Source organism: Ornithinimicrobium pekingense DSM 21552 (assembly GCF_000421185.1).
In the GTDB taxonomy this organism is placed as follows: domain Bacteria; phylum Actinomycetota; class Actinomycetes; order Actinomycetales; family Dermatophilaceae; genus Ornithinicoccus; species Ornithinicoccus pekingensis.
In genome coordinates, this window is record NZ_ATWJ01000015.1 from 56,232 (window position 1) to 113,308 (window position 57,077).

The 57,077-nt window shown below is 73.9% G+C and carries 54 protein-coding genes (2 of these 54 cut by a window edge); 33 read left to right on the plus strand and 21 right to left on the minus strand.

Annotated elements, in window-relative coordinates:
* Positions 1–905, plus strand: partial view of an ATP-dependent Clp protease ATP-binding subunit ClpX gene (gene clpX / locus K330_RS0117215; protein WP_022923056.1) — the 3' portion only. 370 nt of this gene lie to the left of the window's left edge; only the last 905 of its 1,275 coding nucleotides appear in the window; its start codon lies off the left edge, out of view; it ends in the stop codon at positions 903–905.
* Between the two features lie 31 nt (positions 906–936).
* Here the strand turns inward: clpX and K330_RS0117220 are convergent, their stop codons facing one another.
* The 7 genes from K330_RS0117220 to valS form a co-directional block, all read right to left on the minus strand.
* Positions 937–1,473 carry a hypothetical protein gene (locus K330_RS0117220; RefSeq protein ID WP_022923057.1) on the minus strand — a complete coding sequence of 179 codons (537 nt, stop codon included), beginning with the start codon at positions 1,471–1,473 and terminating at the stop codon, positions 937–939.
* Positions 1,470–2,843, minus strand: a complete 1,374-nt coding sequence (locus K330_RS22075; RefSeq protein WP_022923058.1) for a DUF58 domain-containing protein — start codon at positions 2,841–2,843, stop codon at positions 1,470–1,472. Before K330_RS22075 ends, K330_RS0117220 begins: the two co-directional genes overlap by 4 nt.
* A 34-nt stretch (positions 2,844–2,877) precedes the next feature.
* On the minus strand, positions 2,878–3,882 hold the full coding sequence (locus tag K330_RS0117230; protein ID WP_029202821.1) for an AAA family ATPase: 1,005 nt from the start codon (positions 3,880–3,882) through the stop codon (positions 2,878–2,880).
* Between the two features lie 8 nt (positions 3,883–3,890).
* Complete coding sequence (locus K330_RS0117235; protein ID WP_022923060.1) at positions 3,891–4,466, minus strand: hypothetical protein; 576 nt, start codon at positions 4,464–4,466, stop codon at positions 3,891–3,893.
* Complete coding sequence (locus K330_RS22990; protein WP_022923061.1) at positions 4,463–5,206, minus strand: DUF4129 domain-containing protein; 744 nt, start codon at positions 5,204–5,206, stop codon at positions 4,463–4,465. Before K330_RS22990 ends, K330_RS0117235 begins: the two co-directional genes overlap by 4 nt.
* A 10-nt stretch (positions 5,207–5,216) precedes the next feature.
* Entirely contained in the window at positions 5,217–5,318 is a 102-nt protein-coding gene (locus tag K330_RS24710; RefSeq protein ID WP_169448617.1) for a hypothetical protein, read from the minus strand.
* Positions 5,319–5,417: 99 nt separating this feature from the next.
* Positions 5,418–8,120, minus strand: a complete 2,703-nt coding sequence (gene valS / locus K330_RS0117245) for a valine--tRNA ligase (RefSeq protein WP_022923062.1) — start codon at positions 8,118–8,120, stop codon at positions 5,418–5,420.
* Positions 8,121–8,239: 119 nt separating this feature from the next.
* Here valS and K330_RS22085 point away from each other — a divergent pair, with 119 nt between their 5' ends.
* Complete coding sequence (locus K330_RS22085) at positions 8,240–10,156, plus strand: alanine/glycine:cation symporter family protein (RefSeq protein ID WP_229665778.1); 1,917 nt, start codon at positions 8,240–8,242, stop codon at positions 10,154–10,156.
* A gap of 154 nt (positions 10,157–10,310) precedes the next feature.
* On the opposite strand, the gene K330_RS0117255 is transcribed toward K330_RS22085, so the two are convergent.
* Positions 10,311–11,246 carry a hypothetical protein gene (locus K330_RS0117255; RefSeq protein WP_022923064.1) on the minus strand — a complete coding sequence of 312 codons (936 nt, stop codon included), beginning with the start codon at positions 11,244–11,246 and terminating at the stop codon, positions 10,311–10,313.
* A gap of 206 nt (positions 11,247–11,452) precedes the next feature.
* On the minus strand, positions 11,453–12,826 hold the full coding sequence (locus tag K330_RS0117260; RefSeq protein ID WP_022923065.1) for an FAD-binding oxidoreductase: 1,374 nt from the start codon (positions 12,824–12,826) through the stop codon (positions 11,453–11,455).
* A 302-nt stretch (positions 12,827–13,128) separates the two neighbouring features.
* Between K330_RS0117260 and ileS the strand changes: the two genes are divergently transcribed.
* Both ileS and K330_RS0117270 read left to right on the plus strand, forming a co-directional pair.
* Positions 13,129–16,518: an isoleucine--tRNA ligase gene (gene ileS / locus K330_RS0117265; RefSeq protein ID WP_022923066.1), complete on the plus strand. Its 3,390-nt coding sequence runs from the start codon at positions 13,129–13,131 to the stop codon at positions 16,516–16,518.
* Entirely contained in the window at positions 16,515–17,996 is a 1,482-nt protein-coding gene (locus K330_RS0117270) for a bifunctional folylpolyglutamate synthase/dihydrofolate synthase (protein WP_022923067.1), read from the plus strand. Before ileS ends, K330_RS0117270 begins: the two co-directional genes overlap by 4 nt.
* A 170-nt stretch (positions 17,997–18,166) precedes the next feature.
* Here K330_RS0117270 and K330_RS22090 read toward each other — a convergent pair whose 3' ends face one another.
* Together K330_RS22090 and K330_RS0117280 are read right to left on the minus strand one after the other, a co-directional pair.
* Complete coding sequence (locus K330_RS22090; protein WP_022923068.1) at positions 18,167–18,952, minus strand: DUF305 domain-containing protein; 786 nt, start codon at positions 18,950–18,952, stop codon at positions 18,167–18,169.
* Complete coding sequence (locus K330_RS0117280) at positions 18,949–19,578, minus strand: DUF3105 domain-containing protein (RefSeq protein ID WP_029202823.1); 630 nt, start codon at positions 19,576–19,578, stop codon at positions 18,949–18,951. Before K330_RS0117280 ends, K330_RS22090 begins: the two co-directional genes overlap by 4 nt.
* Positions 19,579–19,687: 109 nt before the next feature.
* Here K330_RS0117280 and K330_RS23445 point away from each other — a divergent pair, with 109 nt between their 5' ends.
* From K330_RS23445 to K330_RS0117390, 22 genes are all read left to right on the plus strand, one after another.
* Positions 19,688–20,095 carry a DUF4233 domain-containing protein gene (locus K330_RS23445; RefSeq protein WP_022923069.1) on the plus strand — a complete coding sequence of 136 codons (408 nt, stop codon included), beginning with the start codon at positions 19,688–19,690 and terminating at the stop codon, positions 20,093–20,095.
* Positions 20,096–20,174: 79 nt separating this feature from the next.
* Complete coding sequence (locus tag K330_RS0117290) at positions 20,175–21,005, plus strand: undecaprenyl-diphosphate phosphatase (protein WP_022923070.1); 831 nt, start codon at positions 20,175–20,177, stop codon at positions 21,003–21,005.
* Between the two features lie 36 nt (positions 21,006–21,041).
* Entirely contained in the window at positions 21,042–21,479 is a 438-nt protein-coding gene (gene ndk / locus K330_RS0117295) for a nucleoside-diphosphate kinase (protein WP_022923071.1), read from the plus strand.
* A 168-nt stretch (positions 21,480–21,647) separates the two neighbouring features.
* Entirely contained in the window at positions 21,648–21,830 is a 183-nt protein-coding gene (locus K330_RS0117300) for a hypothetical protein (protein ID WP_022923072.1), read from the plus strand.
* Positions 21,827–22,429: an RNA polymerase sigma factor gene (locus K330_RS22095; protein WP_022923073.1), complete on the plus strand. Its 603-nt coding sequence runs from the start codon at positions 21,827–21,829 to the stop codon at positions 22,427–22,429. Before K330_RS0117300 ends, K330_RS22095 begins: the two co-directional genes overlap by 4 nt.
* Entirely contained in the window at positions 22,426–22,911 is a 486-nt protein-coding gene (locus K330_RS0117310; protein ID WP_022923074.1) for a hypothetical protein, read from the plus strand. Before K330_RS22095 ends, K330_RS0117310 begins: the two co-directional genes overlap by 4 nt.
* A gap of 24 nt (positions 22,912–22,935) precedes the next feature.
* Positions 22,936–25,530, plus strand: coding sequence for a CHAT domain-containing protein (locus K330_RS0117315; RefSeq protein WP_022923075.1), 2,595 nt, complete (start codon positions 22,936–22,938; stop codon positions 25,528–25,530).
* 174 nt (positions 25,531–25,704) lie between these two features.
* Positions 25,705–26,115: a hypothetical protein gene (locus tag K330_RS0117320; RefSeq protein ID WP_022923076.1), complete on the plus strand. Its 411-nt coding sequence runs from the start codon at positions 25,705–25,707 to the stop codon at positions 26,113–26,115.
* On the plus strand, positions 26,112–27,386 hold the full coding sequence (locus tag K330_RS0117325; RefSeq protein ID WP_022923077.1) for a cupin domain-containing protein: 1,275 nt from the start codon (positions 26,112–26,114) through the stop codon (positions 27,384–27,386). The genes K330_RS0117320 and K330_RS0117325 overlap by 4 nt, the downstream gene beginning before the upstream one ends.
* A 13-nt stretch (positions 27,387–27,399) precedes the next feature.
* Positions 27,400–28,374 (plus strand): sucrase ferredoxin, encoded by a 975-nt coding sequence (locus tag K330_RS22100; protein ID WP_022923078.1) that lies wholly within the window; start codon positions 27,400–27,402, stop codon positions 28,372–28,374.
* A 66-nt stretch (positions 28,375–28,440) separates the two neighbouring features.
* Complete coding sequence (gene mreB / locus K330_RS0117335; protein WP_022923079.1) at positions 28,441–29,490, plus strand: rod shape-determining protein; 1,050 nt, start codon at positions 28,441–28,443, stop codon at positions 29,488–29,490.
* Positions 29,491–29,501: 11 nt separating this feature from the next.
* The gene (gene mreC / locus K330_RS22105; RefSeq protein WP_022923080.1) at positions 29,502–30,329 is read left to right on the plus strand and encodes a rod shape-determining protein MreC; all 828 of its coding nucleotides are present in this window, start codon (positions 29,502–29,504) and stop codon (positions 30,327–30,329) included.
* Entirely contained in the window at positions 30,326–30,850 is a 525-nt protein-coding gene (gene mreD / locus K330_RS22995; protein ID WP_022923081.1) for a rod shape-determining protein MreD, read from the plus strand. Before mreC ends, mreD begins: the two co-directional genes overlap by 4 nt.
* Positions 30,847–32,916, plus strand: coding sequence for a penicillin-binding protein 2 (gene mrdA / locus K330_RS0117350; protein WP_084617694.1), 2,070 nt, complete (start codon positions 30,847–30,849; stop codon positions 32,914–32,916). Before mreD ends, mrdA begins: the two co-directional genes overlap by 4 nt.
* A gap of 26 nt (positions 32,917–32,942) precedes the next feature.
* Positions 32,943–33,506 (plus strand): DUF1697 domain-containing protein, encoded by a 564-nt coding sequence (locus K330_RS0117355; RefSeq protein WP_022923083.1) that lies wholly within the window; start codon positions 32,943–32,945, stop codon positions 33,504–33,506.
* An 83-nt stretch (positions 33,507–33,589) separates the two neighbouring features.
* Positions 33,590–34,996, plus strand: a complete 1,407-nt coding sequence (locus tag K330_RS0117360) for an MBL fold metallo-hydrolase (protein ID WP_022923084.1) — start codon at positions 33,590–33,592, stop codon at positions 34,994–34,996.
* A 189-nt stretch (positions 34,997–35,185) separates the two neighbouring features.
* Positions 35,186–35,782 carry a rhodanese-like domain-containing protein gene (locus tag K330_RS0117365; RefSeq protein ID WP_022923085.1) on the plus strand — a complete coding sequence of 199 codons (597 nt, stop codon included), beginning with the start codon at positions 35,186–35,188 and terminating at the stop codon, positions 35,780–35,782.
* A gap of 30 nt (positions 35,783–35,812) precedes the next feature.
* The gene (locus K330_RS0117370) at positions 35,813–36,688 is read left to right on the plus strand and encodes a sulfite exporter TauE/SafE family protein (protein WP_022923086.1); all 876 of its coding nucleotides are present in this window, start codon (positions 35,813–35,815) and stop codon (positions 36,686–36,688) included.
* Positions 36,689–36,849: 161 nt separating this feature from the next.
* Positions 36,850–39,633, plus strand: coding sequence for a phosphoenolpyruvate carboxylase (ppc, locus tag K330_RS0117375; RefSeq protein WP_022923087.1), 2,784 nt, complete (start codon positions 36,850–36,852; stop codon positions 39,631–39,633).
* Between the two features lie 87 nt (positions 39,634–39,720).
* Positions 39,721–40,335 carry a PepSY domain-containing protein gene (locus K330_RS23000; RefSeq protein ID WP_022923088.1) on the plus strand — a complete coding sequence of 205 codons (615 nt, stop codon included), beginning with the start codon at positions 39,721–39,723 and terminating at the stop codon, positions 40,333–40,335.
* A gap of 70 nt (positions 40,336–40,405) precedes the next feature.
* Positions 40,406–41,230: a PepSY domain-containing protein gene (locus tag K330_RS23005; protein ID WP_022923089.1), complete on the plus strand. Its 825-nt coding sequence runs from the start codon at positions 40,406–40,408 to the stop codon at positions 41,228–41,230.
* Between the two features lie 54 nt (positions 41,231–41,284).
* Positions 41,285–42,112 (plus strand): Fpg/Nei family DNA glycosylase, encoded by an 828-nt coding sequence (locus K330_RS0117390; RefSeq protein ID WP_022923090.1) that lies wholly within the window; start codon positions 41,285–41,287, stop codon positions 42,110–42,112.
* A 184-nt stretch (positions 42,113–42,296) separates the two neighbouring features.
* Here K330_RS0117390 and K330_RS22125 read toward each other — a convergent pair whose 3' ends face one another.
* The gene (locus K330_RS22125) at positions 42,297–43,250 is read right to left on the minus strand and encodes a type IV toxin-antitoxin system AbiEi family antitoxin domain-containing protein (protein WP_022923091.1); all 954 of its coding nucleotides are present in this window, start codon (positions 43,248–43,250) and stop codon (positions 42,297–42,299) included.
* A 194-nt stretch (positions 43,251–43,444) separates the two neighbouring features.
* Positions 43,445–44,176, minus strand: a complete 732-nt coding sequence (locus K330_RS0117400) for a PIG-L deacetylase family protein (RefSeq protein ID WP_022923092.1) — start codon at positions 44,174–44,176, stop codon at positions 43,445–43,447.
* 164 nt (positions 44,177–44,340) lie between these two features.
* Between K330_RS0117400 and rpsO the strand changes: the two genes are divergently transcribed.
* Both rpsO and K330_RS0117410 read left to right on the plus strand, forming a co-directional pair.
* Entirely contained in the window at positions 44,341–44,610 is a 270-nt protein-coding gene (rpsO, locus tag K330_RS0117405) for a 30S ribosomal protein S15 (protein ID WP_022923093.1), read from the plus strand.
* Positions 44,611–44,783: 173 nt separating this feature from the next.
* Positions 44,784–47,291 (plus strand): polyribonucleotide nucleotidyltransferase, encoded by a 2,508-nt coding sequence (locus K330_RS0117410; protein WP_022923094.1) that lies wholly within the window; start codon positions 44,784–44,786, stop codon positions 47,289–47,291.
* Positions 47,292–47,378: 87 nt separating this feature from the next.
* Here the strand turns inward: K330_RS0117410 and K330_RS23800 are convergent, their stop codons facing one another.
* The 5 genes from K330_RS23800 to K330_RS0117435 all read right to left on the minus strand — a co-directional run bounded on the left by K330_RS23800 (position 47,379) and on the right by K330_RS0117435 (position 50,673).
* Positions 47,379–47,531 (minus strand): hypothetical protein, encoded by a 153-nt coding sequence (locus K330_RS23800; protein WP_156875867.1) that lies wholly within the window; start codon positions 47,529–47,531, stop codon positions 47,379–47,381.
* 232 nt (positions 47,532–47,763) lie between these two features.
* Positions 47,764–48,930, minus strand: coding sequence for a heparan-alpha-glucosaminide N-acetyltransferase domain-containing protein (locus K330_RS0117420; protein WP_040658357.1), 1,167 nt, complete (start codon positions 48,928–48,930; stop codon positions 47,764–47,766).
* Complete coding sequence (locus K330_RS0117425) at positions 48,927–49,232, minus strand: AzlD domain-containing protein (RefSeq protein ID WP_022923096.1); 306 nt, start codon at positions 49,230–49,232, stop codon at positions 48,927–48,929. The genes K330_RS0117420 and K330_RS0117425 overlap by 4 nt, the downstream gene beginning before the upstream one ends.
* A complete protein-coding gene (locus K330_RS22130) occupies positions 49,229–50,041 on the minus strand; it encodes an AzlC family ABC transporter permease (RefSeq protein WP_022923097.1) in 813 nt (270 codons plus the stop codon). Before K330_RS22130 ends, K330_RS0117425 begins: the two co-directional genes overlap by 4 nt.
* On the minus strand, positions 50,038–50,673 hold the full coding sequence (locus K330_RS0117435; protein ID WP_022923098.1) for a GNAT family N-acetyltransferase: 636 nt from the start codon (positions 50,671–50,673) through the stop codon (positions 50,038–50,040). Before K330_RS0117435 ends, K330_RS22130 begins: the two co-directional genes overlap by 4 nt.
* A gap of 133 nt (positions 50,674–50,806) precedes the next feature.
* Between K330_RS0117435 and paaA the strand changes: the two genes are divergently transcribed.
* From paaA to paaE, 5 genes are read left to right on the plus strand one after another with little or no spacing between them, the layout of a single operon-like run.
* The gene (gene paaA, locus K330_RS0117440; protein WP_022923099.1) at positions 50,807–51,838 is read left to right on the plus strand and encodes a 1,2-phenylacetyl-CoA epoxidase subunit PaaA; all 1,032 of its coding nucleotides are present in this window, start codon (positions 50,807–50,809) and stop codon (positions 51,836–51,838) included.
* Positions 51,835–52,122 carry a 1,2-phenylacetyl-CoA epoxidase subunit PaaB gene (paaB, locus tag K330_RS0117445; protein ID WP_022923100.1) on the plus strand — a complete coding sequence of 96 codons (288 nt, stop codon included), beginning with the start codon at positions 51,835–51,837 and terminating at the stop codon, positions 52,120–52,122. The genes paaA and paaB overlap by 4 nt, the downstream gene beginning before the upstream one ends.
* Positions 52,119–52,946, plus strand: a complete 828-nt coding sequence (gene paaC / locus K330_RS0117450) for a 1,2-phenylacetyl-CoA epoxidase subunit PaaC (protein ID WP_022923101.1) — start codon at positions 52,119–52,121, stop codon at positions 52,944–52,946. Before paaB ends, paaC begins: the two co-directional genes overlap by 4 nt.
* 17 nt (positions 52,947–52,963) lie before the next feature.
* Complete coding sequence (paaD, locus tag K330_RS0117455; RefSeq protein WP_084617681.1) at positions 52,964–53,521, plus strand: 1,2-phenylacetyl-CoA epoxidase subunit PaaD; 558 nt, start codon at positions 52,964–52,966, stop codon at positions 53,519–53,521.
* Between the two features lie 58 nt (positions 53,522–53,579).
* Complete coding sequence (gene paaE / locus K330_RS0117460; RefSeq protein ID WP_022923103.1) at positions 53,580–54,698, plus strand: 1,2-phenylacetyl-CoA epoxidase subunit PaaE; 1,119 nt, start codon at positions 53,580–53,582, stop codon at positions 54,696–54,698.
* A gap of 323 nt (positions 54,699–55,021) precedes the next feature.
* Here paaE and K330_RS22135 read toward each other — a convergent pair whose 3' ends face one another.
* The 3 genes from K330_RS22135 to K330_RS0117475 form a co-directional block, all read right to left on the minus strand.
* Positions 55,022–56,362: an NAD(P)/FAD-dependent oxidoreductase gene (locus K330_RS22135; RefSeq protein ID WP_051145675.1), complete on the minus strand. Its 1,341-nt coding sequence runs from the start codon at positions 56,360–56,362 to the stop codon at positions 55,022–55,024.
* A 75-nt stretch (positions 56,363–56,437) separates the two neighbouring features.
* On the minus strand, positions 56,438–57,061 hold the full coding sequence (locus tag K330_RS0117470; RefSeq protein WP_022923105.1) for a Maf family protein: 624 nt from the start codon (positions 57,059–57,061) through the stop codon (positions 56,438–56,440).
* A 10-nt stretch (positions 57,062–57,071) separates the two neighbouring features.
* Positions 57,072–57,077, minus strand: the 3' portion of a protein-coding gene (locus K330_RS0117475) for a GNAT family N-acetyltransferase (RefSeq protein ID WP_022923106.1). 570 nt of this gene lie beyond the right edge of the window; the window shows 6 of its 576 coding nt (coding positions 571–576); the start codon falls outside the window, past its right edge; its stop codon occupies positions 57,072–57,074.

A 57,077-nucleotide genomic window follows, 5' to 3' on the forward strand; every position in this document is an offset into this window, starting at 1 on the left:
GCAAGACCTACCTGGCCCAGACCCTGGCCAAGATGCTCAACGTCCCCTTCGCGATCGCCGACGCGACGGCGCTGACCGAGGCGGGCTACGTCGGCGAGGACGTCGAGAACATCCTGCTCAAGCTCATCCAGGCCGCCGACTTCGACGTCAAGAAGGCCGAGACGGGCATCATCTACATCGACGAGATCGACAAGATCGCACGCAAGAGCGAGAACCCCTCGATCACCCGTGACGTCTCCGGCGAGGGCGTGCAGCAGGCGCTGCTGAAGATCCTCGAGGGCACGGTGGCCAGCGTCCCGCCGCAGGGCGGCCGCAAGCACCCGCACCAGGAGTTCATCCAGATCGACACCGGCAACGTGCTGTTCATCGTGGGCGGGGCCTTCGCGGGTATGGAGAAGCTCATCGAGGCGCGCTCGGGCAAGCAGGGCCTGGGCTTCGGCGCCGAGCTCAAGGCCGCCAAGGACGCCGGGGAGCACTTCAGCGACGTGCTGCCCGAGGACCTGATGAAGTTCGGGCTCATCCCGGAGTTCATCGGCCGGCTGCCCGTGATCACCACCGTCGCCCCGCTCGACCGCGACGCCCTGGTCAACATCCTCACCGAGCCGCGCAACGCTCTCATCAAGCAGTACCAGCGGATGTTCGAGATCGACGGCGTGGAGCTGGAGTTCGCCGACGACGCGCTCGAGGCCATCGCCGACCAGGCGCTGCTGCGCGGCACCGGTGCCCGCGGCCTGCGCGCCATCCTCGAGGAGGTGCTGCTGCCGGTGATGTTCGACGTCCCCTCCGACGACGAGATCGCCAAGGTGGTCATCACCCGAGACGTCGTGCAGCAGAACGTCAACCCCACGATCGTCCGGCGCGACGTGCCCCCGCGCAAGCGCCAGCAGCGCAAGGAGAGCGCCTGAGGTTCCTCGCCGGTCGGGCTCGCGCCCGTCGTCAGTCGCGACCCAGCCGCTGCACGTAGAGCACGAGGCAGCCGGCCACCAGGGCCAGGCCCACGATGCCCGGCACCGCGCCGCCCTCGCCGGTGGCGACGGCCTGCAGCAGGCCGGCGACACCCCATACCCCCGTGGTGACCGCGGCTACCACCCCGGTGCGCACCGCCCAGCGGCGTCGCACCGACGCGGGGAGGGGGGCCTGGGCCGGGACGGACGCCGCGAGCGCCGCGCCCACGTGCACCAGCAGCAGCCCCAGGGCCGCGGGCAGCAGCGCCCAGTGCCAGCCGCCGTCCACGCCGGCCCACCACGAGGCCGCGGCGAACACCAGGAACAGGCCGGGCATGAGCGTGTGCGGCTGCAGCACCACGAGCCCGCCGAAGACCGTGAGCAGGGCCCACGCCGCGGGGTTGCCGCCTCCGGCCAGCGCGAGCGCGAGCGTGAAGAGCAGGGCCCCGGCCAGGCTCGAGAGGCGCACCGCGAGGTGGTCGTGGCTGGCGGAGCGCACGTCGACCCACAGGTCGACCAGGTCCCTCACGACAGCCTCCCGGCCGCGCGGCCGCGCCGACCGAGCCGGCGCAGCACCACGTCCAGGCTGCCGGGCCCGAGCCACGGCACGACCGGCACGCCCTGCGCCTGGATCGCGCGGATCTCGCGGTCCCGCTCGAGCATCCGGATCCGCCAGGCCGCCCGGGCCAGCGCGTCACGCTCCGCGCTGGGGGCGACGGTGCCGTCCTGGCTGTCGACGAGCGCGTCCACGACCACGACCGACAGCCCGCGTCGGGCCAGGACGGCCGCCTGCACGAGGGCGTCGGGGGACACGAGCGCCGAGACCATCACGACCAGGGTGCCCTCGTCGACGCCGAGGTGGACCCGCCTGGGGTCGGTCTCCTCGGTCGCCGCGGGCACGATCCGGCACAGCGTGTCCAGGATGCGCACCCCGTGCCGCCGGCCCGTCCCGACGGGCACGGTCAACGGGGTGCGGGCCGACAGCACGCGCAGGCTGACCCGGTCGCCCTGCTGCAGGAAGTGCTCGGCCACCGCGGCCGCCGCCCGCACGGAGCGGTCCAGGGAGCTGGGCCGTCCGCGGACGCCGCCGGAGGAGCCCAGGTCGTAGTGGGCGTCGACCAGCACCGCCACGTGGGTGTCCTGGTCGGCGTAGCTGGCCGTGACGTAGAGCTGACCGTCCCCGCGGGTGGACCGTGGCCAGTGGATGCGCCGGAGCCGGTCGCCGACCTGGAACGGGCGCAGCGTCGCGAACTCCGTGCCCTCACCGGGCCGGGCGGAACGGTGCGTCCCCACGAGCCCGCGCGGCCGCGGTGCCGGCGCCCGTGTGTCGAAGACCGTCGGCTGGGGCAGGGTGCGCAGGCCCAGGGCCGCCTCGCTGACCGGCCCCCACCGGTAGGACCCCCACGCGCCCACCGCGGCCAGCTGCATGGGCCCGACCCGGCGCACACCCCACCGGGTGGCGCGCACGCCGACCACCAGCCGCCACGTGCCGGCCGCAGGAGGGCCCTGCGCGTCGACCACGGCGCTCGTGTGCGACACCGGCAGTCCGTCGGCGTCGTCCACGCGCCGGGTGCGCTCGGTGGGCACGCCCTCGACGTAGGGGGCGGGGGACAGGGCGGCGGCCAGGATCTCGGCGCCCGCGACCGCCTGCACGTCGGCGACGGCCAGGGCCTGCTCGCCCTCGCGCACCTGGGCGTGCGACAACCCCACGGTGCGCGTCGGCAGCTCCCGCGGCCGCGTGACGACGCTCCAGACCAGCACGACGGCGATCGGGGCGACGAGCACCAGCAGGTCGGGGCGGCGCCAGAGCAGCGCCACGGGCACGGCGCCCAGGACCAGGACCAGGGAGCGCACGAGGGCAGGGGTGGCCTGCCAGCGGTCGGCGCGGGCGGTGCTCATGAGCGGTCCGTCGGTGAGATGTGGTCGGGGGCGGTCAGTCGACGGCCACGGTCGAGGCGCCGGTGCGTGCACCCGGGACGGGCACCTGGCCCAGGGCCGCCTCGACGACGGCGGCGCCACCGGTGTCCGACATCCACAGCTCGGGCTTGATCGAGATCCGGTGGTCCAGCACCGCGTGCGCCACGGCCTTGACGTCCTCGGGGGTGACGTAGTCGCGGCCGGCGATCACGGCATACGCCCGCGCGGTGAGCATCAGGGCCAGGGAGCCGCGCGGCGAGGCGCCGATGAGCGCGGCACGGTGCCGACGGGTCGCGGCGGCAAGCTCGACGCAGTAGCGAGAGATGTCGTCCTCGACGGGCACGGTCTCGACGGCCCGCTGCATCGCGGCCAGCCCCTCGGCGTCGGTCACCGCCGTGAGGTGCTGGTCCTCCTGCTGGCGCGCGACACGGCGGCGCAGCACGTCCCACTCCTCCTCGGCGGTGGGGTAGCCGAAGGAGACGCGCATGAGGAAACGGTCCAGCTGGGCCTCGGGCAGGGGGTAGGTCCCCTCGTACTCCACCGGGTTGGCGGTGGCCAGCACGTGGAAGGGCTGGGGGAGGGGGAAGGTCTGGCCCTCGACGGTGACCTGGTGCTCCTGCATCGCCTCGAGCAGGGCCGACTGCGTCTTGGGCGGGGTGCGGTTGATCTCGTCCGCGAGCAGCAGCCCGGTGAACAGCGGCCCGGGGCGGAAGACGAACTCGCCGCGCCGCTGGTCGAAGACGAAGGACCCGGTGAGGTCGGAGGGCAGCAGGTCGGGGGTGAACTGCGCGCGGGTGAAGTCCAGGCCGAGGGTCTGGGCGAAGGACCGCGCCGCGAGGGTCTTGCCCAGGCCCGGGAAGTCCTCCAGGAGGACGTGACCGCGGGCCAGCACGGCGGTCAGCACGAGGGTCAGCGCCTCGCGCTTGCCGACGACGGCCTGCTCGACCCGGTCGAGCACCTCGGTGGCGCGGCGGGACACCTCGGCGACGTCCGGCGTGGCGGCCGCCGCCGGGGGCGGCATCTGGGTGGTCACAGCTTCTCGATCCCTTCGATGGCGGTCTGCAGCGACGTCCGGCTGCGCTTGCGGGTGTCGGTGGGCGGGGTGGTCAGGTAGCGCCACAGGTGGGGGTCGACCACCTGCCGGGCACGCTCGGGCTCGGTGTCGAGGTCGACCTGGTGGTGGGCCCGCAGCCGTTCGGCCGCCAGCTCGCGCAGGACCAGGTAGATCTCGTCGGTGCGGTCGTCCCGCTCGATGGCGTCGCGCAGGTCGCGGCGCAGCCGCACGAGCCGGTAGTCCAGCGCCGACGGGGGCGCTGCCTCCGCCCTCGGGGTCGAGACCCAGAAGGCGCGCTCCGCGTCGTGCCCGGTCCCGCTGACGGCCCACGGCACCAGGGCGAGGACGAGGGCGCCGAGCAGCACGGCCGCCACGGCCTCCGGCACGGAGTAGCGCAGCGAGCCGACGTAGAAGAGCAGCCCTCCCAGGAGCAGCACGAAGCCGGCCACCGGCAGGACCGAGCCGCGGGGGTTGCCGGGCCCGCGTGCTCCCTGCGCGGCACGGAGCAGCTCGTCCCGGCGCGAGGTGCGGCGGGCACGCAGGAAGGTCACCGGGCGCCACCCCCGTCGGCCTTCTCGTGCTCGGCCGCACCCTCGGCCTGCTGCTGCTCGTGCTCCTGGGCGCGCCGGCGCAGGTCGACGTGGATCCGCTCCAGCGCGTCCACCGCGACGGTGCGCTGCTCCTCCGAGACCGGGTGGCGGGAGAAGCGTGCCTCGCGGTAGACCTCCGACAGGGTGGCGATCGCGACCGGGTCGACGTCCCAGCGGCCCAGCACCCGCTGTGTCAGCTCGGCGGCGGTCTCCGAACGGTCCTGCGCGAGCCCCGACCGGTGGACCGCGTCCTCCAGGGCCACCCAGCACGCCACGACCCCGTTGCGAGGGTCGCCCTCGGACAGCGCCTGGTAGCGGACCTCGTCGCTCGTGGCCTCCAGCAGGGTGACGAGCTCCTCCTCCTCGGCCGCCTCGCGCCGCTCCAGTCCCTCCAGCCGCTGCCGGCCCAGCCAGCGGACGACCACGAGGATCGTGGTGAGCAGGGCCATGAGCCACAGGGCCAGGGCCAGGTTGAACGACCACTGGGTGACCCGCTCGTCGCCGCCCTGCTCCTCGGGCGGCTGCGTCGCCGGCTCGCCGGTGAGGTCGAAGGTGGGGCTCTGGGCACGGGGATCGCCGAAGCTGCCCTGGGGCGCGCTCACCAGCGGCGTGCCGTTGCCGGCGCTCCACAGCAGGAGCACGAGCAGCACCACCGTGGTCACGACGGCCACGACGACCGTCGACCGGCTGCCCCTGTGCATGCGGCCCACCCTATGTCGCGACCGAGGACGCGGTGTGCGCGCCCGCAGGCCGACCGAGGACGTGGTGCGCGCGCCCGCAGCCCGACCGAGGACGTGGTGCGCCCGCCCGCAGGCCGACCGAGGACGTGGTGCGCCCGCCCGCAGCCCGACCGAGGACGTGGTGCGCGCGCCCGCAGCCCGACCGAGGACGTGGTGCGCCCGCCCTACGAGGTCAGGCGGGGGCGTCCTCCAGCACCAGCGCGACGTCGCGGACGGCCAGCTCGCCGGCGTCCTCGAACGCCACGTCCCCGGTGACCTTGCCCGCGGCCCGCAGGTCGCCGAGCGCCGCGCGGACGCGACCGGTCTCGGCGGACGGTCCTGCGACGGTCGCCGCCGAGATCTCGGTGCGCATCTTGACCTTGGCCTCCGACTTCGCGCGGCGCAGCCCGGCGAGCGCCTGACCCACGGTGCCCAGCAGGGCGGGGTCCGCGCCGTCGACCGCGCCGGCGAGCTCGTCCACGGTCGGCCAGGGCTGGGTGTGCACCGAGGAGCTCTCCTCGTGCCACCACGACCAGACCTCCTCGGTCGCGAAGGTCAGGACCGGGGCCAGCAGGCGCAACTGGACCGATAGCGCCAGCTGCAGCGCGGCGCGGGCGGACAGCGTCGCGGCCGAGACGTCGGTCGCGCCGTCGCCCTCGGCGGAGCCGTAGGCCCGCTCCTTGACCAGCTCGAGGTAGTCGTCGCAGAAGGCCCAGAAGAAGGACTCGGTCGCGTCGAGCGCCGTGGAGTAGTCGTAGCCCTCGTAGGAGCTGGTCGCCCGCTCCACCACCGCAGTTAGGCCCGCCAGCATCGAGCGGTCGATCGGCTCGGTCACCAGCGCCGCCGGGTCCGCCCCCTCGGGCAGCTCGCCGAAGCTCAGCGCGAACTTGCTGGCGTTGAGCAGCTTGATCGCCAGCCGCCGCCCGACCTTGACCTGGTTGGGGTCGTCGATGGTGTCCACGCCCGGGCGCGCGGCAGCGGCCCAGTAGCGCACCGCGTCGGTGCCGTGCTGCTCCAGCATGCCCAGGGGCGTCGTCGCGTTGCCCTTGGACTTGGACATCTTCTTGCGGTCGGGGTCGAGGATCCACCCGTTGACGTAGGCGTCGGTCCAGGGCAGCGACCCGTGCTCGAGGTGGGCGCGCACCACGGTCGCGAACAGCCAGGTGCGGATGATGTCGTGCCCCTGCGGACGCATGTCGAAGGGGAAGACCTTGGCGAACAGCTCGCGGTCGTTGCCGCGCTCCCCGTCCGGCGCTCCCGCCACCGGCCAGCCGGCAGCGATCTGCGGGCTGAGCGAGGACGTCGCCCAGGTGTCCATGATGTCCGGGTCGCCGGTGAAACCACCCGGCCGGTCGCGCTGGTCCTCGGTGTAGCCCTCGGGCACGTCGGACATCGGGTCGACCGGCAGCCGCGACTCGTCGGGCACGAGCACGGTGTCGTGGTCGACCTCGCCGTCGGCGTCCACGGCATACCAGACCGGGATCTGGACACCGAAGAAGCGCTGCCGGCTGACCAGCCAGTCACCGTTGAGCCCCTCGACCCAGTTGCGGTAGCGGCTGCGCATGAAGGAGGGGTGGAACTCCAGCTCGTCGCCGCGTCCCAGCAGCTCGGCGCGAAGATCGCCGTCCTTGCCGCCGTTGCGGATGAACCACTGCCGGCTGGTGACGATCTCCAGCGGCTTGTCGCCCTTCTCGAAGAAGTTGGCCTTGCGCTGGGTCTCCTGCGGCTCGCCGTCCAGGTCGCCGCTCTCGCGCAGCGCGGCCACGACCGCCTCGCGCGCCGAGTGCGTCGTCCTCCCCGCCAGCTGCTCGGCGTACAGCTGCTCGCCCGGGCCGCCCGCGATCCACCCGGGCACCTCGCCCTGCAGGCGGCCGCTGCGGGTGATGACCGAGCGGGTCGGCAGGGACAGCTCGCGCCACCACTGCACGTCGGTCATGTCGCCGAAGGTGCAGCACATCGCGATGCCCGCGCCCTTGTCCATCTCGGCCAGGGGGTGGGCCAGGACCGGCACCTCGACCCCGAACAGCGGTGAGGTGACGGTGGTCCCGAAGAGGTGCTGGTAGCGCTCGTCGTCGGGGTGGGCGACCAGGGCCACGACCGAGCAGATCAGCTCGGGCCGGGTCGTCTCGACATGCACGACGCCCTGCCCGTCGGTGCGGTGGTAGGCCACCCGGTGGTAGGCGCCGGGGTAGTCGCGTGCCTCGAGCTCGGCCTGCGCCACAGCCGTCTGGAAGGTGACGTCCCACAGCCCCGGAGCCTCAGCGGAGTAGGCCTCGCCGCGGGCGAGGTTGCGCAGGAACGCCTGCTGGGCGACGGCGCGGGAGCGGTCGTCGATGGTGCGGTACTGGACGTTCCAGTCCAGGGAGAGCGCGAGCCGGCGGAAGGTGTCCTCGAAGGCCTGCTCGTCGATGACCGTGAGCTCCTCGCAGAGCTCGATGAAGTTGGCGCGGCTGATCGGCACCTGGTGGGCGGCCTTGCTGCTCCTGCCGTCCCCGCCGCGCTGCGGCACGACGAACGCCGGGTCGTAGGGCAGCGTCGCGTCACCGCGCACGCCGTAGTAGTTCTGCACCCGGCGCTCGGTCGGCAGGCCGTTGTCGTCCCACCCGATCGGGTAGAAGACGTGCTTGCCGGTCATCCGGTGGTAGCGCGCCAGGCAGTCGGCCTGGGTGTAGCCGAAGACGTGCCCGACGTGCAGGCTGCCCGACGCGGTCGGCGGCGGCGTGTCGATCGCGAAGATCTGGCTGCGGTCGGCGGCCAGGGCGGCGTCGCGGTCGAAGGCGTTGGCGCCGCGCTCACGCCATACCGAGACCCACTTCTCCTCCAGGCCGTCGACGGACGGGCGCTCGGGCAGCGAGGCCGGGCACGGCGGGTCAAGAGGGCGTGCGGGAGACGTCATACCCGGCATTGTCCCAGACGCCCGCAGGTGCCCCGACGCCTCGTCTACGGAGGTCACCGTTGAGTCACGATGGGGGTATGTGATTGACGTCACCCCACGCTCCCACGACCCTTGACGCCATGACTGGATACACCGCGGTGCCCATGTCCCCTGTCGAGGATCCGCAATGGGTCACCGACCTGGAGACCACGGTCGACAACTCCTTCGCCAGCGTGACGGAGTGGTCGGGCAAGATCATCTTCTTCGAGATCCCCGGCATCCCCATGCCGTTCGTGGTCATGTGGCTCCTTGCCGCGGCCATCATCATCACCATCTACCTCGGCTTCGTGCAGTTCCGGGGCCTGAAGACGGCGTGGGAGACGGTCACCGGACGCTACTCCTCGGCCGACGACCCCGGTGAGATCCCGCACTACCAGGCCCTGACGTCGGCCGTCTCCGGCACGGTCGGGCTGGGCAACATCGCCGGTGTGGGTGCCGCGGTGACCCTCGGTGGCCCGGGCGCCACCTTCTGGATGATCCTCGCCGGCCTCTTCGGTATGGCGACCAAGTTCGCCGAGTGCACGCTGGGCGTGAAGTACCGGGCGATCCGTCCGGACGGCAGCGTCGCCGGCGGCCCGTTCACCTACCTGCCCGTGGCCTTCCAGAAGTACCCCCGCTTCCTGTCGGTCTTCCTTACCGGCCTCTTCGCCGTGGCGATCCTCTTCTTCGGCGTCGGCGGCGGCAACATGTTCCAGGCCAACCAGACCTACTCCCAGGCCGTCACCGTCATCGACCCCGACGGCACGGGCTGGCTGTCGTCCACGACCGGGTCGCTGGTCTTCGGTCTCGTCCTGGCCGCCGTCATCGGCGCGGTCATCCTCGGCGGCATCAAGTCGATCGGCCGGGTCACCTCGACCCTCGTGCCGGTGATGGGCGGCATCTACGTCCTGGCCTGCATCGTGGTCATCCTGACCAACCTCGGCTCGGTCGTCCCGGCCATCGGCGAGATCATCTCCGGGGCCTTCAGCGCCGAGGGTGTGACCGGTGGCTTCGTCGGCGCCCTGGTCGTCGGGCTGACCCGCTCGGCGTTCTCGAACGAGGCGGGCCTCGGCTCGGCGCCGATCGCCCACTCCACCGTCAAGACCCGCCGCCCGGTCTCCGAGGGCTTCGTCGCCCTCTTCGAGCCCTTCATCGACACCGTCCTGATCTGCACGATGACCGCGCTGACGATCGTCATCGCCGACACGACCTTCTACAACGACGCCCGTGAGTTCACCTTCGAGGACGGCAACCGGTACGACCCCGACTACGGCCTGTCCGGCGTCGAGGTGACCTCGGCCTCCTTCGCCGAGAACATCAGCTGGTTCCCGATCGTGCTGGCCGTGGCGGTGGCCCTGTTCGCCATCTCCACGCTGATCACCTGGTCCTACTACGGCCAGCGGGCCTGGAACCACCTCTTCGGCGACACCCGCACCTCGACCACGATCTACCGCTTCGTGTTCCTCTTCTTCACGGTCGCGGGCACGCTGCTCACCTTCGGCCAGGTGCTCGCCTTCGCCGACAACTTCCTGTTCGTCTGCGCCTTCGTCAACCTGCTCGGCGTCTACATGCTGCTGCCGACCATCAAGCGGGAGATGAACGAGTACTTCGCCGACCGCAAGAGCGGCAAGCTCGCCGAGCTCGGCCTGCTCGACGCCGAGAAGACGATCCCGATCTCCGAGCTCGCCGGGGAGAACCAGCTGGTCGACGCCTCGGGCCGCAACCGCGTCGAGGCGGGCGTGAGCACCGAGGACCTGCGCGAGCGCACCGGCGTCATGGTCGAGGAGGAGGGTGGCAACTGGCACGACCGGGAGGCTGACGACGACGGCTTCGGCCGCGGCGGCACCACGACCCCGTTCACCCCGCCGCACCGTCGCCACGGGCGGCACGAGGAGCACCTCGACGCCGACGACGACGGGTTCGGGCGGGGTGGGGCCACCACGCCGGCCGAGCCTCCGCACCACCACGAGCCGGGCCACCACCGCGAGGACGGTCCCGAGGACCCCGACCGCCGGTGACCCGGTCACGGCGGGGAGACGCTCCCGCCTGACCGGTCTGCGACGCACCACACCCGGCCGCGTCGACCCGCAGGGTTCACCTGAACCCTCCAGGTCGGCGCGGTCGGGCGTTTCGCGTCCTGCGCGAGGCAGGGCGCGGTTCGGCTGCGGCCGGTCAGCGACTCCCGGCCCAGGGGCGTCCGGGGAAGTGCAGGGCGAACTCCCGGGGCGGCTGCCTCGGCAGCTCGATGTCGAAGCCGCGCTGCGCCAGGGCGTCGCGGGCGCGCAGCACCGTCGCCCAGGGCGTGGTGAAGACGTCCGACGCCCGGAGCACGATGAGCCGCCAACCCTGCCCGTCCAGCCACTCCCGTCGACCCACGTCCCAGCCCCACTGGGCCGCGTCCTGCGCGTGCTGTCGCCCGTCGTACTCAAAGGCCAGGCGCAGCTCGGGGTAGGGCAGGTCCAGCCGGTAGCGCCGCCGGCCGTGCTCGTCCGTCACCCACTCGTTGACCCGGGGCTCGGGCAGGCCGCCGAACGTGAGCAGCAACCGGCTGCGCGTCTCCATCGGCGACTCGACCCCCTTCCTCACCAGGGCGGCTGCCCCGCGTGCGAGCGCCGTGCCCGGGCCGCGTGCACCGGCAGCGGCCTCCAGCAGACGGTCGGGTGAGGTGGCATCGCGGTGCACCAGCGAGTCGCCGAGCACGACGAGGTCGACCAGCGTCAGGTGCGTCGCCAGGTCCGTGAACGTCTGCTCGGGGGAGGTCACCCGGAGGCCGTCGACGCGGCGGGTGCGCACCGCGGGGCCGACATGGCAGCGCAGCCCCGGACGGCGCCGTCGTCCCTGCGGGCGGGCCACCGTGAGGTGGGTCTCCTCGGTGTGCGGGACGATCCCGCCCAGCATCCTCGCCGCCGTGTGGTGGCTGACGGCCGCGTCCGGCAGGAGCAGAAGGGCGCCGGCCGCGAGGAGCGAGGGTGTCAGCTCCACCTCCCCGCTGACCCGGACCGTGCCGAACAGCCGGTGGAACGCGGGGCCGTCCAGCCGGTGACGGGTGATGCCCGCGGCGAGGCCGTCGCGTCGCAGGAACGGCCGTCGCTCGTCGATGCCTGTCATGGTCATCGATGGTGCGCGAGGCCGCCCGCGCCGCGCAGACGTTGTCCACAGGCGGCGCAGCAGGTCGTGACGCACCCGGCGGCGTCGACCCTCAGGGTTCACGTGCGCGCCCGAGGTCGGTGGAGCCGGGCGTGTCGCGACCCGGAGCCCTCGTACGCGCAGCCCCAGCCCGTCGTGCGCGCGGCCCCAGCCCGTCGCGGGCGGCCTCAGCCGTAGACGCGGCCCGGGTTCATGATCCCCAGCGGGTCGAAGACCGCCTTGACGGCCAGCTGCCGTGCCAGCTCCGCCTCGCCGAGCTCCTCGCGCAGCCACGGCGCCTTTTGGGCGCCGACCCCGTGCTCGCCCGTGAGCGTGCCGCCCAGCGCCCACGCAGCGCGGACCACGTCGTCGAAGGCCCGCCGCGCCGCCGCGAGACTCGCACGCTCGTCGGCGTCGTAGAAGAAGCACGGGTGCAGGTTGCCGTCGCCCGCGTGCCCGCTGCAGGTCGCCTCGAGCCCGTGCCGCTCGGCGATCACGTGCACCTGCGCCACCAGCTCACCCAGCCGGCCCACCGGCACGCAGACGTCCTCGATGAACCGGGGGCCGCGCGCCTGCAGCGCAGGGTTGAGCACGCGGCGCCCCTCCAGCAGCAGGTCGGCCTCCGTCCGGTCCTCGGCGACCGCCACCTCGGCCGCCCCGGCGGCGGTGAGCGCCGCCGCGTAAGCCTCGACGTCCTCGGCGGCGTGCCCGGGGCGGTCGGACTGCACCAGCAGGACCCCGCCGCTGCCGCGCGGGAAGCCGTAGTCGCCGTAGTCCTGGACGGCATCCACGCTGGGGCCGTCGAGGAGCTCCACCAGGCTCGGGGTATGGCGTGACTCCCGCAGCGCGGTCACGCCCGCCATCGTCGCCGCAAGGCTCGGGAAGACCGCCAGCACCGTCAGCGGCGGGTCGCCCAGCGGGACCAGCCGGAGCACCGCCTCGGTCACCACCCCCAGCGTCCCCTCGGACCCGACGAACAGCCCGGTCAGGTCGTAGCCGGCCACGCCCTTGGCGGTGCGCCGCCCGGTCCGCATCACCTCGCCGCCCGGGAGCACGACCTCCAGGCCGCGCACGTAGTCGGCGGTCACGCCGTACTTGACGCAGCACAGCCCGCCGGCGTTCGTCGCCACGTTGCCGCCGATCGAGCACATCGAGCTGCTCGCCGGGTCCGGGGGATAGGCCAACCCGTGCTCCGCGGCGGCCGCCTTGAGGTCGGCGTTGAGCACGCCCGGACCGACCACGGCCAGGCGCTCGACCGGGTCGATCCGCACCGACGTCATCTGCTCGGTGGACAGCACGACAGACCCCGGGAGCGCCCCGGCCGCGCCGGTGGTGGAGGTCCGTGCGCCCTGGGGCACCACCGGCACCCGGTGCTGCGCCGCATACCGCAGCACCACCTGCACGTCGGCGCGCGACCGGGCACGGACCACCGTGAAGGTGCTGCCGGGTGCGGCGGCCGCCTGGGGGTAGGCGTCCACCGCGTAGCCGGCGGCGACGTCGGGGTCGGTCACGACGCGCCCGGGCAGGAGGCGGTCGAGGGCCTCGGTGGTGCTGGCAGCCATGCCTCGACCCTAGGCCCCGGCCAGCGGTTACCATGGAGCCACCAGCGACCGAGCCGTCATCAACGGTGAGCTTCCGGAAGAACCGCCCCCGCACGCCGGCGGGGAGCGCACTAGAACCGGACGGGAAGGCCCGTCACAGCCGACGAATGGAGTGGTGCCCAGCGCACCCGGGCACCTGACCCGGGCGGGCCGGGCACAAACGAGGTGGTACCGCGGTGCCGCCCGGGCGTAGGTCCCGGGTCGTGTCGTCCTCGTGGCAGCAGCCCGACCGACGACAGCACCACCTGCGAGGAGCCCGCTCCATGGCCTACCCCCAGAAGCACACCGGCACCACCGGCCTGACGCCGTCCCCGACCTTCCCGGAGATCGAGCGCGCCGTGCTGGCGTACTGGGACGAGCACGGCACCTTCCAGCGCAGCGTGGACCAGCGGGACGCCGGCACCGACGGCGACAACGAGTTCGTCTTCAACGACGGGCCCCCCTTCGCCAACGGCCTGCCGCACTACGGCCACCTGCTCACCGGCTACGTCAAGGACGTCGTCCCGCGCTACCAGACCATGCGCGGCAGGCGGGTCGAGCGCCGCTTCGGCTGGGACACGCACGGGCTGCCCGCCGAGCTGGAGGCGATGAGCCAGTTGGGCATCAAGACCAAGGACGAGATCCTCGAGCTGGGGATCGAGACCTTCAACGCCGCCTGCCGCGAGTCGGTGCTGCAGTACACCCGCGACTGGGAGGACTACGTCACCCGCCAGGCACGCTGGGTCGACTTCGCCCACGACTACAAGACCCTCGACGTCGACTACATGGAGTCGGTGCTGTGGGCCTTCAAGCAGCTGCACGACAAGGGCCTGGCCTACGAGGGCTTCCGCGTCCTGCCCTACTGCTGGAACGACCAGACCCCGCTGTCCAACCACGAGCTGCGCATGGACGAGGAGGTCTACCAGGTCCGCCGCGACCCGGCCGTCACCGTCGGCCTGCGGATCCTGCCGCAGGACGCCTCGGCAGAGGGGTATGACGTCTCCTCCGGCCAGGAGGACGTGCTCGCCGGGGCGCTGGCCCTGGTCTGGACCACCACCCCGTGGACCCTCCCGTCCAACCTGGCGATCATGGTCGGCGAGGACATCGACTACGTCGTGGTCGAGAGCGACCACACCGGCCGGACCGAGCGCTACGTGCTCGCCGAGGCGCGCGTCGCGGCATACAAGAACGAGCTGGGGGAGGAGCCGACCGTCGTGGCGCGCTTCACGGGCGCCGAGCTGGCCGGGCGCTCCTACGTGCCCCCGTTCTCCTACTACCGCGGCTGGGAGCGGGCCCACCGCCTCGTCGTGGCGGAGTTCGTCACCACCACCGACGGCTCGGGCCTGGTGCACACCGCCGGCGCCTTCGGTGAGGACGACAAGGTGGTGACCGACCGCGAGGGCATCGAGGCGGTCATGCCCGTCGGGGCGGACGGCCGCTTCACCTCCCCGGTGGAGGAGTACGCCGGGGAGCTGGTCTTCGACGCCAACCTGCAGATCATCGACCACCTCAAGGCGGCCACCCGCGCGCAGCACCCGCAGCACGAGAGCGAGGACCTCGACACCGGCGCGGTGACCGAGGGCACGGTGCTGCTGCGTCGCGAGGCCTACGACCACTCCTACCCGCACTGCTGGCGCTGCCGGGAGCCGCTGATCTACAAGGGCGTCTCCTCCTGGTTCGTGGAGGTGACGCGCTTCAAGGACACGATGCTGCGCACCAACGAGGACATCACCTGGGTGCCCGAGCACGTCAAGCACGGGCAGTTCGGCAAGTGGCTGGAGAACGCCCGTGACTGGTCGATCTCGCGCAACCGCTTCTGGGGCAGCCCGATCCCGGTGTGGAAGTCCGACGACCCGGCCCACCCGCGCGTCGACGTCTACGGCTCGCTCGAGGAGATCGAGCGCGACTTCGGCACCCTGCCGCGCAACCGCGACGGCGAGGTCGACCTGCACCGGCCGTTCGTCGACGAGCTGACCCGGCCCAACCCCGACGACCCGACCGGCCGGAGCACGATGCGCCGGGTCGAGGACGTGCTCGACGTCTGGTTCGACTCCGGCTCGATGCCGTTCGCGCAGTGGCACTACCCGTTCGAGAACACGGAGTGGTTCGAGCAGCACTACCCGGCCGACTTCATCGTGGAGTACATCGGGCAGACCCGCGGCTGGTTCTACACGATGCACATCCTGGCCGCGGCCCTCTTCGACCGCCCCGCGTTCGAGACCTGCATCAGCCACGGCATCGTGCTGGGCAACGACGGGCAGAAGATGTCCAAGTCGCTGCGCAACTACCCCGACGTGCGCGAGGTCTTCGACCGCGACGGCGCCGACGCGATGCGCTGGTTCCTCATGTCCAGCCCCATCCTGCGCGGAGGCAACCTCATCGTGACCGAGCAGGGCATCCGCGACGGGGTGCGCCAGGTGCTCATCCCGCTGTGGAACGCGTGGTACTTCTTCGGCCTCTACGCCAACGCCGCCGGCTACCGGGCGCGGTGGTCCACCGAGTCCACCGACCCGATGGACCGCTACATCCTGGCCAAGACCCGCGACTTCGTCACCGAGGTCCAGGACGCGCAGGACCGCTTCGACATCGCCGGCGCCTGCGACGGCGTGCGGACCTTCGTCGACGTGCTGACCAACTGGTACATCCGCCGCTCCCGTGACCGCTTCTGGGCCGAGGACCACAGTGCATTCGACACGCTCTACACCGTGCTCGAGGTGCTCTGCCGCGTCGCCGCGCCGTTGCTGCCCCTCACCACCGAGGAGGTATGGCGTGGGCTCACCGGCGGGGAGTCGGTGCACCTGACCGACTGGCCGGACGTCACCGACCTGCCGCAGGACGCCGAGCTGGTGGAGTCGATGGACGCGGTGCGGGAGGTCTGCTCGGCCACCCTGGGCCTGCGCAAGGCGGAGCAGCTGCGCGTGCGGCTGCCGCTGTCCTCCCTCACCGTCGCCACGGCGCACCCGGCGGGGTTGTCAGCCCTGTCCGGCATCGTGCGCGACGAGGTCAACGTGCGGGAGGTGAGGGTGCTCGACCTCTCCGAGGCGTCGGCCTCGGACTTCGGCGTGGAGCAGAGGCTGACCGTCAACGCCCGCGCCGCCGGCCCCCGTCTCGGCCGCGACGTGCAGACCGCCATCAAGGGGTCGAAGTCCGGGGACTGGTCCGTCGCCGAGGACGGCACCGTCACCTCCGGCGGGCTGGCCCTGCAGGAGGGGGAGTACGTCCTGGAGACGGTGGTGGCCGACAGCGGCGGCGGCTCGCGCGCGACCGCGATGCTGCGCGGCGCGGGCGGCGGCTTCGTCGTGCTCGACACCGAGGTGACCGAGGACCTGGCCCGCGAGGGCCTGGCCCGTGACCTCGTGCGCGCCGTCCAGGGCGCCCGCAAGGACGCCGGGCTGGACATCACCGACCGGATCAGCCTCACCGTCGTCGGCGACGACGACGTGTGGCAGGCGGCCACCGAGCACCAGAAGCTGGTCATGGACGAGACCCTCGCGGTCCAGTTCGGGGCCGCCGGCGCGGGTGTGCCGCTGCCGAAGGGCCCCCGTCACGGGCTCGGCGGCGGCACCGACCCGGACGGCGGCACCCAGCCCCGCATCACGTCATACACGACCTCGGCGACCCTCGACGGGGGCCGCACGGTCGACCTGCTGATCACGAAGGTGGACGCCCGGTGAGCGAGAAGTTCTTCGACGACAACGAGCTGCCGCTCGACGACACCGACCCCGAGCTGCCGCTCGACCCCGGCGCCGCCGTGCCCGGGCGTGCGGGTGGGCCGAGCCGTCCCGCGCAGGTGGACCCTGCGCTCGCGGCGCGGTACGCGCAGGTGGTCGAGGAGATCCTCGCGCGCACCCCGGAGCACATGCCCGAGCCGACGCTGCACCGCGTCGCCAGGGTCATGGAGCTCATGGGCGACCCGCAGCGGGCGTTCCCGATGATCCACCTGACGGGCACCAACGGGAAGACCTCCACGACGCGCATGGTCGAGCGCATCCTGCGGGAGATGGGGCTGCGGACGGGACGGTTCACCAGCCCGCACCTGCACGACATGCGCGAGCGCGTCAGCCTGGACGGCGAGCCGATCTCGGTCGAGGCGTTCCTGGCGGCCTACGACGACGTCATGCCCTTCGTCGAGATGGTCGACGGCGAGTCGTTCCAGGACGAGGACCCGCAGCGCCACGTGCGGATGACCTACTTCGAGGTCGTCGTCTGCCTGGCCTTCGCCGCGTTCGCGGACGCACCGGTCGACGTCGCGGTCGTCGAGGTCGGGCTCGGCGGGGTGTGGGACGCCACCTCCGTCGCGGACGGCACGGTCGCGGTCGTCACCCCTGTCTCGCTGGACCACTCGCGCCTGCTCGGTTCCACGGTCGAGGAGATCGCGACCGAGAAGGCGGGCATCATCAAGCCCGGCGCCATCGCGGTCGTCGGGGTGCAGGAGCCGGAGGCGATGCAGGTCCTCGTCGACCGGTGCGAGGAGGTCGGCGCCACGCTGCAGACCGAGGGCGTCAGCTTCGGCGTGCTCGAGCGCGAGGTCGGTGTCGGCGGGCAGCAGGTGTCGCTGCGCGGCCTGGCCGGTGACTACCCCGACCTGTTCCTGCCGGTCTTCGGCGAGCACCAGGCGCACAACGCGGTGCTCGCCGTGGCCGCCGTGGAGGCCTTCGTCGGGGGCGGGGAGCAGCGGCTGACCGACGAGGTGCTGCGCGGCGGCCTCGCGGGCGTCACGACCCCCGGACGGCTGGAGATCGTGCGGCGCTCGCCGACCGTGCTGGTCGACGCGGCGCACAACCCCGCCGGTGTCCAGGCGCTGGTCGAGGCCATGCGGGAGTCGTTCACCTTCACCCGCCTCGTCGGCGTGCTGGCCGTCCTGCAGGACAAGGACGTCGAGCACATGGTGCAGGCGCTGGAGCCGGTGCTCGACCACGTGGTCGTCACCCGCACCACCTCGCCGCGGGCGATCCGGCCGGCCCGGCTGGGCGAGCTGGTGGCGGAGTACTTCGGCGAGGACCGCGTCACGGTGGTCGACGCCCTGCCGGACGCCCTCGACACCGCGGCCGGCCTGGCCGATGAGGGCGGGGTGGGTGGCGGCGTCCTGGCCACCGGCTCGGTGACCACGGCCGCCGAGGTGCGCGCGCTGCTGGGGGTCACGACCATCTGAGCGGCATACCCGTGCTGTTCTGTCGTGTCACGCCCGTCGCTCTGACGACAGGTGTGTCACGACAGAACCGCACACAGGTACCCTGCTCGCACGTCACAGGACCATCAGGGCGGCCCAGACCCGGCGCGTGATCGTCAGCCTTCCTGTTCCGTGGAGCAGCGGAGCTCCAGTCAGTGGTCGGTGGAGTGACCCCCGGTGGTGGCCGCGTCGTCGGACTCCTGCCCGGTCAGCCACGCCGAGACGTCCTCGCGGGTCTGCGCGCCGCGCTCCTCGAGCATGTCGCTCATCAGCCGGATCTCACCGGTCTGGGCGTCGACCATGCGCTGCGCGGCGGCGAGCACCTCGGGGTCCTCGCCCAGCTCCAGCACCGCGTCGGCCATCTCGACCCCGGCGATGTGGTGCGTGGTCATCAGCTGCAGGTAGAGGACCTCGGCCTCGTCCCCGGTCAGGCCCGAGAGCTCCTCGATCTCCGTGGGCGAGGCCATGCCCGGCATCGGCACACCCGCGGGCAGGTCCATCGAGGCGTGCTCGTGACCGGCCTCGGCCATCCACGCCATCCGCTCGCCGGCCCGCGCGCGCGGCAGGCCCCACTCGACCAGCCACGCCGCCATCTGGCCGCGCTCGAAATTCTGGTTGTTGTCGATGTCGACGGCCAGGCGGCGCACGTCCTCGTCCTCGGAGCGCTGCATGACCAGCTGCGACATCTGCACGGCCTGGGCGTGGTGCTCGGTCATGTCGCGGGCGAAGCCGGCCTCGGCGCTGTCGTCACCCGGGTGGTGGGGGTCGAAGACCAGCCAGCCGAGCAGCACCCCCAGGCAGAGCGCGGCGACGGTGACGGCCGCCAGCGCGGGGGCGCCGAAGGTGCGCCAGCGATCCCGGGGGGGCAACGGACCCTCCTCCCGCGGCAGGGGCTCCTCGTCCACCCGGGCGTCCTCGAAGCGGGCCGGGCCGCTCACGAGCCGGCGACGAGGCTGGTCGTGGTGCCGCCGGTGCAGGCGGCGCCGGGCTCGGGGGTCTGCTGGCCCTGCTTGTACTCACGGATGAAGGCCTTGAGCGTCTTCTCGTCGGCGGTGTCGAGCTCGAGCTGGTGGTCCCACGCGGTGGCGACGACCGCGGCCTCCTGCTCGGGCTGGGGGGAGACGAGCATGTAGTCGTCGTCGCCGAGCTCCTCGAGCAGCGCGACCTGCTCGGCCGGCAGGTCAGGGCTGTAGGACAGCCACACGGCGCCGTGCTCGAGCGAGTGCACCGCGTGCTCGGTCACCACCGGCTCGGAGTAGACCCCGCAGTCCCACCAGGCCGGGTGGTGCGGGCCACCGGCCGGGACCGGGGAGTCGTACTCGACCGGCTCCGTGGTGTGGTCGGCGGCCTGGTTCTCGTAGGTCTGCACCGCGGAGAGGTCGGCCGTGGCCGGGCTGTCGCGGATGATCGCGAAGGCCACCACACCCACCACGAGAGCGACGACCAGCGCGGCAGCCCCCCAGATGACGGTGCCGCGGCGGCGCTCGGCCGACGCGTTGGCCTTCTGGATCTTGGCCACCTTGGCGGCGCGGTCGGAGGTCGGGGCGCGGTCGGGTCGGGGCACGGCTGCTCCTGGCTCGGCACGGGGAGCCTGCGGCTCCGGCGGACGTGAGCACCCAGGGTATGCGGTACGCCTGGGAGGTCCCTGCTCCGGGGTCTGGGAGAATCCTCCGGTGACCTCCCCCGACCTGCGGCGCTCCGGCGTGCCACGGCAGCCCGGACAGACCACCCGCCGGCTCTGCTCGGCGAGCCTGCTGGGCCAGGCCCTGAGTGTGTTCTTCGGTGCCCTGGTCGCCTGGCAGCTCGACCGGGCCCTGGCCGGGGGCACCGGCGACGTCCTGCTCTGGGGCGGCTGCGCCCTGGCGGTCCTGTGCCTGGTCGCGGCCGGCGCGATGCGCTCGCGCGCGGGGATCTACCTCGGCTGGCTGTGCCAGGTGCTCACCGTCGCCAGCGCGCTCGTGCTGCCGGCCATGCTCTTCGTGGGGCTGATGTTCGCTGCCCTGTGGTGGGTGTGCCTGAGCAACGGGCTGCGCATCGACGCCGACCGGGCCCGGCTCGCCGCCGGCCCGGACGCCGCATGACCCGCGCCGCCCCGAGAGGGCGCCCGCCCCATACCCCTGACCCCATCCCTGACCCCCTGACGAAGGAGCACGACGACCCGTGGACCTGCTGACCGCGATCGTCCTCGGCCTGGTCCAAGGACTGACCGAGTTCCTGCCCATCTCCTCCAGCGCCCACATCTCCATCGTCGGGCGGCTGATGGGGCAGGAGGACCCCGGCGCCGCCTTCACCGCGATCTCCCAGCTGGGGACCGAGGCCGCCGTCCTGCTCTACTTCTGGCGCGACATCGTGCGCATCATCAGGGCGTGGTTCGCCTCGCTGGGCGGACGCATCCCGCGCAACGACCCCGACGCCCTGCTCGGCTGGTGGGTCATCGTCGGCACCATCCCGATCGGCGTGCTGGGCCTGTTCCTGCAGGACTGGATCGAGGCGGAGTTCCGCAGCCTGTGGATCACCGCGACCATGCTGCTCGTCTTCGCGTTCGTCATCCTCGCGGCCGAGCGCTGGGGCCGGCAGCGGCGCGAGCTGACCGAGATGACCTGGAAGCACGGACTGGCCTTCGGCTTCTGGCAGGCGCTGGCGCTCGTCCCGGGCGTCTCGCGCAGCGGCGGCACGATCGCCGGCGGGCTCTTCATGGGCTACACCCGGGAGGCCGCGGCCCGTTACTCCTTCCTGCTCGCGATCCCGGCCGTGATCGCCTCGGGCGGGTTCCAGGTCGCCAAGGTGATCGGCGGGGACGCCGAGGGCTCGGGCACGGCGTGGGGCCCGATCCTCGTCGCCACCGTCATCGCCTTCCTCGTCGGGTATGCCGTGATCGCCTGGTTCATGCGCTACATCACCACCCACACGTTCACGCCGTTCATGGTCTACCGGATCGTGCTCGCGCTGGTCCTCTTCGCGCTGCTCGGGTTCGGCGTCCTGGAGGCCTGAGCCGACCCTCCCCGGGCGCTGGCTACCCTTGAGCCCGTGACCGACACTCCGCAGACCGAACGCTCCCTCGTCCTCGTCAAGCCCGACGGCTTCCGCCGCGGTCTGTCCGGCGAGGTGCTGCGCCGCATCGAGGCCAAGGGCTACACCCTCGCCGCGCTGGCCGTGCTCACCCCCACCCGCGAGCAGCTGGCCGCCCACTACGCCGAACACGAGGGCAAGCCCTTCTACGATCCGCTGCTGGAGTTCATGTCCTCCGGCCCGGTCACGGCGGCCGTCATCGAGGGTCACGGGTGCATCCCCGGCTTCCGCTCGCTGGCCGGCGCCACCGACCCCACCGCGGCGGCCCCCGGCACGATCCGCGGCGACCTGGGCCGCGACTGGGGCGTGAAGGTGCAGCAGAACATCGTGCACGGGTCTGACTCCCCGGAGTCGGCCGCCCGCGAGATCGCCATCTGGTTCCCCGGGCTCGGCTGACCCTGCCCTCCCCGCCCCCGGCGCGCGTCGACCCCCCGTGGCCCGGCGCGCGCCGACGTCTGTCGACCCGTTCCGACGGGGGACGTATCTGGCGGCTCACCCCTGTCTCTGCACCGGTGTGAGCACTACGCTGGCTACCGGGTCGGCGTCGACGCGAAGGGGACAGGCATGACCAAGGACAGCAACCGGTTGACCGATCCCGTCGAGGGTGAGGAGACCTACGTCGGCGGGGAGGACGACGGCGGCCTGGGCACCGACGGCAAGGGCGGCTACGTCACGGGCCAGGGGACCGCCCCGGGCATCGGCACGGACGCCGGCTCGACCGACGAGGCGGGCGGGTCCTCGGGGTGACCGAGCACCGTTCGCCCGAGACCGACACCGCCCAGCCGTCGCTGGCGCAGCGTGCGGGCGAGCGGTTCACGGCCTACCGGGACGGCGAGCCGGAGGCCATGGGCCAGCTCGTCGAGCTGCTCACGCCGCTGCTGTGGCAGGTGGCCCGCGCCCACGGCTGCGCGGCGCACGCGGCGGAGGACGTCGTGCAGGAGGTGTGGCTGCGTCTGGTCGACCACGTGGACGACATCCGTGAGCCGCTCGCCGTGCTCGGCTGGCTGGTCGTCGCCGTCAAGCGCGAGGCCTGGCGCGACGGGCGCGCAGCCCGGCGCAGCACCTACGACGAGACCGGCACGGTCGACCCTGGCGCGGTCGACGAGGACCCCGAGAGCCTGGCGATCCTCACCGAGCGCCAGCGCACGCTGTGGGCCGCGGTCGGTGAGCTGCCGGACCGGTGCCGGGTGCTCCTGCGCCTCGTCGCCTTCGTCGACCGGCCCGACTACGACCAGGTCTCGACGGCGCTGGGGATGCCGCGAGGCAGCATCGGCCCGACCCGCGGCCGGTGCCTTGACAAGCTGCGGCGGAGTCTCGCCGCCGATCCGAGATGGGTGGACGCATGATCGCGACCGACACGGCCACGGGGCCCTTCGACAGCACCGACGAGGCGGTCCTGCGCGAGCTGCGGGAGACGGCCGCCCGGCTGGACCCGTGCCCGGCCGACCTCGCCGAGCGCGTCAAGTTCGCGCTCACCGTGCAGGCCCTGCAGGCCGAGGTCGCCCAGCTCACCTCGCAGCCCGAGCTGGTCTCCCGGACGTCGGCCACCCAGGAGCCCGCCGAGGCCACGACCGTCACCTACAGCACCGAGAGCCTGAGCATCATGGTCAGCGTCTCCCGCGAGGGTGCCGGGCGGACCCGGCTCGACGGCTGGGTGACGTGCGGGCCGGCGGAGGTCGAGCTCGACCAGGGCGAGCACGGCGTGCGCCGGGCCACGGCCGACGAGGACGGGCGGTTCGTGCTGGCCGACCTGCCCCGCGGGCTGGCCCACCTGCTGGTCCGCCCCGCCCGGGGTCGGCCGGTGGTGACGCCGCAGTTCACACTCTGAGGCCGACCGCGTAGATTCCCCGGCATGACGCCGTCGTCCGACGCGCCGGTCCCCGCCGGGGTCGCGACGCTGTTCGACCAGGGCCGGGTCGCCAACACCGCCGGTCGCCCCACCGAGGCCGAACGGCTGCTTCGCCGTGCGCTCGACGCCCTGGACGGCACGGCTGGCGCGCCGTCCGCACCGGACGAGAGCCCCTTCCCCTCGCTCGGGCCCGACGCGGCCTGCGCCCAGGAGGCGTGGGTCCGGGTCATGCTCTCGCTGAGCACCGCGACGGTCGAGCGTCAGGGACCGACGGCTGCCATGGAGATGGTGGGTTCGGCCCTGGAGGTCGCCGAGCAGGTACCCGCTGCCCAGGTGAGCGCTGCGCTGGTCGCGCTGTGCCGCTCCCAGCTGGGCGTGCTGCACGCCCGCGCAGGGCGGCCGCGGGAGGCTCTCGCCGAGCTGGACGTGGCCGCCGAGGCCATGGACTCCCTCGGGCCGCGCGAGCAGTTCCCCATCCTGCTGACCCGCGGCTACCTGCGCCTGGACGTCCCTGACGCGGACGGCGCCGCCGCCGACTTCGCCGCCGCTGCCGAGCTCGCCGCAGCCAACGGCCTGGTGCGGCAGGAGTTCATGGCCCGCCACAACCAGGGCCTGGCCGCGTTCCACTCCGGCGACCTGCCCGGCGCGTTGGCCCTCATGCTGGCCGCCGACCGGCTGCCCACCGACATCTCCCGCGCCCCGGCCTGGCACGGCCGCGGTCTCGTCCTGCTCGAGGCCGGCCTGCTGGTGGAGGCGGTCGAGCTGCTCGAGCGCGCCACCACCGCCGCGCTCGAGGACGGCCAGGAGCTGCAGGCCGGTGAGACGCTCATCGACCTCGCGCAGGGACAGCTGGTCCTCGACGACGCCGCGGCCGCGCTGGCCACCGCGGACCGGGCGGCCCGGACCCTGTCCCGCGTCGACGCTCCCGCCGTGCGCCGGCGGGCCGCGCTCGTCCGGCTCACCGCCCGGCTCCGCTCCGGGGGCCCGCCAGGACGGGTGGCCTCGCGGGGTGCGGCGCTGGCCGAGCAGTTCGACGACGACGGCGACCACGTCGCCGCCGACCTGGCGCGCCTGCTCGCCGCCGAGGCGCTGACCCGCCGGGCACGGCATACCGAGGCGGTCCAGCTGCTCGCCCGGTCGGCGGACCTCGCCCGGGTCGGGTCGCTGAGCACCCGGATGCGCACCCGCACGGTGCTGGCCACCGCGGCGCGGGCGGACGGGGACCTGGTCGAGGCACGGCGGCACGTGCGCGCGGCGCTCGCGGACCTCGCGGAGGCGCTCGGCGGCAGCGCCAGCCTGGAGCTGCGGGCCGTCACGGTCCAGCACGCCCAGGACCTGGCCCGGCTCGACGTGGAGCTGGCGGGTCGACGACCCGCTGCGCGCCTGGCCGCCGTCGAGCGCTGGAACGAGGTCGCCTCACGCACCCCTGCGGTCCGTCCGCCGGCCGAGCCGGAGCTGGCGCAGCGGGTGGCGCGGCTGCGCCACCTGGGTCAGGAGCTGCGCGACGACCCCGGCCGCGCCGGCGAGCTGCGCGACCGGATCCGTGCGCTCGAGCGGCAGGTCGCTGCCGCCTCCTGGGCCGCCGGCGCCGGTCGAGGTGCCCGGGGGCGGCCTGTGCGGGTGCCGCTCGACCGGGTGCGCGAGGAGCTGGCCGACCGCGACGCGACGGCGGTGTGCTTCGTGGAGCAGGGCGGCGCCAGGCTGGGGGCGGCGGTCCTGACCGCACGGCGCACGCGCTGGGTCGATCTCGGTCCGGCCCAGGAGGTCGCGGAGCTGGTGCACCGCCTCACCGCCGACCTGGGAGCCAGGGCCCGCGTGGCCACCGGCCCGATGGTGGACGTCGTGCAGTCCTCCCTGGCCTCCTCCGCCCGGGCGCTGGACGACCGGGTGCTGCGGCCCCTCGGCGTGGAGGGTCGGCTCGTCGTCGTCCCCGTCCCCGCGCTCGCGGCGGTCGCCTGGGGCATGCTCCCGTCGCGCACCGGGCGCCCGACCACCGTCACGCCGAGCCTGGGGTCGTGGGTCCGTGGCGCCCGCCAGGTGACTCGCCCGCGTGCGACGGGCCTCGCCGGACCGGGTCTGCCCGGCGCGCCCGAGGAGACGGGGCTGGTCTCCTCGGTCTGGGGTGTCCCCGCACCTGACGGGCTCGCCCGCTCGGCGGACCTGGCGGCGAGCCTGACGGCCCACGACCTGGTCCACGTCGCCGCGCACGGCAGCCACCGGTCGGACAGCCCGCTGTTCTCCTCGCTGTGGCTGGAGGACGGGCCGATGTTCCTCGCCGACCTCGAACGGGTGGAGCGCACGGCCACCCATGTGGTGGTGTCCGCGTGCGAGGCGGGGCGGGCCCACGCCCGGGGCGGCGCCGCGACCCTGGGGCTGGCGAGCGGTCTGCTCTCGCTGGGCGTGAGCAGCGTCGTCGCCTCCCCGTGCCGCGTGCCCGACGCCACCGCGGCGGCGGTGATGCCGCGCTACCACCGGGCGCTCGCCGACGGCCTCGAGGTCGACGAGGCGCTCGCCGCGGCCTCGGTCGCGAGCGACCTGCCGCTCACCGGGGCGTTCGTGGCGTGGGGCTCACCCTGGTCGGTCACCGCCCGCGGCTGACCGACTGAGGACCGTCGTGCAGTCCTGTCGTGACACGCCCGTCGTCCGGGCGACCACGGTGACACGACAGGACGGCACGAGGGTCGCGGCACGTCCCGGTTGCAGGACCCGGCCGCCCTCGCGAGAGTGAGAGCCACCGCCGCCCACCGGGGCGGCGCCGACCAAGGAGGTCCCATGAGCACCCAGGGCAACGACACCCCCACCGGCGAGGTCACCGAGGAGTTCCGCGACTCGGGTCTGGAGCAGGACAGCGTGGAGGACGCGTTCGAGTCGATGGAGGCGGCGCCCGAGGGTGGCGCCCGGCTGGAGGGGGAGAGCGGCGGCTCGGACGGCGGTGCCGACGGTGGCGCGGACGGCGGTGCCGACGTCGGGTCCGGTGGCGGGAGCGGTGGCAGCGAGTCGGTCACCGGTGCCGTGGGTGCCGACGGCCATGCCGGGAGCGGGGGAGACGGCGGTGCGGACGGCGGTGCCGATGGCGGTGCTGACGGTGGTGCTGATGGCGGTGCTGACGGCGGTGCCGACGGTGGAGCCGACGGCGGTGCCGACGGTGGAGCCGACGGCGGTGCCGACGGGACCGCCGGTTGACCCCGGATCCGCCTGACCCGGCGCGGGGCGGACCCGACCGTCCCGCGCTGCGGCGCCTGCTCGGCACCGAGGGCACCGAGGAGCTCGTCACCACCAGCTGGGGGCGGCAGCCGCTGCTGCGTCCCGTCGAGGACCGGGGAGGCGACCTCTTCGCCGACGTCCTCTCCCTGGGCGCCGTCGACGAGCTGGTCTCGCGCCGCGGGCTGCGCACGCCCTTCCTGCGCGTCGCGCGCGACGGTGCGACGCTCGCCGACCGCGAGTTCACCTCCGGCGGGGGTATCGGGGCGGGGATCGGCGACCAGGTCAGCGACGACAAGCTGCTGCGGCTGTTCGCCGACGGCGCGACCATCGTGCTCCAGGGGCTGCACCGCACCTGGGAGCCGGTGCGCGAGCTGGCCGCGGGGCTGGCCGCCGACCTCGGGCACCCGGTGCAGGCCAACGCCTACGTCACACCGCCCCAGAACCAGGGGTTCTCGGCCCACTACGACGTCCACGACGTGCTCGTGCTGCAGGTGCACGGGGACAAGCGCTGGACCGTCCACGAACCGGTCCACCCCGACCCCTTGCGGCACCAGCCCTGGACGGACCGGCGCGACGGCGTCGCCGCCAGGGCACGGCAGCCGGCCTACCTGGACACCACCCTGCGCCCGGGGGACGTGCTGTACCTGCCCCGCGGGTGGATCCACTCCGCCCGGGCGCTCGGCGGGGTCACGGCCCACCTCACCCTGGGGATCCACCAGTGGACCCGGCACCACCTGGCGGAGGCCCTGCTGGACCGGGCCCACGCCCGGGCTGCGGACGACCCTGCGCTGCGCGCCGCCCTGCCGGTCGGTGCCGACCTCACGGTGCCCGGCGCGCTCGCCGACGACGTCGACGCCGCGCGGGAGGCCCTGCTGCGGGCGGTGCGCGACCTGCCCGCGGCCGACGTCCTGAAGGTCCTGCGCGGTCGGGCTCGGGCCGCCCAGCGCCCCGAGCCGGTCGCGCCGCTGGCCCAGCTCGCGTCTGCCGACGCACTCACCGGTGACGACACCCTCGGGCTGCGGCAGCACCTCATGCTCGACGTGCTGGGCGAGGAGGACGGGCCTGAGGTCACCGTCTCCTCCCGGGCGGGCCGCTTCGGGCTGTCGTCCGCCCACCTGCCGGCCCTGCGACAGCTGACGGCCGAGGGCGGGGCGCGTGTCGCCGACCTGGCCGAGGACCCGGGCGAGGCGCTAGAGCTCGGGCGCACGCTCGTGCGTCACGGGGTCGCGGTGGTCCGGGACCGGGGCTGAGAGACTGGCGGGCATGCCGACGACCGAGGACCTCTCCGCGTTCCGGTGCAGCGACGCCGCGCGCGAGCGGCACGACCCCCTGCTGGGCACGGCCCCGCCCCAGCGCCGGTTCCTGCTCGTGGAGCAGCACGGCGGCTGGGCCTACGACGGGTTTCCCTCCGCGCCCCTGCCCGAGGACCTCAAGGCCGAGGTGCTGCGGCGCACCGAGGCGCTCGGCGCCCGCGTCATGCTCATCCGGCGGCCCGGGCGGCACAGCTTCCCGGCACCGCCCGCCCGGGCCTGGTGCGTGGTCGACACGACGGCCGCCGCGGGACAGCGGGTCGCCTGGGGGACGTGGTCGACCCCCGCCGGGCTGATGGGTGCGGTCGAACGGCTCGAGCAGCTGACCCGCCCGGCCGCAGAGGCAGGCCCGGGTCCCGGGCTCGACCCGGAGGGTCGTGACGAGCCGTTGATTCTGGTCTGCACGCACGGCAAGAAGGACGTGTGCTGCGCCGTCCGGGGCCGCCCCGTCGCCCTCGACCTGGCCGCCCGTTGGCCCGCGGACACCTGGGAGTGCTCGCACACCGGCGGTGACCGCTTCGCCGCCAACGTGCTGCTCCTGCCCGACGGGGCCACCTACGGCGGGCTGGGGGCCGACACCGCGGCGCGCGTCGTGCAGGACCACCGCGAGGGCCGGCCGGACACCGCATACCTGCGGGGCGTGGCCGGCCACCCCCGGCCGGTGCAGGCCGCCCTCGTCGCGGTGCACGAGCAGCTGGGACCGCTGCCCTGCGGCTCCGTGGTCCCCGAGGGCGTCGACCGCATCGAGGTCGGCGAGGGCCAGGTCGCCGCGAGCCGGGTCCGGCTGCGTCTGGGCGACGGGCGCAGCGTCGAGGTCGACGTCCAGGAGCACCTGCGCCCGGCCGCGCGGCTCACCTGCCAGGCCGTCGCGCGGAAGGTCGCGCAGGTGCCGGTCGCGGGGGCCGTGCGGGTCGTCGCGGCCGCCTGAGGTCCGGTCCCGCGGACCCCAGCGCGCCCCCGCGGGAGGGACGCGGGCGTTGTCTACGATCTCCGGGTGGAGACGGGTCGCGGCACGGGGTCGGCAGGGTGGGCGCCGTTCGGCCGCGACCTGGCCATCGACCTGGGGACCGCCACCACGCAGGTGCACGTGCGCGGCCGTGGTGTCGTGCTCGACGAGCCGTCGCTGGTCGCCGTCGACACCGGCAGCGGCCGGCTCGTCGCCGCCGGCGCCGCCGCGCACGAGATGCTGGGCCGCACCCCCGAGCGGGTCGTCACGCTGCGCCCGCTCTCCGACGGCGTCATCACCGACTCCGAGGTGACCGAGCAGATGCTGCGGCACTTCCTCGGGCGGGCGCGGCCCTCCCGCCTCGTCCGGCCCCGCGCCGTCGTCTGCGTGCCCAGCGGCGTGACCGCCGTCGAGCGGCGGGCCCTCGAGGACGCCGCCCTGCGCTGCGGGGCCCGCGGTGTCCACGTGCTCGAGGAGGCGATGGCCGCCGCGATCGGGGCCGGGCTGCCGGTCGAGTCGGCCCGCGCCTCCATGGTCGTGGACATGGGCGGCGGCACCACCGACGTCGCGGTCATCTCCCTGGGCGGCATCGTCAACGCCCGCAGCATCCGGGTCGGCGGCGACGAGGTGGACGAGGCGATCGTGCGGGGCGTCCGCTCGGCGCACGACCTGCTGCTCGGGGAGCGGTCGGCCGACGACATCAAGGTCCGGGCCGGGTCCGTCTGGCCGCTGGCCGAGGAGCGCACGGTCCGCGTGCGCGGCCGCGACCTGACCACCGGGCTGCCCCGCACCGTCCAGCTCGGTAGCGAGGAGGTGCGCCGGATGATCGAGCCGGTCACCGCCCAGGTCGTCGAGGTCGTGCGTCTCGTCCTGGACATCTGCCCGCCGGAGCTGTCGGGCGACCTGCTCGACGACGGGGTCGTCCTGACCGGCGGCGGGGCGCTCCTGCGCGGGTGGACCGAGCGCCTGCGGCACGAGCTCGGGGTGCCCGTGCGGGTGGCCGAGGGCGCCGAGCACGCGGTCATCCGCGGCGCCGGCGCCTGCGTCGACGACCTCTCGGTGCTGCGACGGGTGCTCGTGGGCGCCCCCAGGGCCTAGGAGCAGCAGGTATGCCGTCGCGCCGCCGCACCCTCCGCGCCACCGCCACGGTCCTCACCGTGGCCACCGCGGGCGCGCTCGTCGTCGACCTCGCCCGTCCCGGGGCCGCCGATCCCGTGCGCGCCGCCGTGGCGGCCGTCGCGGCACCGGCGCAGGCGGCGCTCGCGGGGTGGGACGACGACCGCGTCCGCGCCCTGACCGAGGAGCGCGACGCCCTCGCCGCGGAGGTGACCCGGCTGCGTGAGCAGGCCCGCCGGCACGACCAGCTCGAGGACCTCGACCGGGCGACCACCTGGGGCGACCACCGTCTGGTCCCCGCCCGGGTGGTCGCCTTCGCCGCCGGCACCACCCCGGTCGGCGGCCGGACGGTCACGATCGACGTGGGGGAGCAGGACGGCGTCGAGGAGGACCAGACGGTCGTCTCCGCCGACGGTCTGGTCGGGCGGGTGCTGCGCGTCGGACCGACCAGTGCCGACGTGCTGCTCCTGGGGGACCCCGGTGTGGTCGTCGGGGTCCGCTACGGCCCGCAGGACGACCCGGCGGCGGACGGTGCCCTGGGCAGCGTCACCGCCACGGCCCCGCCCGGCCTGCCCGTCCGGGGGCACGACGAGCTGACGCTCACGGCGCTGGGGGACAGCCCGATCTCGGTGGGGGACCGGGTCACCACCCTCGGCAGCCCCGACGACCGCCCCTACGTCGCCCGTGTGCCGCTGGGCACCGTCACCGCGGTCGACCCCGACCGCGGCCAGCTGGGCCGCACCGCCGTGGTCGCCCCGTTCGTCGACACCGACACCCTCGACCTCGTGGCCGTGGTCTTCCCCGACCGGGACGGGCCGTGAGCACCGTCCTCGGCGTGGGAACCCGGGCGGTGCTGCTGCTGGCGGCCGTCCTGCTGCCCAGCGCGCTGCCGCCGACGTCGCAGCTGCCCCGTGCCGACCTGCTGATCGTGGTCGTGGCCGCGGCGGCCCTGGTCCATGGCCCGACGACAGGCCTGCTGACGGGTCTGGCGGGCGGCTGGCTGCTCGACCTGGTGCCCCCGGGTGCCGAGCCCCTGGGCGCGGGGGCCCTGGTCTACGCGGCCGCCGGGGCGCTGCTCGGCCTGGCCCGGCGCGTCACCGTGGTCTCCCCGCTGCTGCCCTGGCTGGTGACCGTGGGGACCTCGGCCCTCCTGCTGGGGGTGCGTGGCGTGAGCGCGGCCGCCGGCTTCGGTCGGGCGACGACCACCGCACTGTGGTGGTCGTGGGTGGCCACCGCCGTGGTGTGCGCCGCGCTGGTGCCGCTCCTGGTCCTCCTGGAGCGCCGGCTCGGGGCAGGACGGGCCGGGAGCGGGCCCCGGGCCCGGGCAGGCGCGTGGGGATGAGCCCGACCGACCTGCCGCCCTCGCGACGCCGGCCCCTGGTCCGGGTACCGCGTCCGCAGGTGATGCCGCCACGGGTCCGCCGGCGCCCGGCCACCGGCCCGCTGTGGGCCGTCCTGCTGACGGTGGTGCTGCTGGGCGGCCTGCTCGTCGGCCGCCTGGGCCAGCTGCAGCTCGTGCGTCACGAGGAGGCGGCCGTCGCGGCGGCCGAGGTCGCCACCCGGCAGGTGAGCACCCCTGCGGTGCGCGGGAGGGTGCTCGCCGCCGACGGCACGCCGCTGGTGGCCAACGTGCCCTCGACCGTCGTGACGGTCGAGCCCAGGGTCCTCCTGGAGTCCGAGGACGAGGGGCGCTCGCTGATCGCCTCGGCGGCCGACGCGCTGGCCCTCCCGGTGGAGGAGCTGTGGGGCCGCACCCGCCTGTGCGGCACCGCCGACGCCCCGCCGGTGCCGCTGTGCTTCTCCGGCTCGCCCTACCAGCCGGTGCCGCTGGCCTTCGGGGTCGACCCGGTCAGCGCCCTGGCGGTCCTGGAGCACCCCGAGGACTTCCCCGGCATCGGGGTGCGCACGCTCCCGGTCCGTTCCTACCCGGCGCCGGCCGGGGTCAACGCCGCCCACGTCCTGGGGCACCTCGGCCGCCCCACCCAGGAGGAGGTGGACGCCTCCGAGGGCAGTGTCGGCCCGCAGGACCGGGTGGGCCGGGCCGGCCTGGAGCAGGTCTACGACGAGCAGCTCAGGGGCACGCCCGGCACCACCACGGTGACCGTCGACCCGCGGGGCGTCGTCACCGGCAGGCTCTCCAGCACCGACCCCCGGCCCGGGGCCGACGTGCGCACCCACCTCGACGTCGAGGTCCAGGCCGCGGCCGAGCAGGCGGTCGCCGAGGCCGTCGCGACGGCCCGCCGCGGGGGCGCCCCGGCCCGCTCGGCCGCCGCCGTCGTGCTGCGCCCCGACGACGGCGGCGTCGTGGCGGCCGCGAGCTGGCCCACCTACGACCCCGGCATCTGGACCACCGGCGTCAGTCAGGCCGACTACGAGCGGCTGCTCGACCCCGACGGCGGCGAGCCGCTCGTCAACCGCCTCGTGGCGCGGACCTTCCCCCCGGCCTCCACCTTCAAGGTGGTGTCCCTGCCCGCGGCCCTGCAGACCGGCATCGACCCCGACGCCCGCTACGCCTGCCCGGGCGCGGTCACCATCGCCGGCCAGGAGTTCACCAACTACGAGTCGGAGTCCTACGGGCTGCTCAGGCTGCCCGAGATCCTCGAGGTCTCCTGCGACACCTCCTTCTACCGGTGGGCCTACGACCACTGGCGGGAGCAGGGCGGGGTCGCCCAGGAGTCGGACGCGGCGGACCGCTTCCTGGCGGTCGCCCGCGGCTTCGGCCTGGGCCGCCCCACGGGTGTCGACCTGCCGGGGGAGACCGCCGGCACCCTGCCGTCGCGGCAGTGGCGGCGCGACTACTGGGAGGCGACCCGGGAGGAGACCTGCGCGCGGGCGGGCTCGGGCTACCCCGAGGTGCAGGACGACGAGCGCCGTGCCTTTCTCGAGCAGCTGGCCGAGGAGAACTGCGCCGGCGGCTGGCAGTGGCGCCCCGGTGACGCGGTCAACTTCTCCATCGGCCAGGGCGACGTCGCGACCACACCGCTGCAGATGGCGGTCGTCTACGCGGCCGTCGCCAACGGCGGGCGGCTGTGGCAGCCGCAGCTGGCGGCCGCCCTGCAGCGCCAGGACGGCACGCCCGTGGAGGAGCTGCAGCCGGTCTCCCTGGGCAGCGTGGCCCTGGACGAGCGCGCGCTGTCCACGGTCCGCGCCGGCCTCGAGGGGGTCAACGTGCGCGGCACGGCGGCGGCCGCCTTCCGGGGGTGGCCGCACGCGGCATACCCGGTGGCGGGCAAGACCGGCTCCGCGGAGGCCTTCGGGAGGGAGGCGACCTCCTGGTACGCCTCCTACGGACCCGTCGACGACCCGAGGTACGTGGTCGTCGTCGTGGTCGAGGAGGGCGGGCTGGGCAGCGACGCGGCGGCCCCGGCCGCCCGTGCGATCTGGGACGTGCTGAGGGAGCAGCCCTAGCACCCACCGAGCAGGAGGTATGCGGTATGAGCGAGCGTCACGTGGCCCTGCTCCGGGGCGTCAACGTCGGAGGCGCCAACCGGCTGCCGATGGCGCGGCTGCGCGAGGTCGCCCAGGAGCTGGGCTGGCAGGACGTCATGACCTACATCCAGTCCGGCAACCTCGTCTTCTCGGCCACGGGCGACCCGTCCGGCCTGGCGGCCGTGCTGCACGAGGGCCTCGCCTCGGGAACCGGCCTCGACGTGGACGTCCTGGTGCTGACCGCCGCCGAGGTCGTCGCGCTGGAGGAGGACTGCCCCTGGCCGGACGTCGAGGACGCCCGCCACGTGCACGCCGTGCTCCACCCGCAGGTGCTGGGCCAGCGGGCGAGGGAGGCGGTGGCCGAGGCGGTCGCGACCTCCCGGGGCAGGGGCTCGCGCGACGAGGCGGTGCCGGTGGGTCGCGTGCTCTGGCTGCACACCCCCGACGGCGCCGGACGCAGCGTGCTCATGGGGCTGCTCGACCGCGCTCCCGTGCGCAGCAGCAGCGGGTGGGCGACCGCCCGCAACCTGGCGACCGTGCGTCGGCTCCGGGCGATGGTGGAGGCCTGACCGCACCGATTGGACGACATACCCCTGGGGGTATAAAGTGGGACGCGTACCAGCCACTCACCCCGAACAGGAGCGAGACACCCATGCTGCTCGAGCGCATCTACGACGAGGACCTCTCCCAGGCCAGCTACGTCATCGGCTGCCAGGCCAAGGGCGAGGCGGTCGTCGTCGACGCCCGTCGCGACATCCAGGTCTACCTCGACCTCGCCGCCAAGAACGGCATGAAGATCGTCGCGGTCACCGAGACCCACATCCACGCCGACTACCTCTCCGGCACCCGTGAGCTGGCCGCGGCGACCGGCGCCCAGATCTACGTCTCCGGCGAGGGCGGCGAGGACTGGCAGTACGGCTTCGAGGGCACCCGCCTGCACCACGGCGACACCATCACCCTCGGCAACATCACGGTCAAGGCCCTGCACACGCCCGGCCACACCCCCGAGCACCTCGTGTTCCTCGTGACCGACGGGGCCTTCAGCGACCAGCCCGGATACCTGCTCTCCGGCGACTTCGTCTTCTCCGGCGACCTGGGCCGCCCGGACCTGCTGGACGAGGCCGCCGGCGGTGTCGACACCCGCTTCGTCGGCGCCAAGCAGCTCTTCCGGTCCCTCAAGGAGTCCTTCCTCACCCTGGCCGACCACGTCCAGGTCTACCCGGCCCACGGCGCCGGCTCGGCCTGCGGCAAGGCGCTGGGCGCGCTGCCGTCGACCACGGTCGGCTACGAGCGCCTCTACGCCTGGTGGGCCCCCTACCTGGCCACCGACGACGAGCAGGGCTTCATCGACGAGCTGCTGGACGGGCAGCCCGACGCCCACGCCTACTTCGGCCGCATGAAGCGGGAGAACAAGCTGGGCCCGGCCGTCATGGGCGAGCGCGCCCCCCTGGCCGAGCTGACCACGGAGGCGGTGCGCACCGGCCTTGAGGGCGACACGATCACCCTGGTGGACACCCGCCCGGTCGACGAGGTGCACACCGGCACCGTCCCCGGCTCGTTGTCCATCCCGGTGCCCAGCAAGGCCGCCACCTACGGCGGCTGGGCGTACGACCCGGAGCAGGACTCCCGTCCGCTGGTCCTCCTGGCCCCCGACCAGGAGACCGCGCAGGACATCTGGGACCACCTGGTCCGCGTGGGTGTCGACGACGTGACCGGCTACGTCACCTCCCTCGACGGCCTGCCGCTGGAGCGGCCGGCGACGGTCTCCCCGGCCGACCTCGAGGGTATGGAGCACGCGCTCCTGCTCGACGTGCGCAACAAGACCGAGCACAGCGAGGGCACCATCCCCGGCGCCGAGCAGCTCTCCGCGGGCCGTGTGCTGTGGCACACCGACCGGCTGCCCCGCGACGGGCGGATCGTGACCTTCTGCCAGTCCGGGCTGCGCAACAGCGTCGCCGCCTCCGCCCTGCGCCGCGCCGGCTTCGACGTCGTCGAGCTCGAGGGCAGCTACGCCGGCTGGCTGCAGGAGCAGCAGGCCCGCGAGACGGTCGGCCGCTGACCGACGCCCTGCCGGCCCACCACCCGGCCGGGAGTTCCGCTCCCGGCCGGGTCCGGCACGTCCGGTGCGGTCCTGGCACGGTCCGGGCCCGCACCGCCCCGCCCTGCCTCACCCCATACCTCTGACCTCTCCCCACGACACCCAGAACACCCCGACCCGGGCCTGTCCCGGACCCACGGAAGGATCTTCGTGAGCACCACGATCGACACCACGACCACCACCATCATCGACGCCGACACCCTCAGGGCCTGGATCGACCGGCACGACGACGTCGTCATCATCGACGTCCGTTCGGCCGCCGAGTTCGAGTCCCTGCACATCCGCGGCTCCTACAACGTCCCGCTGCCGCTGCTCGCCGAGCACACCGAGGACGTGGCCCAGCGGGTCGGCCGTCGCGTCGTGCTGGTCTGCCACTCCGGCGTGCGCGCCGAGCAGGCCCGCCAGCGCCTGCACGAGGTCGGCATGGACTCTGCCGTCGTCCTCGACGGGGGCGCGCCCGCCTTCGCCGCCGCCGGCGGCGACGTCGTCCGCGGCGAGCAGCGCTGGGCGATGGACCGCCAGGTCCGCATGGTGGCCGGGACCCTCGTGACGACCGGCCTGCTGGCCGGCGAGCTGGTCTCGCCCAAGCTGCGGGTCCTCGCCGGTGCCGTCGGCGCCGGGCTGGCCTTCTCCGCGGCCACCAACACCTGCGCCATGGGTGCGGCCCTGGCCAGGATGCCCTGGAACCGGGGCGCCCAGGACCCTGAGGCCCACGTCGCCCTCGGCCGCCTGCCGCAGAACGACTGACGTCCCCCGGGGCGAGAAGGAGGATCCGTCGTGACTGTCACCCTGGTCGCCACCCTGCTGCTGTCCGTGCTGGTCGGCGTCTCGCTCGGCCTGCTCGGCGGGGGAGGGTCGATCCTGACCGTGCCGATCCTGGCCTACGTCGCCGGGCTGGACGCCAAGGAGGCCATCGCCGCCTCGCTGTTCGTCGTGGGCGTGACCTCGGCGGTGAGCGTGGTCGCCCACGCCCGTGCAGGCCGGGTGCGCTGGCGGACCGGTCTCATCTTCGGCGCGGCCGGGATGGCCGGGGCGTTCGTGGGCGGGCTGGTGGGCGGCTACATCCCCGGCACCGTCCTCATGATCGCCTTCGCCCTGATGATGCTCGCGACGGCCGTGGCGATGATCCGCGGCCGGCGCGGGCCGGCGGCCGAGCCGACGACCGGTGACCTGCCGGTGCTCAAGGTCGTCCTCGAGGGTCTTGTGGTCGGCCTGGTCACCGGCCTCGTGGGTGCGGGCGGCGGCTTCCTCGTGGTCCCCGCCCTGGTCCTGCTCGGCGGCCTGCCGATGTCGGTCGCCGTGGGCACCTCGCTGCTGGTCATCGCGATGAAGTCGTTCGCCGGGCTCGCCGGCTACCTGACCAGCGTGCAGCTCGACTGGCCCCTCGTGCTCGGCGTGACCGCGGCCGCGGTCGCCGGCTCCTTCGTGGGGGCCCGCCTGGCCGGGGTGGTCCCCGAGCAGGCCCTGCGCAAGGGCTTCGGCATCTTCGTCCTGGCGATGGCGGTCTTCGTCCTCGTCCAGGAGCTCTCGGTGCCGCTGTGGGCCGTCGGGGCCGTGGCCGGGGTCGCCGCCCTGGGTGCCGCGGTGTGCTGGACCGCCGTGCCGAGCTGCCCGCTGCGCCGCTCGGCGCCGCACGCGGTGGCGGCCCGCTGACCAGGGCGCACCCGACCGTCCGCACCGCACCGCCCGCTGCCGCCTGACCGGCAGCCCCCCAGCGCCGGGCCGGCGTCCGTCCCCCCTGTCCGTGGGACGCCGGCCCGGCTTCGCGGTGCGCGCGTTCTGCCGTGGCGTCAACCGTCGGTAGGGTCGGGCGGGTGAGCGAGCGCACCAGCCCGGCCCCCGACCCGACGACCGACCCGATCAGCCCCGAGCTCCGGGCCGACGTGCGTCGCCTCTCCACCCTGCTGGGACAGTCCCTGGTGCGCCACCACGGCCAGGACCTGCTCGACGCCGTCGAGCGCGTCCGCCTGACGACCAAGGCGTCGCAGGCGGGTGACGAGGGGGCCGCGGAGGAGGTCCGGCGGGTGCTGGCCGACCTGCCGCTGGACACCGCCTCCTCGCTCGTGCGCGCCTTCGCCGCCTACTTCCACCTGGCCAACGCCGCCGAGCAGGTGCACCGCGTCCGCACGCTCACCGCCCGCGGGGAGGAGGACGGCTGGCTGACCTCGGTGGTCCGGGACATCGTCGCCGAGGGCGGGCCGCAGCTGCTGGCCGACACCGTCGAGGAGCTCGACGTGCGCCCGGTCTTCACCGCCCACCCGACCGAGGCCTCCCGGCGCAGCGTGCTGACCAAGCTGCGCCACCTCTCCGACGTGCTGGCGGTGCCGACCGACCCCGACACCGTCGCCCGGCGCCGCCAGGACCGCGACCTGGCCGAGCTCATCGACCTGGTGTGGCAGACCGACGAGCTGCGCCAGAGCCGGCCCACGCCGATGGACGAGGCGCGCAACGCCATGTACTACCTGGACGAGGTGCTGGGCCGGACCGTGCCCGAGCTGCTCGGCGACCTGGGTGACCTCCTCGCCGAGCACGGCGTCCGCGTCGACGTGTCCCGCCCGCCGGTGCGCTTCGGCTCCTGGATCGGCGGCGACCGGGACGGCAACCCGTTCGTCACCCCCGAGGTGACGCGCGAGGTCCTGCGGCTGCAGGGCAGGCACGCCGTCGGCGTCGCGCTCTCCCTCGTCGACGTGCTGATCTCCCAGCTGTCCTCCTCGACCGTCGTGGTCGAGGTCGACCCGGCGCTGGAGGAGTCGGTGCGCACCGACCTGGAGCACCTGCCGGGGCTGGACCCGCGGGTCCTCGAGCTCAACGCCCACGAGCCCTACCGCCTCAAGCTGACCTGCGTGCGGGCCAAGCTGCTCAACACCGGCCGGCGCCTCGAGCGGGGCACGCCGCACGAGCCGGGCCGCGACTACGCCTCCGGCGCGCAGATCCTCGAGGACCTGGACGTCGTGGCCACGTCCCTGCGCCACCACGGCGGCCAGCTGGTCGCCGACGGCCGCCTGGCGCAGGCTGCCCAGACGCTGGCCGGGACGGGCCTGCACCTGGCGACCCTCGACGTGCGGGAGCACTCCGAGAAGCACCACGAGGCGCTCGCCCCTCTCCTCGACGCGGTGCAGGCGACGGGGGACGGCGGGTATGCCGTGCTCGGGCGCGAGGCCCGCACCGCCCTGCTCGGCGAGGAGCTGAGTGCGCGGCGGCCGCTGCTGACCCGGGCGGCGGCCCGCGTGCAGACCCTGGCGGTCTTCGACGAGATCCGCGAGGCGGTGGCGACCTACGGCGAGGACGTCATCGAGACCTACATCATCTCGATGACCCAGGGCCCCGACGACGTGCTCGCGGCGGCCGTGCTGGCCCGCGAGGCCGGCCTGGTCGACCTGCACGGCGGTGCCGGCGGGGAGGGCGCCTTCGCCCGCATCGGGTTCGCGCCGCTGCTGGAGACCATCGACGAGCTGCGCGGCGCCGCCGAGCTGGTCGACACCCTGCTGTCGACGCCCGCCTACCGGCAGCTGGTGCGCCTGCGCGGGGACGTCCAGGAGGTCATGCTCGGCTACTCCGACTCCAACAAGCAGGCCGGCGTCCTGACCAGCCAGTGGGGCATCCACCAGGCCCAGCGGGCCCTGCGGGACGTGGCCGCGCGCCACGGGGTGCGGCTGCGGCTCTTCCACGGCCGTGGCGGCTCCGTCGGCCGTGGCGGCGGCCCGACCTACGAGGCGATCCTGGCCCAGCCCAACGGGGTGCTCGAGGGCGAGATCAAGTTCACCGAGCAGGGTGAGGTCATCTCGGACAAGTACTCCCTGCCGGCGCTGGCCAAGGAGAACCTCGAGCTGGCCCTGGCCGCGGTCATGCGGGCCTCCGCCCTGCACCGCGACCCGCGCACGACCGCGGCCGAGCGGGAGCGCTACGGCGCGGTGATGGACGTCGCCAGCGACGCGGCATACCGTGCCTATCGCCGCCTCATCGACGACCCGGACCTGCCCGCCTACTTCGTCGCGGCCACGCCGGTGGACCAGCTGGGCCGGCTCAACATCGGCTCCCGGCCGAGCAAGCGCCCCGACACCGGCCAGGGCCTGGACGGGCTGCGGGCGATCCCATGGGTGTTCGGCTGGACCCAGACCCGGCAGATCATCCCGGGGTGGTACGGCGTCGGCTCCGGTCTGCGCGCGGCGCGCGAGGCGGGGCACGGTGAGACGCTGCGCGAGATGCTCGAGCGCTGGCACTTCTTCGGGGCCGTGCTGTCCAACGTCGAGATGACGGTGGCCAAGACCGACCTGGGCATCGCCGCGCACTACGTGCAGACGCTGGTGCCCGAGGAGCTGCGGCACGTCTTCGACGACATCCGCGCCGAGTTCGAGCTGACCGTCAGCGAGCTCAAGCGCCTGACGGGCGAGGACGACCTGCTCGACGACCAGCCGGTGCTCAAGCGGACCCTGGCCGTGCGGGACAACTACCTCGACCCGATCTCCTACCTGCAGGTCGAGCTGCTGCGCCGGCTGCGCGAGGACGGCGCGGCCGACGACGAGACGACCGCCCGCCTCGAGCGGGCGCTGCTGGCCACGGTCAACGGTGTCGCCGCGGGCCTGCGCAACACCGGCTGAGCAGGCACGGAGCGCCGGAGGGGGAGCGAAGACGATGAGAGGTTCCTCATGAGAGCGCGCCTCACCGTCCTCTGGGAGCGTGAAGCCATGAACATCCCCACGAACCGCACCCTGACCGCAGCCCTCACCCTCGCGCTGGCCGTCGGCCTGACGGCCTGCGGGTCCGGTGACGACGGCACCGATGGCGCCGGCGTGGAGGCCACGACCCCCGTGGAGGCCACCACCGACGACACCGCGACCGCCGAGGACACCTCCGCCGACGGCACCGCCACCGGTGGTGCCGCGGGTGACCTCACGGCCACCGCGCTCACGGCCGTCGCGACCGCCGAGGACGAGGCCGGTGGCACCGCCTACGAGATCGACGACCAGGACGACGACGGCTCCTGGGAGGTCGACGTCGCCGTGGGCGACCGGTCGGTCGAGGTCACGGTGTCCGAGGACGGCCTCACCGTCGTCGGGACCGAGGACGACGACCTCGACGACGACGACCGCACCGCGGTGGAGGCCGCCGGCACCACGCTGGCCGACGCGATCGAGACCGCGGTCACCGAGGTGGGCGGGACGCTGGACGACGCGGAGCTCGAGGAGGAGGACGGCGCCTGGCTGTGGAAGGTCACCGTGGACGGGGCCGACAGCGGTGACGACGACGTCGACGTGCTCGTCGACGTGAGCAGCGGCGAGGTCGTCTCGACCGACGGCTGACCCCGGTCGCAGACACGCGGGGCCCGGGCTACCGGTCTGCTTCCAGGGTCGTGCTGCCAGGATCGGGCCCATGAGGACCAACCGGAGCCTGTCCGCAGCCCTGACCCTGGCGCTGGCGCTGACGCTGACCGCGTGCGACGGCGGGGAGGACGACACCCCCGCGCCCGCCGCCCCCACCTCCGCCGGGCCACCCGGTGAGCAGGCCGGGGAGACCGCCACCGAGGAGGCGGCCGCGACCGATGAGGCCGCCACCACCGAGGAGGCGGCCGCGACCGATGAGGCCGCCAGCGCGGAGGGCGTCGGCGCGGACGACCCGACCGACGACCCGACGGACGACCCGACCGACGGGCCCGCCGACACGGAGGAGCCGACCGGCGGCGGGGCCGGGGCGCCGGAGGAGGCGACGGAGCCCGACGACGACACCGACGACGACGGGGAGGACGACGACGGCGACGGCGTCGTCGCCGGTGGTCCCGCCGCCGACCTGACACCCTCGGCACTCGCCGCCGTCGAGACGGCCCTGGCGGAGGTCGAGGGCACCGCCTACGAGGTCGACGACCGCGAGGACGGCTTCTGGGAGGTGGACGTCCTGACGGCCGACGGGGCCACCGAGGTCACGGTCGGGCCGGACGGCACCACGGTCGACGGCACCGCGGACGACGCCGACGACACCCTCGACGACGCCGGCCGCCAGGCCCTGGCCGGCGCGCAGGTGACGCTGGCGGAGGCCATCGTCGCGGCCGTACGTGCCGCCGACGGTCAGCTCGACTCGGCCGAGCTGGCCGAGGTCGACGGCGCCTGGTGGTGGCGCGTCGTCGTGGACTCCACGGACCAGGACGACATCGAGCTGCGCGTGGACCCCGCGACCGGTGAGGTGGTGGCCAACGCGGGCTGAGCCGCGCCGCGCCCTCGTGCCGGTTCCTGGCGCGGCCCTGAGACCATGGGCCCCATGCCCGAGGGACATACGCTGCACCGGCTGGCCGCCGCCCTGGACGACGCGTTCGGCGGGTCGGTCCCCGAGGTCAGCAGCCCGCAGGGCCGGTTCGCCGAGGGCGCGGCCCTTCTGGACGGCACCACGCTCGAGCGCGCGTGGGCCCACGGCAAGCTGCTGTTCGTCGACTTCGCCGGTGAGCGGACCCTCTACGTGCACCTCGGGCTGATCGGCAAGTGGTTCGTCCTGCCCGTCGACCCGGCGGGCAGCGAGCCGCCCGCCGTCGGCGAGGTGCGGCTGCGCATCCTGGGTGAGGAGCACGTCGCGGACCTGCGCGGACCGATGGCCTGCGCGGTGGTGGACCAGCACGAGGTGGCCAGGCTGCTCGCCCGGCAGGGCCCCGACCCGTTGCAGCATGACCAGGACAGCGACGCGGCATACCGCAAGATCTCGCGGTCGGGCAAGACGGTCGCCGAGCTGCTCATGGACCAGACGGTGCTGGCGGGGGTCGGCAACATCTACCGGTGCGAGGTGCTGTGGCGCCACCGGCTGCACCCGCTCAAGCCCGGGCGGTCCCTCAAGCGCTCCTCGTGGCAGCTCGTCTGGGACGACCTGGTGCACCTGATGCCCTGGGGCGTGCGCACCGGCTCGATCATCACCCTCGACGACGTGCTCGAGGACGTGCGCACCCGGCTCGACGGTGGGGAGACGGTCCACGTGCCCCGGGAGTTCGCGGTCTACAAGCGCACGGGTATGCCGTGCCTGCGCTGCGGGGCGTCGGTCCGGCACAAGGTCGTGGCCGGACGCAACCTGTTCTGGTGCGGCGGCTGCCAGCGCCGCACCTGACCGCGGCCTGACCCCCGCCTGACCGCCGGCCGGACCGTGCCGCTCCTGAGGGCCGTGCCGCTCCTGAGGGCCGTGCCGCTGATCTGGGCTCCTGCCGGGGATCAGCGTCGGTGCCGGTGAGGAGCACGCGTGCGGGGGAAGTCTCCCCGGCACCGGACGGCGACGCCGCTGTCCATATGCCGCGTCAGCTCGCGACACGGAGAGCAGCGCGGTCCAGAGCCGCACGGACCTTGCGGAGCACCACCTCCGGCCGCGCAAGGTCGTCCCAGGTGAGCCGCACCACCTCGTAGCCCAGGGTGCGCAGGGCGTCCTCTCGGCGCTTCTCGGCGTGCACGTCCCGGACTGCGGAGTACTTGAGCATCCCGTCGAACTCCACCACCACTCGCGTGCCCTCGAGCAGGAAGTCGACGCGCGCCACCACGGCCCCACCGTGCCGGATGACGACCTGGGGGACCGGTGGTGGGACCGGCAGCTGGTGCAGCAGCCAGGCCGTGCGGGACTCCCCGGCGCTCTCGCGACGTCCGTCGGCCAGCCGGGTGACCAGCCGTACCGACGGGTGTCCCGTGCGAAGGGTCGGCAGTCCCACCAGCGCGGTCAGGTCATCCCGGGTGCACGCGCCCGCCCGGAGTGCGGAGTCCGCCGCGACCAGACCGGACTCCACCCCGCTGGCCGCCGCGACCTGGAGGCAGGCGAGCTGTGGTGTCACCACGAGTGTCCCGTCGATCGTGACGGTGTGCTCGCCGTCGACGGGTCCGTGGACGTGCAGCCCGGTCGAGCGGTAGCTCTTGCCGGTGCCGACCCGGGACAGGTGCACGGCGTCGTCCACGCCGTGGACGGCCAGCTCCATGAGCGCCAGCGCGCTCTGGTGGCTCACGGCCAGGCGGTCCTGCCCGGACGGCAGCAGGTCCGCCGCGAAGGCCCGCGCCCGGATGGCATGGCGATCCCACGGTGCGCTGGCCCCCCACAGCGCCCCGTCGACCAGCACGCCGCGACGGAGGCGGACCAGGCGGCCGGCGGTGGTCAGGCGGTAGATGTCCTTGGTGGTCAGCCCGGCCGCCGTGAGGGCGGCGGAGGTGACCACGCCGCGGCTCGAGCGGAGCAGCGACTCGACGGTGGCGGCACGGTGGGCGGGAAGCATCCGTGGAGTCTGCTGCAGACGGCCGGCACGTGGGCCGCGTTGTCCACAGGCGTCGTTGCCCACAGGCGTCCAGGCGGTGCCTGCCGCGGTCACCGTCCGCGCCGGAGTCACGGTCGCGCGCGGGGGAAGCTTCCCCCGCGCGGGGGGCGTCGACCGGCACCAGCGACCGCCGACGCCGGCCGACCACCACCGCCCTACCGCTCGACGACGTCCACCTGCCACCGGTACCGCGTCGGGCGGCCGTCCTCGCCGGTCCTGTCGGGGTCACCCAGGATGAAGGTCAGCAGCTCGCGCGGTGCCGGGAAGGTCTCGGGCAGCGCGGCGTTGTAGGCACGGTGGGCCTCCAGGGAGCGGACGGCCTTCTCGAACTGGTCCGTCACGTCGACCTCGTGCGTCGCCCCCGCGCCGGCCCAGCACAGGTAGCGCACCCCGGACCACGGCTCGAAGCCCTCCTCGACGAGCTCGGGGAAGATCCACCGGTTGCCCGCGGCCGCCACGGCGTCGAGGACCTCCAGGCCCACGACACGGTGGTCGGCCTGGTTGAGCTGCCCGCCGGCGAAGCGCGTCTCGAAGGTGCCGGTGACCACCACCTCCGGGCGACGCCGGCGGATCTCCCGTGCCAGGGCCCGGCGCAGGTCCAGACCGTGCTGCAGCACCCCGTCGGAGAAGCCGTCGAGGAAGTCGACGACGTCCACACCCACCTCCCGGGCGCCGTCACGCTCCTCCTGCTCGCGCACCGTCGCCGCCTCCTCCGGCGGCATGGTGTCGATCCCGGCCTCGCCCCGGGTGACGAGCAGGTAGGTGACCTCCCTGCCCCGCTCGGTCCAGGCCGCGACCGCGGCGGCTGTGCCGTACTCGATGTCGTCGGGATGTGCGACGATGCACATCGCGCGGTGCCAGTCGTCGGGGAAGGGCTGCAGCGTCATACCCCACAGGGTGCCACCTGGCGGGCTCGGGCGCCCGGCGCCGATTCGGTCGGTGCGCAGGGGCGCTGATATCCTGCACGGTGCCGTCTGAACGGCCGCGGATCCAGAGTGCCCCGGTGAACAGGCCCGGGTTGCGCCGCGCAACGACCAAGAAGGAGTCGCCCATGGCGAACGAGACTGCCGCCAAGCAGGAGATCATCAAGGAGTACGCCACGACCGAGGGCGACACCGGCTCGCCGGAGGTGCAGGTGGCGCTGCTGACGCACCGCATCAAGGAGCTGACCGAGCACTCCCGCGAGCACAAGCACGACCACCACTCCCGTCGTGGTCTGCTCCTCCTCGTCGGCAAGCGCAAGCGCCTGCTGCGCTACCTCGAGGCCACCGACATCGAGCGCTACCGGTCGCTGATCAAGCGCCTCGGCCTGCGCCGCTGAGCTTCGCAGGGGAGCGGTTCCCGTCTCATCGGGGGCCGCTCCTTTGCGTATGACGTGCCGGCCCCGCCGGGCACGTCACCGGGGACTGCCGTGACGGCATACCCCGACACAGAAGAACCCAGCCGGGCACAACGACGATGCCCCGCGCTGACCAGAAGAGAAAAGGAGGGCCCATGGAGGGTCCAGAGATCACCTTCGCCGAAGCCACGCTCGACAACGGCAGCTTCGGCACCCGCACCGTCCGGTTCGAGACCGGGCGCCTGGCCAGGCAGGCCGGCGGCTCCGTCACCGCCTACCTCGACGACGACACGATGCTGCTGTCGACCACGACCGCGAGCAAGTACCCCAAGGACCACTTCGACTTCTTCCCGCTGACGGTGGACGTCGAGGAGCGCATGTATGCCGCGGGCAAGATCCCCGGCAGCTTCTTCCGGCGTGAGGGCCGCCCGTCGACCGACGCCATCCTCACCTGCCGCCTCATCGACCGCCCGCTGCGCCCGACCTTCGCCAAGGGCCTGCGCAACGAGGTCCAGGTCGTCATCACGGTGCTGTCGCTCAACCCCGACCACCAGTACGACGTGCTGGCGATCAACGCCGCGTCCGCGTCCACGCAGATCTCCGGCCTGCCCTTCAGCGGCCCGATCGGCGCGACCCGCGTGTCCCTGATCGACGGCCAGTGGGTGGCCTTCCCCAACTTCTCCGACATCGAGCGCTCGACCTTCGACATGGTCGTGGCCGGCCGCGTCGTGGGCGACGACGTCGCGATCATGATGGTCGAGGCGGAGTCGACCGAGTCCACCTGGGACCTCGTCAAGAACGAGGGCAAGCAGGCCCCGACCGAGGAGGTCGTCGCCCAGGGCCTGGAGGAGTCCAAGAAGTTCATCAAGGCCCTCTGCGAGGCCCAGGCCCAGCTGGCCACCGAGGCCGCCAAGGAGGTGCAGGAGTTCCCGCGCTTCCTCGACTACGAGGACGACGCCTTCACCGCGGTGGAGGAGGCCACCTCCTCCGAGCTGGCCCAGGCGCTGCAGATCGCCGGCAAGCAGGAGCGCGAGTCCCGCATCGACGAGATCAAGGTCGCGCTGAAGGGCAAGCTGCTCGGCCTGCACTGGGACGCCGCCGGCGACTCGGACGTGGCCGAGGACGCGCCCTTCGCCGGGCGTGACAAGGAGATCGACGCCGCCTACCGCGCCGTGCAGAAGAAGCTCATCCGTGAGCGCATCCTGCGCGACGAGGTCCGCATCGACGGCCGTGGCCTCAAGGACATCCGCGCGCTGAGCGCCGAGGTCGAGGTCATCCCGCGTGCGCACGGCTCGGCGATCTTCGAGCGGGGCGAGACCCAGATCATGGGGGTCACCACGCTCAACATGCTGCGTATGGAGCAGCAGCTGGACACCCTCTCCCCGGTGAGCCGCAAGCGCTACATGCACAACTACAACTTCCCGCCCTACAGCACCGGTGAGACCGGCCGCGTGGGCTCGCCCAAGCGTCGCGAGATCGGCCACGGCGCGCTCGCCGAGCGTGCCCTCATGCCGGTGCTGCCGACGCGCGAGGAGTTCCCGTACGCGATCCGTCAGGTGTCCGAGGCGCTGGGCTCCAACGGCTCGACCTCGATGGGCTCGGTCTGCGCGTCCACGATGTCGCTGCTCAACGCCGGTGTGCCGCTGCGCGCGCCGGTCGCGGGCATCGCGATGGGCCTGGTCTCCGCTGAGGTCGACGGCCAGATGCGCTACGCCGCGCTGACCGACATCCTCGGGGCCGAGGACGCCTTCGGCGACATGGACTTCAAGGTCGCCGGCACCCGCGAGTTCGTCACCGCGATCCAGCTGGACACCAAGCTCGACGGCATCCCCGCCGACGTGCTGGCCGGTGCTCTGGGTCAGGCGCACGAGGCGCGGCTGCACATCCTGGACGTCATGAACGAGGCCATCGACGCCCCGGACGAGATGAGCCCGTTCGCGCCGCGCGTCATCACGGTGAAGGTCCCGGTCGACAAGATCGGCGAGGTCATCGGCCCGAAGGGCAAGATGATCAACCAGATCCAGGAGGACACCGGCGCCGACATCTCCATCGAGGACGACGGCACCGTCTACATCGGCGCGACCGACGGGCCCTCGGCCGAGGCGGCACGTGCCGCGGTCAACGCGATCGCCAACCCGCAGATGCCGGAGATCGGTGAGCGCTTCCTGGGCACCGTGGTCAAGACCACGACCTTCGGCGCGTTCATCTCGCTCCTGCCCGGCAAGGACGGTCTGCTGCACATCTCCGAGATCCGCAAGCTCGTCGGCGGCAGGCGCATCGACGCCGTCGAGGACGTGCTCTCGGTGGGCCAGAAGGTCCAGGTCGAGCTCAAGGAGATCGACCCGCGCGGCAAGCTCTCGCTGGCCGCCGTCGTCGAGGGCGAGGCTGCGACCTCCGGTGACGCCGCCGGTGCGCCCGAGGCGGCCGCCGTCGCCGAGGCCCCCGAGCTGCCGGGCGTCGACACGGCCGCCCCGGTCGCGGACGGGTCCGACGACGCCGACGGGTCCGGTGAGGGCGAGGCCGCCGACAACGGTGACGGCGAGGCAGGCGAGGGCGGCGACCGCCCGCGTCGTCAGCGTCGTCGCCGGGGTGGCCGCGGCCGCGGCGGCAGCGGTGCTGACGCCACCGGCGAGGCCGACGGTGCGGAGCCCAGCGACGCCTGACGTCGCAGCGCCGCACACGCGAAGAGGGCGGGCCCGGGATCTCCCGGGCCCGCCCTCCGGCGTCGTGTCTCGTCGGTGCCGGTGGGCTCAGGCCACCTTGCGGGTCGTGCGAGCCGGCGCTCCGGCGCCCACCTGCCAGCGCATCTCCATGCGCACCCGGCCGTCAGCCCCCGTCACCGGGACCCACGCGAGCATGGCCGGCCGACGCGTGCTGCGGATCTCGGCGATCATCTCGGTCATGGTGTCCACCTCCTCTTCCTGCTGCTCCGGCCCGGCGGGTCGACGTCGACCCGGGGCCGTTTACCTTCTGTTCACCTACCGTACATGAGAACGCACCCAAAAGCCACGAGGTATGTCGCAGCTGAAGCGCCTTCCGCGCAGGTCAGCCGTCGTCCTGGGCGGCCAGGTGAACGAGAGATGAACGAGCGTCGGACTGCGGGGTGATCCGCCGGGGCCTGGTGCCGGTGCGGCGTCAGGACCTGCTGGGCCGGTCGTCGCGCACCGGCACGACCCCCGCGACGCTGCTGACCATCTGCTCCAGCGGTCCGCGCGCCGGCGCGGAGGCGAACAGCGCCCCCACGGACAGCGCCAGGAGGGTGTGCAGGACCAGGGCGGCGGTCCCGCGCGCGCCGAGGGGGCTGGCCAGGACGACCGCGTGGGTGGCGTAGAGCGTCAGCGTCATCGCCCCCGCGCCGGCCGCGACCCGCCAGGGCAGGGCTGCGGTCGACCGGACCAGCCACAGCGCCAGGCCCAGGACCAGGATGGCAGTGCCGGTGGTGTGCACCAGGTCGACGATGCTGCCGCTGTGCGGGGCCCACACGCCGAGCCACCACGGGGTCCCGGTGGGGTGGGTGCCGAAGAGGCCGCGCCGGATCTGCCCGTCGAGCCCGGCCCAGTCCGTCACGGGGCGGCGCGGGTCGGCGAGCAGCGCGGCGCGGACCGACGGGCTGGAGGTGACGAGGGTCGAGACGGCGACGGAGAGGGCGGCCAGCCCGGCCCCCACGAGGGCGAGCCGGGGTCCGACGGCCGGGCGGCGCAGGTCGAGCCGGCCGACGGCCATGCCGGCGAAGAGGTAGGCCCCCCAGGTGAGGACCGGGTAGTAGCCGGTGAGCAGCAGCTCGGTCAGCAGGGTCCCCGGGTCGGCCAGGTGGACGAAGGAGGGGACGATCTTGGGCGGGGCCTCGACCTGGCGGCGCAGCAGCATGCTGGCGACGGGCGCCAGCAGGGCCCAGCCGGTCGCGAGGACGGCGAGGGGGCGGGCACCCCACGTCAGGACCGGCAGCGCGCACAGGAAGAGCACGCCGTAGTAGGTGAGGATGATCGCCAGGCCGGAGTCGAAGGAGCCGAGGGCGAGCCCCAGCGCGGCGACGACGCCGGCGCGGACCGCCAGCCGGCCGCGGTGCCCCCACGGGTCTGCCGCCGCGCGGGTCGTCGACAGGGCGATACCGACCCCGGCGAGCAGGGCGAAGAGGGCCGAGGAGCGCCCGGCCACCAGCTGGAACAGGTTGTCGACGCCCCCGACACCGTTCGGGTCCGAGGGGGAGACGAGGTGGGCGGCGAACATCCCGACCAGGGCGACCGCGCGCGCCAGGTCGACCGCGACGACGCGGGCCGGTGGGGCGGTCTGGTCGCGGGTCATGTCCAGAGCCGCACCAGCGCCGCCGTCAGGGCCGCCAGGGCCACGACGACGAGGAACGGCGCCCGCAGCAGGAGCGCCACCACCGCCATCCCGATGCCGGCCGCGCGGGCGTCGACCGTCGGGGTGCCGTCGGTGAGGAAGCCCTGCGTGATGACCAGCGAGGACAGCAGCGCGACCGTCAGCAGCGGCACGACCCGGTCGACCCAGGGGACCTCGAGGACGCGCTCGGGGACGAGGTAGCCACCGAGCTTGACGAGGTAGGCGAGCACGCCGGCCGCCAGCACCGCGACCCACAACGTCATACCTCGGCCCTCCCGCCGGCACGGCGGTCGCGCGCGGACGGCCCGCCCGGGTGGGGTGAGACGTCCCGGGTCACGGGTCGCAGGTCGGTCGGGGTGCCCCTGCGCCGGTCACGCAGGCCGACGAGCAGCGCGGCGCAGGCCCCGACCAGCACCTCGACACCGGTCGGGACGAAGGGTGCGCAGACCAGGGTCAGCGTCATCGCGAGCGCGGCCGTGGCCATCGCGCCCGTGCGCCCGTCGGCGCCGCGCCCGAAGAGTCGGGGCCAGACCAGGGCCACGAAGGCGGCGGCCGCGGCGGCGTCGAGCCCGTAGTCACGGGGGTCGCCCATCGCCTCCCCGGCGAGGGCACCCAGGACCGTCGTGGTCTGCCACACCACGAACAGCGCGACGCCGGTCGTCCAGAAGCCGATCCGGGACTGGGCCGGCGTGTCCTGCGCGAGCGCGACCGCCGTCGACTCGTCGATGGTCAGGTGGGCGCCCAGGGGGACCAGCCGGCGGCCGGGGCGGAGCAGCCGGGAGAGCTCCAGGCCGTAGAACCCGTTGCGCAGGCCCAGCAGGGTCGAGGTCGCCACCGCGGCCAGGGCTCCGCCCCCGGCGCCGATGACGCCGTAGAGCGCGAACTGCGAGCCGCCGCTGAAGATCAGCAGGGAGGTGACGACGGTCTGCCACACGCTGAGCCCGGCTGCCACGCCGAGCGCGCCGGCGCTGACCCCGTAGAGGCCCACCAGCCCGACGGCCAGGCCCTCCCGCGCGGCGGGGGTGCGCCACCACGCCGGCTCCTGCGGGACGGCGGCCGTCCCGCCCGTCACAGCTCCGTCACGAGGCGGACCTCGCGGGCGGTGCGTCCGTCGTCGTCGACCACCCGGTCGCGCCAGGCGCCGTCGGGGACGAACCCGGCCGCCTGGAGGAAGGCGCGGGTGCCCTCGGCGTCGGCGAGCACCCAGGTGGCGACGGCCGTGAGCTCGTCGAAGCCGGCCCTCAGCGTGTCGACCGCGGCGTTGAGCAGCCGGGAGCCGTGCCCGGCGTGCCGGGCCTGCGGGTGCACCCCGCCGTCGTAGAGCAGTCCGGTCGTCCCGTGCGTCAGCCCGGGCTCGTCGCCGGCCGGTCCCAGCGCCAGGTAGCCGACCACCTGCGGGCCGGCGGTCGCCACGAGCAGGCGGTGACGAGAGGTCGGCGGGTGCTCCAGCGAGCGGCGCCAGACCGCGGCGAAGCGCGGGCCGGTCAGGGCGTCGAGCACCTCCTGCGAGAGCACGTCGGCATACTCGTGCTGCCACACGAACGCCTGCACCAGGCCGACCGCGGGGGCGTCGCTGGGGCGGCCGGTCCGCACCGCGGCGTCGGCCAGCGGGCCGGGAGCTGACGCGGCGGAGCTGTGCTCGTGACCGTGGTGGTCGTGGCCGGCGGCGTGCTGAGGGTGCTCGTGGCTGTCGGGGGAGGGCATGGTCGGGCCAGTTTCCCACGTCGTCCTGACGTCACTTCGGGTGGCCGGGGCAGCCGGCAACGGATGTGACACCGACCGCGGCGTGCGACGCTCCGACTGTCATACGGCCCCTCCCGCATGGCACACTTGGGACATGTACGGCAACGACTTCGGGCACAGCGACGACGCGCCCCTGAACGCCGCGGAGACCGAGGACTACGCCTCGGTCCTCGAGGAGCACATGGCCTACTTCGACCGGCTGGTGCAGGACGACCAGCGCATCGAGCCGCGCGACGCGATGCCCGACGCCTACCGTCAGACGCTCATCCGCCAGATCGCCCAGCACGCGCACTCCGAGATCATCGGTATGCAGCCGGAGGGCAACTGGATCACCCGGGCCCCGAGCCTGCGCCGCAAGGCGATCCTCATGGCCAAGGTCCAGGACGAGGCCGGGCACGGGCTCTACCTCTACTCCGCGGCCGAGACGCTGGGGGTCGACCGCTCCGAGCTGCTGGACAAGCTGCACAGCGGCAGGCAGAAGTACTCCTCGATCTTCAACTACCCGACCTTGACCTGGGCCGACGTGGGCGCCATCGGCTGGCTCGTCGACGGCGCGGCGATCATGAACCAGGTGCCGCTGTGCCGCTGCTCCTACGGCCCTTACGCCCGCGCGATGATCCGCGTGTGCAAGGAGGAGTCCTTCCACCAGCGGCAGGGCTTCGAGCTGCTGTGGACCCTCTCGCAGGGCACCGACGCCCAGCGCGCGATGCTGCAGGACGCCGCCGACCGGTGGTGGTGGCCGGCCCTGATGATGTTCGGCCCGCCGGACTCCGGGGAGAAGGCCAAGGAAGGTCACACCGCCCAGTCCATGGCGTGGGGCATCAAGCGCTTCACCAACGACGACCTGCGCCAACGGTTCGTCGACATGACGGTCCCGCAGGCGATCAAGCTGGGCATCACGCTGCCCGACCCCGACCTGCGCTGGAACGAGGAGCGTGGGCACTGGGACTTCGGCGAGATCGACTGGGACGAGTTCTGGCGCGTGCTCAAGGGTGACGGTCCCTGCAACGCCCAGCGCATCGCCACCCGGGTGACCGCCCACGAGGAGGGCGCCTGGGTGCGGGAGGCCGCAGCCGCCTACGCCGACAAGCAGGCGGCACGCTCGGCCGAGGGGGCCGTGGCATGACCGCCCCGACCTGGCCGCTGTGGGAGGTCTTCGTGCGCGCCCGCCGGGGCCTGTCGCACGTGCACGTCGGCTCGCTGCACGCCCCCGACGCCCAGATGGCCCTGCGCAACGCCCGTGACCTCTACACCCGTCGGCAGGAGGGTGTCTCCCTGTGGGTCGTCGCCTCCGACGACATCACCGCCTCCAGCCCCGAGGAGCGCGACAGCTTCTTCGACCCGGCCGCCGACAAGGTCTACCGGCACCCGACGTTCTACGAGGTGCCCGAGGACGTGGAGTACCTGTGAGCACCTCCGCCGACGCGACGCACCTCGACGCCGCCGTCGCGGCGCCACGGCATACCCCGGAGACCGACGCCACCACGCTGCACGTGCGCTACCTGCTGAGCCTGGGCGACGACGCCCTGGTCTACGCCCAGCGGCTGGGGGAGTGGCTCACCCACGCCCCCCAGATCGAGGAGGACATGGCGCTGGGCAACGTCGGGCTCGACCTGCTGGGGCAGGCGCGCTCGCTGCTGACGCGCGCCGGCGAGGTCGAGGGTGGCGGGCGCGACGAGGACGCGCTGGCGATGCTGCGCGACGAGCGCGAGTTCCGCAACGTCCAGCTTGTCGAGCAGCCCCGCGGCGACTTCGCCGTCGAGATGGCGCGGATGCTGTGGTTCGCCAGCTACCAGTGCGAGCTCTGGTCGCAGCTGACCAGCTCGGCCGACGAGACGCTGGCGGGCATCGCCGGCAAGGCGGTCAAGGAGGCGGTCTACCACCGCGACCACGCCACCCAGTGGGTGCTGCGGCTGGGCGACGGCACCGAGGTCAGCCGCGAGCGGATGCAGGCCGGGCTCGAGGCGGTGCACCCCTACGTCGCCGAGCTCGGCGAGGACCACGAGGCCGCCCGGTGGGCCGCCGAGCAGGGCGTCGGCGTGCTCCCCTCGTCGTTGACCGACGCCGTCAACGCCCACGTGTCCGCGGTCCTCGAGCAGGCCACGCTGACCATGCCGGACGCGCCGCGCTGGCACGCCCGGGGCGGACGCGAGGGCGTCCACTCCGAGGCGATGGGCTACCTCCTGGCGGAGATGCAGCACATCGCGCGCAGCCATCCAGGCGCCACCTGGTGAGCCCGGTGGGAGCGCGTATGCAGTCACCCAGGGGGCTCCGCCCCCCGTGCACCCCCCGACCAAGGGGTGCAGCCCCCCTCACCGACGACCTGCTCGCGAGGGTCGAGCGGGAGGTGCGCCTGGTGCCCGACCCGGAGATCCCGGTCATCACGATCGACGATCTGGGCGTGATCCGTAACGTGGAGCGCACCGGCCCTGGGCTGCGGGTGACCATTACCCCGACCTACTCGGGATGCCCCGCGATGAGCGCGATGGAGGACGCCGTCGTGGCCGTCGGGCGCCGCGCCGGTGTGCCCGTCGAGGTCGTCACCCGGCTCGCGCCGGCCTGGACCACCGACTGGATGAGCGAGCAGGGCAGGACGGCGCTGCGCCGCTTCGGCATCGCCCCGCCCACCGGTGAGCGGGCCCACGCCACCGGCCCGGTCGGGCTGACCCTCCATCGGCGGGTCGTGGTCTGCCCGCACTGCGGCTCGGAGGACACCGAGGAGGTCGCCCGCTTCGGCTCCACCGCGTGCAAGGCCCTGCGGCGGTGCCGCTCCTGCCGTGAGCCCTTCGACGAGTTCAAGACGATCTGAGGCGGGCCCCGCCCCGTCCACCCCGTAGCCGGGCCGCGCCCAGACCCCGAGGAGCGATGTGACACTCATCCAGCAGCCGACCCGTCGGCGCGCCACCTTCCACGACCTCACGGTCAGCCGCGTCGACCGGCTGACCGACGACGCGGTGGCGATCTCCTTCTCGGTCCCGGAGGACCTGCGCGAGGAGTTCGCCTTCGAGCCGGGCCAGCACCTCACCGTGCGCGCCACCATCGACGGCGAGGACGTGCGGCGCTCCTACTCCTGCTGCATCTCGCGGGCCGAGTCGCGCCGTCGCGGAGAGGTCAGGGTGGCCACGGCCCGGGTCCCGGGCGGGGCGATGTCGACGTGGCTCGCCCAGGAGGTCGCGCCGGGGGACACGCTGCAGGTGATGACACCGCTCGGCTCCTTCGTCTGCCCGACGGACCCCACGGCGGCCAAGCACCACGTGGCGGTGGCCGCCGGGTCCGGCATCACCCCCGTGCTCTCCCTGCTGACCACCGTGCTCGAGGAGGAGCCGGGGTCGCGGGTGACGCTGATCTACGGCAACCGCCGCACGGACTCGATCATGTTCCTCGAGGAGCTGATGGACCTCAAGAACCGCTTCCCCGGGCGGTTCAGCCTGTTCAACGTCCTCTCCCGGGAGCAGCAGGATCTCGAGCTGCTCAGCGGCCGCATCGACCGGGCCAAGGTCGAGGAGTTCCTGGCCACCTTCGTGCCCGAGGACGGGGTGGACGAGTGGTACCTGTGCGGGCCGTTCGGGCTCGTGGAGACCGTCCGGCAGGTGCTGGGGGAGCGCGGCGTCGACCCCCACCACGTGCACCACGAGATCTTCCACGTGGACGACAGCGGCGGCATCGCCCCGCCCCCGGTGGTCGAGGTGGACGACAGCGCGCCGGCCGAGACCGTGGTCACCGTCACCCTCGACGGCCGCACGACGACGGTCCCGATGCCCACCCGCACCGAGAGCATCCTGGACGCGACGCTGCGGGAGCGGCCCGACGCGCCCTTCTCCTGCACCGGCGGGGTCTGCGGCACCTGCCGCGCCAAGGTGGTCGGCGGCGAGGTCCGGATGGACCGCAACTACGCCCTCGAGGAGGACGAGGTGGCGCGCGGCTACCGGCTGATGTGCCAGTCGCACCCGCTCACCGAGACGGTCGAGATCGACTACGACGCCTGACGGGCAGGCCGCGGCGGCGTTCGAGCAGGGACGCGACGGCATGAGCCGGGCCGCGGCGGCGTCGAGCCGAGACAGCGTTCGGGCGCGGGGGAATCTCGCTCGTGCTGGGGAAGCTTCCCCTGCGCGAGGGAAGCTTCTCGCGCGCGAGGACGAGATGCCCCCACGGGGACGGTTCGCCAGCACGAGCATGGGTGGGCTCACGGCGGTGTCCGAGCGGGGTCAGCGTGCGCGCGGGGGAGATTTCCCGCGCACGAGAACGGCCGACGGCACGAGAACGGTCCCCCCCCCCCCCCCCCCCCCGCTCGAGGGGGCTGGGGTGGCCTCTAGGGCGTGATGGGACGGGCGCGCGCTGCGGAGAGCCGCGAGGGCGCCCACCGCAGGCGGCGCAGCGGGTCGAAGGGCGTCAGCTCGGCCGGGACCTCTCCGGTCGTGACCTGCTCGGCCAGCAGCCGGCCGGTGATCGGCCCCAGGGTGATGCCCCACATCCCGTGGCCGCCGGCGACGAAGACGCGCTCGGACTCCGTGCGCCCGATCAGCGGCAGGCCGTCGGCGGTGACCGGGCGGGAGCCCACCCACTCGTCCTGCCGGTCGTCCAGGTCAGCGCCGCGCAGGAGAGGGCGGGCCGCCTCGACGATCGCGCGGATCCGGCGGGGGTCGAGGGCGGCGTCGGCGCGACGGAACTCCATCATGCCGGCGACGCGCAGGCGGTCGCCCAGCGGCGTGAGGGCGACGCGGGCGGCCGGGAAGTAGAGCGGGCCGGCGGGCATCTGCTCGGTCGCCACGCTGAAGGAGTAGCCGCGGCCGGCCTGGACGACGTGCCGCACGCCGAAGTCGTCCACGAGGTCGCCCAGCCAGGCGCCGGTGGCCACGACCACGGCGTCGTAGGTGCCCGCACCCGCACCGGTCGTGGCCAGCCGCACACCCGCGCTGCCGAGGTCCTCGACGCCCAGCACGTCGGCGCCCTCGAGGATCTCGGTGCCCTGCTGCCGGACGGCCCCGGCGAGCGACTCGACATACTCGACCGGACGCAGGTAGCGCTGCCCGTGGATGACGACGGCCGCCTGGACGACGTCGGAGATCGCCGGCTCGCGGCGACGCGCCTCGGCACCGCCGATCAGCTCGTGCTCGACCGTGCCACCCGCCTTCTCGATCGACTCGAACTCGTCGAGCAGCACCTGCACGTCGCCGGCGCGCTCGTAGGCGGCGAGGAACGGCTCTGCCTCACGCACCCTGGCGTCCACCCCGTGCGCGGCGAGGTGCTCGAAGGCGGTCAGGGCCTGGTCGTTGACCGGCAGCAGCGCCTGCATGGCCTTCTCCCAGCGGCTGTCGGTGCTGTGGCGCACGAACCCGGCCACGAACCGGGCCAGCCGCGGGTCGAGGGTGGGCGGGACGTAGACGGGGGAGCTGGCGGACAGCACGGCGCGCACGCCGTAGCGCAGCACCGCGGGCTCGGGCAACGGCGTGGCGATCGCGGGCGTCAGCCAGCCGGCGTTGCCCCACGAGGCTCCGGCCCCCACGCCCTTGCGGTCGAGGACGGTGACCTCGACGCCCCGCTCGCGCAGGAACCAGGCTGTCGACAGCCCGACCATCCCCGCTCCCACGACCGCGACCCTGCGCGTGCCTCCAGCCACCACGACCTCCTCGTCGATCCGTACCGAGCACATCGTCGCACCCCCGGTGACGGCCGCCGGCACCGGGGCGCTGGGGACCCCGCGGCCCCGACCCGGGTGCCGGCAGGCTCAGTCGCGCAGGTCGTGCCAGTCCAGCCCGAGCTCGAGGAGCAGCTCGCGCACGAGCGGCAGGCTCACGCCGACGACGGCGTGGTAGTCGCCCTCGACACCGGTGACGTAGGGCCCGCCGAGCCCGTCGACGGTGAACGCCCCGGCCACCTGGAGGGGCTCGCCGGTCGCCACGTAGGTGTCGATCTCGGTGTCCGACAGGTCGGCGAAGTGGACGATGGTCGAGGCGGTGGCCCCCAGCGTGCCGCCCGTGCCCCCCTCGCGGTTGTCGACCAGCCAGTGCCCGGTGTGCAGGACCCCGGAGCGCCCGCGCATCCGCCGCCACCGCTGCGCCGCCACCGCGGCGTCGCCGGGCTTGCCGTAGATCTCGCCGTCCAGCTCCAGGACGGAGTCGCAGCCCAGGACCAGGGAGTCGGGCTCCTCCGACGCCACCACCGACTCGCACTTGGCCCGGGCGAGGGTGAGGGCGACGTCGCCCGGCTCCAGCGCGCCGTGCCGCTCCTGGGCCTGCGCCAGCGCGGCGCCCTCGTCGACGCCGGAGACGACGACCTCCGGCTCGACGCCGGCACGCTGCAGCGTCGTCAGGCGGGCAGGGGAGGCCGAGGCCAGCACGAGGGGGATCATGGGCGTCAGGCTACTG

Coding starts and splice junctions, on each gene's coding strand:
- K330_RS23800 (WP_156875867.1), bottom strand. CDS start 47,531: ATGACCGAGATGATCGCCGAGATCCGCAGCACGCGTCGGCCGGCCATG.
- K330_RS0117400 (WP_022923092.1), bottom strand. CDS start 44,176: ATGACGCTGCAGCCCTTCCCCGACGACTGGCACCGCGCGATGTGCATC.
- K330_RS0117320 (WP_022923076.1), top strand. CDS start 25,705: ATGAGCACCCAGGGCAACGACACCCCCACCGGCGAGGTCACCGAGGAG.
- K330_RS22100 (WP_022923078.1), top strand. CDS start 27,400: ATGCCGACGACCGAGGACCTCTCCGCGTTCCGGTGCAGCGACGCCGCG.
- K330_RS0117425 (WP_022923096.1), bottom strand. CDS start 49,232: ATGACGTTGTGGGTCGCGGTGCTGGCGGCCGGCGTGCTCGCCTACCTC.
- K330_RS22135 (WP_051145675.1), bottom strand. CDS start 56,362: ATGTGCTCGGTACGGATCGACGAGGAGGTCGTGGTGGCTGGAGGCACG.
- K330_RS0117410 (WP_022923094.1), top strand. CDS start 44,784: ATGGAGGGTCCAGAGATCACCTTCGCCGAAGCCACGCTCGACAACGGC.
- paaB (WP_022923100.1), top strand. CDS start 51,835: ATGACCGCCCCGACCTGGCCGCTGTGGGAGGTCTTCGTGCGCGCCCGC.
- rpsO (WP_022923093.1), top strand. CDS start 44,341: ATGGCGAACGAGACTGCCGCCAAGCAGGAGATCATCAAGGAGTACGCC.
- K330_RS22990 (WP_022923061.1), bottom strand. CDS start 5,206: ATGCACAGGGGCAGCCGGTCGACGGTCGTCGTGGCCGTCGTGACCACG.
- K330_RS22075 (WP_022923058.1), bottom strand. CDS start 2,843: ATGAGCACCGCCCGCGCCGACCGCTGGCAGGCCACCCCTGCCCTCGTG.
- K330_RS0117300 (WP_022923072.1), top strand. CDS start 21,648: ATGACCAAGGACAGCAACCGGTTGACCGATCCCGTCGAGGGTGAGGAG.
- K330_RS23005 (WP_022923089.1), top strand. CDS start 40,406: ATGAGGACCAACCGGAGCCTGTCCGCAGCCCTGACCCTGGCGCTGGCG.
- K330_RS23000 (WP_022923088.1), top strand. CDS start 39,721: ATGAACATCCCCACGAACCGCACCCTGACCGCAGCCCTCACCCTCGCG.
- K330_RS0117260 (WP_022923065.1), bottom strand. CDS start 12,826: ATGGCTGCCAGCACCACCGAGGCCCTCGACCGCCTCCTGCCCGGGCGC.
- K330_RS22085 (WP_229665778.1), top strand. CDS start 8,240: ATGACTGGATACACCGCGGTGCCCATGTCCCCTGTCGAGGATCCGCAA.
- K330_RS0117310 (WP_022923074.1), top strand. CDS start 22,426: ATGATCGCGACCGACACGGCCACGGGGCCCTTCGACAGCACCGACGAG.
- K330_RS0117230 (WP_029202821.1), bottom strand. CDS start 3,882: ATGCCGCCCCCGGCGGCGGCCGCCACGCCGGACGTCGCCGAGGTGTCC.
- K330_RS0117390 (WP_022923090.1), top strand. CDS start 41,285: ATGCCCGAGGGACATACGCTGCACCGGCTGGCCGCCGCCCTGGACGAC.
- K330_RS0117420 (WP_040658357.1), bottom strand. CDS start 48,930: ATGACCCGCGACCAGACCGCCCCACCGGCCCGCGTCGTCGCGGTCGAC.
- K330_RS0117470 (WP_022923105.1), bottom strand. CDS start 57,061: ATGATCCCCCTCGTGCTGGCCTCGGCCTCCCCTGCCCGCCTGACGACG.
- paaD (WP_084617681.1), top strand. CDS start 52,964: ATGCAGTCACCCAGGGGGCTCCGCCCCCCGTGCACCCCCCGACCAAGG.
- valS (WP_022923062.1), bottom strand. CDS start 8,120: ATGACGTCTCCCGCACGCCCTCTTGACCCGCCGTGCCCGGCCTCGCTG.
- K330_RS0117255 (WP_022923064.1), bottom strand. CDS start 11,246: ATGACAGGCATCGACGAGCGACGGCCGTTCCTGCGACGCGACGGCCTC.
- mreC (WP_022923080.1), top strand. CDS start 29,502: ATGCCGTCGCGCCGCCGCACCCTCCGCGCCACCGCCACGGTCCTCACC.
- mrdA (WP_084617694.1), top strand. CDS start 30,847: ATGAGCCCGACCGACCTGCCGCCCTCGCGACGCCGGCCCCTGGTCCGG.
- K330_RS0117315 (WP_022923075.1), top strand. CDS start 22,936: ATGACGCCGTCGTCCGACGCGCCGGTCCCCGCCGGGGTCGCGACGCTG.
- K330_RS0117435 (WP_022923098.1), bottom strand. CDS start 50,673: ATGCCCTCCCCCGACAGCCACGAGCACCCTCAGCACGCCGCCGGCCAC.
- K330_RS22125 (WP_022923091.1), bottom strand. CDS start 43,250: ATGCTTCCCGCCCACCGTGCCGCCACCGTCGAGTCGCTGCTCCGCTCG.
- paaA (WP_022923099.1), top strand. CDS start 50,807: ATGTACGGCAACGACTTCGGGCACAGCGACGACGCGCCCCTGAACGCC.
- K330_RS0117360 (WP_022923084.1), top strand. CDS start 33,590: ATGCTGCTCGAGCGCATCTACGACGAGGACCTCTCCCAGGCCAGCTAC.
- K330_RS0117355 (WP_022923083.1), top strand. CDS start 32,943: ATGAGCGAGCGTCACGTGGCCCTGCTCCGGGGCGTCAACGTCGGAGGC.
- ileS (WP_022923066.1), top strand. CDS start 13,129: ATGGCCTACCCCCAGAAGCACACCGGCACCACCGGCCTGACGCCGTCC.